Genomic DNA, 57,671 nt, shown 5'->3' on the forward strand with positions numbered 1-57,671 from the left:
GAAGTCGATGACCATGATCAAAACCCCTGGGAATTAGGACGCATGCCTTGTTTTCGACCAATCCGAAAAAAACTTTAGGCACGAATGCAACACGGCCTGAAGCTGGCTTGCGTATCCCGATATCCGACAGAGTTTAGGGGCCGAGGTTGCACACCGCCACCCTTCTGTCGAAATCCTGACGCAGGGTAGGTGTTACATGGCGACCTCGACTTGCCCGGCACCGGTTACCCGGGCCTTGATCACCCGTTTAGAATTGAGGTTGCGCACGCGGATCTGCGCTTGCATCCCGCCCTTGTCGAGGGCTTCGCCCGGCATGCGCACACTCAGGTTGCCACTGCGGGCGGTGATCACTACGTGGTCGCCTTTGCGCACCACTTCGGCCTGTTCCAGGTGCTGTTGGGTCAAGACCTGGTCAAGTACCGTGGGGCGCAGCAGTTTCATGCCCACGGCCTGCTCCAGCAGGGTCAGGTAGCCGGGGCCCAGGGTGCCTACATCGCGCTCGCGCAGGGCCACATCGCTTTCATCGATGACGCTTTCGCGTTTCAGTGGCCGGGTCATTACCACGACATCGCGCAGCAGGCGCACCTGGGCGGGCACGAATACGGTCCAGGGAGCGGCACCGTCGCAACGCACCCTCACTGTTACCCGGCCCAGCGGGGTCGAGCCTTCCAGTGAGGCATCCAACTGTTGGCTGCACAGCGGCATGCGCAGGCGCGGGTCTAGTTTGTTGACTTCGATCTCGTAGCGGCCCTGAGTCTGGGTGGTGGCCAGATAATCTTCGACGGTGAATTCAAGAAAGCCTTGAGTGACACCGATAAGCTGTTCAGGCAAGGTAAAAGAGTCCGCCAGCGTACGCGCGCCGGGTGCTACCAGGCACAGCACAGCCAGGGGGCCGGTCAGCAGGCGCGTCAGTCGTCGGAAAAATGTCGTTTTCGTATGCATGACGCTCAAAAAAGCAAAGCCCGTGCCGACTTGCTGCACAGGGTAATCGTTGAAGGAGTCCGGCATGGCTGGAGTGATGGATTCGGTCAATCAGCGTACACAGCTGGTGGGGCAGAATCGCCTGGAGCTGCTGTTGTTTCGCCTCAATGGCGACCAGCTCTACGGCATCAATGTTTTCAAGGTCCGGGAAGTGCTGCAGTGCCCCGACCTGACGCTGCTGCCCAAATCCCATCCGGTGGTGCGCGGCGTGGCCAACATACGCGGGGCGACGATCCCGATCCTCGACCTGTCGATGGCGACCGGTCTGCCAGGGCTGAAGGAAGAAACACGCAAGAGTTTCGTCATCATCACCGAGTACAACACCAAGACCCAGGGCTTCCTGGTGCACTCGGTCGAACGCATCGTCAACATGAACTGGGAAGAGATCCATCCGCCACCCAAGGGTACCGGGCGCGATCACTACCTGACTGCCGTGACGCGTGTCGACAACCGCATGGTCGAGATCATCGATGTGGAGAAGGTGCTGGCCGAGGTGGCGCCATCCTCCGAGTCGGTGTCGGAAGGTGTGATCGATGCCGAGGTACAGGACAAGGCGGTGATGCTGCGGGTATTGACCGTCGATGATTCGTCGGTGGCGCGCAAGCAGGTGAGTCGATGCCTGCAGACCGTGGGGGTCGAGGTGGTGGCGCTCAACGATGGTCGTCAGGCCCTGGATTACCTGCGCAAGCTGGTGGATGAGGGCAAGCGTCCGGAGGAGGAGTTCCTCATGATGATCTCGGATATTGAAATGCCGGAAATGGACGGCTATACCCTCACGGCGGAGATCCGCAGCGATCCGCGCATGCAAAAACTGCACATCTGCCTGCATACTTCGTTGTCCGGAGTATTCAACCAGGCGATGGTCAAGAAGGTCGGTGCCGATGACTTCCTGGCCAAGTTCAGGCCGGATGACCTCGCCCAGCGCGTGGTCGATCGGATCAAGGCGAGTCATTGAAACGGCCGGGGTTCGCCCCCGGCGCTAGCGATTTAAGAAGAGGCGGCAGCATTGTCTACGGGTAATTTGGATTTCGAACAGTTCCGGGTATTCCTGGAGAAAGCCTGTGGCATCCTGCTGGGCGAGAATAAGCAATACCTGGTCTCCAGCCGTCTCAACAAGCTGATGGAGCAACAGGGCATCAAGTCGCTGGGCGAGCTGGTGCAGCGCATCCAGACCCAGCCACGCGGTGGCTTGCGCGAGCAGGTGGTCGATGCCATGACCACCAACGAGACGCTGTGGTTTCGCGATACCTACCCGTTCGAGGTGCTCAAGAACAAGGTGATTCCGGAGTTCATCAAGAACAACCCGGGCCAGCGCCTGCGCATCTGGTCGGCGGCCTGTTCATCGGGGCAGGAGCCGTACTCGCTGTCGATGGCCATCGACGAGTTCGAGCGGACCAACCTGGGCCAGTTGAAGATGGGCGCGCAGATCGTCGCCACCGACCTGTCCGGTGCCATGCTCAACAACTGCAAGACCGGTGAGTACGACAGCCTGGCCATTGCCCGTGGCCTGTCGCAGGAGCGCCTGCAGCGCTACTTCGACACCAAGGGGCCGGGGCGCTGGGCGATCAAGCCGCCGATCCGCAGTCGCGTCGAGTTCCGTTCCTACAACCTGCTCGACAGCTATGCGCCGCTGGGCAAGTTCGACATCGTGTTCTGCCGCAACGTGCTGATCTACTTCTCGGCCCAGGTCAAGAAGGACATCCTCATGCGTATTCACGCCACGCTCAAGCCCGGGGGATACCTGTTCCTCGGGGCGTCCGAGGCGCTCAACGGGCTGCCGGACCACTACCAGATGGTCCAGTGCAGCCCGGGGATCATCTACCAGGCCAAATGAGGCTCGACAAAAAGGCCGGTATCGCGAGATACCGGCCTTTTTGTTGGTGGTGCGAAAAGCGCTGCCTGCGATCAGAACGCGTAGCGCACCTGCGCCGAAAACACATCGGCATCGAAGCCCGACTTGGTCACGTAGTCGTAGCTCACGCCGACGCTCACGGCGCCCAGCTTGTAGTCGGCACCCACGCCGGCCTCATAGCTGTTGCGCGACACGCTGGCGCCACGGGTGACGAACGGTGTGCTGCCGAGTACGAAAGAGGAGGAGTTCTGCACCGGGTCGGCGGCAAAGTCGTGGTAGGCCATCAGCTTCAACTGCGGCTCCAGACTGCCGGCGCCCAGCGGCAGGTTGCCAGCCAGGCGAATACCCGCGCCCAGCTCGATGGCTTCGTAGCGCTGGTCCTTGACCTTGAGCGCGGCGGACGAGCCTTTCTCGCGGTAGCTGTCGATATCGACGCGGCTGTAGCGCGCGGCGAGACGGGGTTCGACCAGCAGGCGCGGATTGACCTGCCAGCCGTAGCCGCCGATCAGGTTCAGCCCCAGCAGGTTGCTATCGTAGTCCGACTTGGCGCGGCTGCCGGCGATCTCGCGCTTGCCTTCGTTGTCGTTGACGCCATAGGTGAGGCTGGCATCGACGAAGTAGTTGTCCAGGGCGTAGCTGCCATACAGCGAAAACGCATGGCTTTGCACCTGGGTCTTGTTGCCGCGCCTGCCGTTGACGTCGGTATCGATGAAGCTGTAGGCCGCGCCGAGTGTGAGCTGGTCGTTCACCTGTCCATCGGCGCCGACCGCCACGCCACGGCTGTAGGCGTTATAGCCGGCAATGCCGTCGCGTTGTTGCTGGCTGGCGTCGCTGTACAACGACTGCATCCATACCCCGGACGTGCGGGGTGAAGCGCTGGCGGTGTGGGCGCGCAAGCTGTGGGTGCGGCCGTCAATGGCGTTGCCGATCAGGCGCTGGCTGGTGATGGCGGCCTGTCGGGCGCCATCGCTGACCTCGGGTGCCAGCTGTTCGGCGAGCCTGGCCAGTTGCGCCTCGTCGGCGCTGGCGGCGGCGAGGAACAACGGGTCCTGATTGCCCAGGCGTGCCAGCAGGCCTGCCTGGGAGAGGCTGCCCAATGCCTGTTGTGCGTTGCCGTTACCGCCCTGGGCGGCGACGATCTGGTCGAGTGCCTCGGTGGGCTTGGTGCTGACGACGGCGTAGACCTTGTTGTCTTCGAGGGTGCTGGTCAGTACGTCGAGCATGGCCGAGGTGCTGGCCACCTTGGGCTTGCCGTTCGGGTCGACCTGAAGGCCGCCGGCATCGAGTACCTGCACCTGGCCGGCCTCGAGCAACAGGTAGCGGCTGCCGCCGGCCTGGAAGTCGGTGTCCTCGGGTTCCAGCAGGATTCGTGCGTTCTGGCCGAATTCGGCGATGCCGCTGACCTTGAGCACAGCGGTGGATGGGTCGGTGCTGGCTGCCAGCCACATGCCCAGCGCCGAGTTGTCGGCTACCCGCAGGTTGCCATCGAGGGTGGCGTGGAGGCTCTGCAGGCTGAACGTGGTTGGCGGCTCGCTGCTGTCGCCGACGTCGAGCCAGCCGTTGTTCGCCAGACGGATGCTGTTGCTGCCGCGCCCGCCATAGGCAACCCCGTAGGTGCTGTCACCTTCGACTTCGATGTTGGCCAGGCCAAGGAGGTCGCCTTGGATCATGCTGCCTTTGCGCATGATCAACTCGACAGGGCGATTGCTGCCGGTGGCGTCGATGGCGACGTTGCCCCAGATCTCGCCGCTGTTGAAGATGTTCAGGTCGCCGTTGGCTTTCTGCCAGGGCGGCACGCCTGGGCCATCAAGGGTGGTGTTGCCAATGCGGATGGCGGTGTCGGCCGCTACGATCCTGCCACTGTTGTCGATGTGGCGCCCTAGGCTGTCGAAGAGGCTCGCGCCATCCAGCACGATGCCTTGCGCGCCTTGGTCGCCGGCGAAGATCTGCCCCTGGTTGTCGATGCCGGCCAGCACCGCCGGCCGGTTGCTGGCGTCCGTCGTGGCGTGGATGGCGATGGCGCCGGGGCCTGTCGCGCTGATCTCGCCACGGTTGACCACTCGCTCTTCCAGGTTCGCGCCGGCCAGGTTTATGGCGCGCGAGTTGCGGCCGATGGCGATGATGCGGGCGCCTGCGGCGTTGACCAGGTTGCCGTGGATGCGGCTGATAGAGCTGCCGGAACTGGACAGGTCGATGCCGTAGGTGGGGCCGCCATTGTTGTACGAGAAGCTGGTGCCGGCCTTGAGCAGGCCTTCGTTGGTGAGGTCGTCGTCGACGGTGCTGGCGCTCAGGCGCAAGGCGGCGCCGTCCAGGCTGGTGGTGATCACGTTGCCGCGGTTGGTCAGGAAGCCGCTGAGGTCGGTGTCGGTAATGCGAATGCCGTCGCTGCGATGGACCATGTCCACGGCAATCGTGGTGTTGTCGTTGATGGCGCTGCCCAGGGTCAGGTTGCCCATTACCTGGCTGTTCGCCAGAACGATCGCATCCTGTCCCAGACCGGTGAAGCTTCCGCTGAACTCAAGGTCGTCGGCGTAGGATTGGTGATCGCCCTTGTAGCCGGCATCGGTGAGGGCGATGGTCTGGGGCAGGGCCATTGCGGGAGCAGGGCTGGCGCCGATCAGAAGGGCCAGGAGGGTCTTGCGTAGGTTCAGCGGTGGCACGGTTTCTTTCCTTTGAAATCGTAATGAAAGCAGCGCGCATCCATGCGGGCGAAAACCGTACGTGCGTGTGGTGATGCGCGGGACGCGGATGCTACCTGATTGGTGGCCAATTGACATGTTTGTTTGACGTCAATTTTTTGGTTTGCCGCTTTTGCCGCCTGCCGATTGCCGCCTGGGTAGCTCAAGGCGGAAGCACATTGCCGCTTTTCTGGCATAAGGTGCGGTATGAAACAGGCAAAACCCCCGTACTCATGGGGTTCAAGATGGTTGGCACAGGGCTTGCTAAAGCCATAGCAAACGAACTCTGGTCACCTTCAAAGGTCCCCGACATGAGCATCAGCTTCGACAAGGCACTTGGCATTCACGAAAAGGCACTGGGCTTTCGCGCCCAGCGTGCCGAAGTACTGGCCAACAACATCGCCAACGCCGACACGCCCAACTACAAGGCGCGTGACATGGACTTCTCGTCCGTGCTCGCTGCCGAGTCCGACAAGCAGCAGAAGGGACGCATCGCCCTGGAGCGTACCGACAGCCGTCATATCGAGGCCGAAGGCCTGGCCATGATGGACGATACGCTCAAGTACCGCACGCCGATGCAGCCGTCGATCGACCAGAACACCGTGGACGCGCACCTGGAACAATCGAACTACGCGGAAAACGCCGTTGGTTTCCAGGCCAGCTTCACCCTGCTCAACAGTAAATTCAAAGGGCTGGTATCGGCCCTGCGTGGAGAGTGACCATGTCTCTTGCCAGTGTCTTCAATATTGCCGGTAGCGGCATGAGCGCGCAGAACACGCGCCTGAACACCGTCGCGTCGAACATCGCCAACGCCGAGACCGTGTCGTCGAGCATCGACCAGACCTATCGTGCGCGCCACCCGGTATTCGCCACCACCTTCCAGCAGGCCCAGGCCGGCGCCGGCCAATCGCTGTTCGAAGACCAGGGCCAGGCCGGGCAGGGGGTCGAGGTCAAGGGCATCATCGAGGATCAGAGCAATCTCGAAGCCCGCTACGAGCCAAGCCACCCGGCGGCGAACAAAGATGGCTATGTCTATTACCCGAACGTCAACGTGGTTGAAGAGATGGCTGACATGATCTCTGCCAGCCGCGCGTTCCAGACCAACGCCGAACTGATGAACACCGCCAAGACCATGATGCAGAAAGTACTGACCCTGGGTCAGTGATAAGGAATCCGGACCATGGCAGTGACCAACACCAACAATGGCGTGAACCTGAACGACGTACTCAACGCGTCCGGGGTCAGCACCGGTACCAAGAAAACCACCACCACCGAGCCCGTTGACAAGAACGCGCTGGGCAAGGATGCGTTCCTCAAGCTGCTGGTTACCCAGATGCAGCACCAGAACCCGCTGGATCCGCAGGATAACGGCGAGTTCATTGCCCAGCTGGCCCAGTTCAGCAGCCTGGAAGGTATCCAGACCCTGAACAGCTCGGTCAACAATATCATTGGCGGCATAGCGTCGAGTCAGGCGCTGCAGGCCACCACGCTGGTGGGGCGTTCGGTGATCCTGGAAACCGACAAGGCGATGGTCGACACCACCGAAAGCTTCACCGGTCAAGTTGTCGTGCCGCAGAACATCACCGACGGCAAGGTCGAGATCAAGGACAAGGACGGCAAGGTGGTCAAGACCATCAGTCTGGGCGAACAGGCCAAAGGCACCGCCGACTTCATCTGGGACGGCACCAACGACAAGGGTGAGAAGGTCGACCCTGGCCAGTACACATTCACCGCCACCACGACGGTCGATGGCAAGGCGCAGACCATGTACACCCTGCTGCCGGCGAAGATCACCAGCGTCAGCTTCCAGGGCGGTAGCGAGATGATGCTCACCTTGGCAGGCGGCCAGAAGATCGGCGTCTCGAAAGTACAATCTATTGGAATCTAAGGCCGCTAGATCGGCAGAAGGAGTGAATGCATGTCTTTCAATATCGGCCTTAGCGGTCTTTACGCAGCCAACAAGCAACTGGACGTTACCGGCAACAACATTGCCAACGTCAACACCGTCGGCTTCAAGTCGTCGCGTGCCGAGTTCGCCGACGTTTATGCAGGCTCCAACCGCCTGGGCGTGGGCAAGAACCAGGTCGGCAACGGCGTGCGCCTGGCTGCGGTTTCCCAGCAGTTCGGCCAGGGTGACGTCAACAACACCGGCAACGTGCTGGACATGGGTATCCAGGGGCAGGGCTACTTCGTGCTGTCCGACAACGGCTCGATGACCTATACCCGTGCCGGTGCATTCCAGACCAACAAAGACGGCTATGTGGTGACCTCGGACGGCCTGAACCTTCAAGGCTATGGCACCGATGCCAATGGCAAGATCGTCAAGGGTGTGCTGACCGACCTGCGCATCGACACCTCGGCGCTGGCGCCCAAGGCCACCTTCAAGATCGACCAGGGCATCAACCTGAACTCGTCGGCAATCGATATTCCGCTGGAAGTCGAGGTCAGCCCAGGCCCGCCTCCAGTGATGGGGCCGAACAAGCCGTTCGATCCGACCGACCAGGCCACCTACACCAAATCGTTCCCTACCAAGATTTTCGACAGCCAGGGTAACGAGCATGTCATGGAGCAGTATTACCGCAAGACCGACAAGAACGAGTGGGTCATGTACACCCTGGTCGACGGCCGCAACCCGATGGACCCATCCAGCACCGAGCCGCTGACCGGCACCATGTCGTTCAATCCCGATGGCACGGTCAAGTCGATGGCGACGGACAACACCACTGTTCCGACAAGCGATTGGAGCGTGGTGGATAACACCTTCACCCTCAAGGGCTGGGTTCCTGCCGTCAAGAACGCCGCAGGCGACTGGGTTTCCAACGGCTCCGAGGGTAACGCTGATGGCATGCAGCTGTCGATGAGGAGCACCACCTCCTTCAATACTGAAACCGCTCGCATGTCGCAGTCCCAGGATGGCTATGCCACCGGTATCCTGTCGAACCTGTCGATCGACTCCACCGGTGTCATGTTCGCCAGCTTCAGCAACCAGCAGTCCCGCGCCATCGGCCAGGTGGCAATCGCCAGCTTCGCTAACGAGCAGGGCCTGCAGCAGACTGGCGGCACCCGCTGGAAGGAAACCTTCTCCTCGGGCATTCCAGGTATCGACGCGCCGAAAACCGGTACGTTGGGCGAGATCGAGTCCAACTCGCTGGAAGCCTCCAACGTCAACCTGACCCAGGAGCTGGTCGAGCTGATCAAGGCCCAGAGCTACTACCAGGCCAACGCCAAGACCATCTCCACCGAAAGCACCATCATGCAGACCATCATCCAGATGACTTGATGGCCACTGGCTGATTGCTTGTCAACGAACCCCTTTGCGAGAAGGGGGTCGTCGTTTTCATGGAGAGTTCTCATGAAAAAACTGCTGGCTGCCGCCGTCGCGGCGTTCTGCCTGCTTCAGGCGCAAGCCGCGATGGCTCCCTGGTGGCGCTGGGAAAGCCAGGCCGATGGGCACTTGGTGTGCTCGCAATTGTCACCCGGCGATGGCTGGAAACGCTTTGCCGGGCCCTTTGACAATGCGGCCTGCAGGTCGCTTTGACCTAAGGCAAAAAATGATGGCTTGAAGCCATCGATTGGCGGATTTTCTTCAGGTATGATCCGCGCCATCTCACTCGTTCGAGTGTGTGGCAAGCGTCTTTTTCCAAGGATCGGAACTCTTGAAAAGCAGTAAGGATACTGGTGCCAACGTGCTGCCGGCAGCGCTTGGCGTGGCCTTGAAAAAAGGCCTGATCGGCGCGGCCCTGTTCTCTGGCGTGATCAACCTGCTGGCGTTGATCGGCCCCTTGTTCATGCTCGAAGTCTATGATCGGGTCATCCCCAGCCGTAGCCTGCCCACCTTGGTGGCGCTGGGGTTGCTGGTGGCAGGTGTGTACCTGGTTTTTGCCGTGGTCGACATTATCCGTTCGCGGGTCATGTCGCGGATCGCTGCGGCGGTGGAGGGCGCGCTTTCCGGCCAGGTGTTCAAAGTCATCGCCGGCACTCCGCTGAAGATCGTGCTCGACCAGGACCCGCTCAAGCCCGCCCAGGAGCTTGAGCAGATCCGTGCCTTTATTTCTGGCCCCGGGCTCATGGCGTTCTTCGACCTGCCATGGATGCCGGTGTACCTTGCGGTCAGTTTCTATATCCATCCGTCCCTGGGCTGGTTGGCGCTATGCATGATTGCGCTGATGGTGCTGCTTACCTGGCTCACCGACCGTGGCACCCGCCAGGCCATGCGCGACGGCGTGGCACTTGCCAGTCAGCGCAGCCGCCTGGGGCAGCAAGCCCATGCCGGGGCCGAAGTACTTGCCGCGATGGGCATGACCGATCGTGCCGCAGCGCGCTGGCAAGTCCTGCAGGGACGTTATGCAACCTTGCAACGGCATGGCGCCGATGTCGGCGGATTCTATGGTGGCATCACCAAGGCCTTGCGCCAGTTGGTGCAATCGGCGTCTCTCGGTGTGGGTGCCTGGCTGGTTATCCAGGGTGATCTCAGCGGCGGGGCCATTGTCGCCGCCTCGATCATCGTTGCCCGTACCCTGGCCCCGGCCGAGCAGATCATCGGCACTTGGCGCAGCCTGGTATCCGCGCGGCTGGCCTGGCAGCAGTTGCGGGTGGTGCTGGAGATCTTTCCGGAGCAACCTGAAAGGACCCCGCTCCCCAAGGCCTGCAGCCAGTTGCGGGTGACAGACCTGTGCATTGCGCCTCCGGGAGTGCAACGTCTGGTTGTTCAGGGGGTGGGTTTCAGCCTGGCCGCCGGGAGCGCTTTGGCGGTGATCGGCCCCAGTGCCTCGGGCAAGTCGTCGCTGGCACGAGCGTTGGTGGGCGCCTGGCCGGCGATCCGCGGCCAGATCTGCCTGGATGGTGCGGCGCTGGAACTTTGGCCGGATGCGCAGCGCTCGGCATTGACCGGCTACCTGCCGCAGAGCGTCGACCTGTTCGAGGCCAGTGTGGGCCAGAACATCGCGCGCCTGGACCCGCAGGCCGATGCGGCAGCGGTTATCGCGGCAGCGCGCCAGGCCGGCGTGCATGAAATGATCCTGCAACTGCCGCAAGGCTACGACACGCCAGTCGGCGAGGGTGGCGTCAATCTGTCGGCAGGACAGCGGCAACGCATCGGCCTGGCCCGGGCCTTGTATGGCGAGCCGTTCCTGGTGGTGCTCGACGAGCCCAACGCCAACCTCGATGCCGAAGGCGAGCGCGCGTTGGCCAGGGCGATCGAAGGAGTGAAGGCGCGGGGTGGAGTGGTGGTGGCCATAGCCCACCGTTCCGGCCTGTTGGCGGTGATGGACCAGGTGCTGGTGCTGGAGCAGGGCGCACAGGCGGCGTTCGGCCCGCGTGACAAGGTACTGGCACGGCCGGTGGCAATTGCCGATCCGCGAGCGGCAAAGGGAGGGGGGCAAGCATGATGCGCATCGATGATGAGCAGCAGCTGGTGCGATCGCTGCGTTGGCACTTGAGGGTTGGTCTCGGGGTCGTGGTGGTGTTGCTGGGTGGCGCGCTGCTGTGGTCGGCTGCCACTGAGTTGGCCAGCGCTGTGATCGCGCCGGGGACAGTGGCGGTGCAGGACAGTGTGAAGAAGGTCCAGCACCCCACTGGCGGTGTGGTCGCGCAGTTGCTGGTCAGCGAAGGGCAGTCGGTGCAGGCCGGCGATGTGCTGATGCGCCTGGATGCTACCTTGCAGGAGGCTAGCCACGCCATTGTCGCCAAGGCCCTGGACCAGGCCCTGGCGCGCCAGGCACGGCTCGAGGCCGAACGTGATGGCCTGGCGCAGGTGGACGTCCCGCCACGCCTGCTTGCGCGTGCAAGCGAGGCCCAGGTGCAGGCGGTGTTGGCCAGCGAGCGGCAATTGTTCGCCGACCGCCGCCAGTCCCGCGACGGCCAGAAACAGCAGTTGCGCGAGCGCATCGAGCAACTGACCCAGACCATTGCCGGCCACGACCTGCAGCAGCGTACCAAGGGCGAGGAGATTCGCCTGATCGACGAGGAATACCAGGCCGTCAGGACCTTGCAGAAAAAAGGCCTGATGACCCTCGATCGGGTCAACGCCCTGGCGCGCGGTATTGCTCGCCTGCAGGGGGAGCGTGGCCAGTTGGTCGCAGCCATCGCCGAGGCCCGGGCACGTATCGCGGAAACCCGTCTCGAGCTGCTGCAGGTTGACCAGCGTTTCCGTGAGCAGGTCTCGCAGGAGCTGCGCGACCTCATGGCCCAGCAGGGCGAATGGGTCGAGCGCGAAGTCGCCGCCGCCGACCAGCTCAAGCGCATCGAGGTGCTGGCGCCCAGTGCCGGTCGCGTTCAGCAATTAGCGGTGCATACGGTAGGTGGGGTGATTTCGCCAGCCGAAACCTTGATGCAAATCGTGCCGCTGGATGAGGAACTGCTGGTGGAGGCGCGCATCAGCCCGCAGGACATCGACCAGGTCGTGCTCGGCCAGGATGCCTTGCTGCGTTTCAGTGCGTTCAACCGTGCCACCACCCCTGAAGTGCTCGGGCGTGTGGTGCGCCTTTCCGCCGACCTGGTAACCGACCCGCAGAGCGGTCTCGGTTTCTATCGAGCCGGCATTCATATCGACAAGGCCGAGCAGCGCAAGCTCGACGGCCTCACGCTGGTGCCGGGCATGCCGGTGGAATCTATGATCCAGACGGGTCGTCGCACCGTGCTGTCCTATCTGCTCAAGCCAGTAGGCGACCATGCGCAACGGGCATTCAGGGAAGGGTGAGCGCCATCGAAGGATTGGCGTCAGCACACGGACGTTCAACATTGAAGCAAGGAAGGAGTTGCGATGGCTGTTATACAAGGAACCGCAGGGGCCGATAATTTGGTCGGTACGGCTGCGGACGACCAGATCTATGGACGTGCTGGCAATGATGTGATCGATGGCGGGGCAGGTAACGATACCCTGTTCGGCGGCGATGGCGCTGATCGCCTGATCGGTGGCGCGGGGATCGACACTGCGTCCTATGCTGACTCGAACATTGGTGTCACCCTCAACTTCAAGACCGGCGTGCATACCGGTTTTGCCGCTGGTGACACCTTCGAAGGCATCGAAGTGTTCCGTGGCTCGGCTGCGGCCGACCGCTTCGTCAGCGATGCCGCCGCACACACCTTCGAAGGTGGCGGCGGGCTCGATACCCTGGATTACTCCGGCTCCGCCACGGCGATCACCATCAACGTCGATACCGCGGGGCGTGGCACGGGCGTGGGTGGCGATGCCCAGGGTGATGTATTCACTGGCATTTCCGCCGTGCTCGGCTCGGCGTTCAACGACACCTTCACCAGCTATGGCACCGGCACCTTCCAAGGTGGCGCGGGTGATGATGTGTATTATCTGCACGGCAACGCCGGTGTATCGGAGCTGGCCGGTGGCGGTTATGACGAGGTGCGCACCACCCTGACCACCTACCGCCTGGGTAACGAGGTCGAGGCCTTGACCTACCTCGGCACCGCCGCCTTCACCGGCTATGGCAATGCCAGTGCCAACGTCATTACCGGTGGTTCAGGTAACGACTTGCTGCTCGGTGGCGCGGGCGGTGACCGCTTCGTCGGTGGGGCCGGTGTCGATACCGTTTCCTACGCCGACACCAATACCGGCATCACCCTGAACTTCAAGACCGGCGAGCACACCGGTATCGCTGCCGGTGATACCTTCGAAGGCATCGAAGTGTTCCGTGGCTCGGTTGCGGCCGACCGCTTCGTCAGCGATGCCGCCGCGCACACCTTCGAAGGTGGCGGCGGGCTCGATACCCTGGATTACTCCGGCTCCGCCACGGCGATCACCATCAACGTCGATACCGCGGGGCGTGGCACGGGCGTGGGTGGCGATGCCCAGGGTGATGTATTCACCGGCATTTCCGCCGTGCTCGGCTCGGCGTTCAACGACACCTTCACCAGCTATGGCACCGGCACCTTCCAAGGTGGCGCGGGTGATGATGTGTATTATCTGCACGGCAACGCCGGTGTATCGGAGCTGGCCGGTGGCGGTTATGACGAGGTGCGCACCACCCTGACCACCTACCGCCTGGGGAACGAGGTCGAGGCCTTGACCTACCTCGGCACCGCCGCCTTCACCGGCTATGGCAATGCCAGTGCCAACGTCATTACCGGTGGTTCAGGTAACGACTTGCTGCTCGGTGGCGCAGGCGGTGACCGCTTCGTCGGCGGGGCCGGTGTCGATACCGTTTCCTACGCCGACACCAATACCGGCATCACCCTGAACTTCAAGACCGGCGAGCACACCGGTATCGCTGCCGGTGATACCTTCGAAGGCATCGAAGTGTTCCGTGGTTCGGTTGCGGCCGACCGCTTCGTCAGCGATGCCGCCGCGCACACCTTCGAAGGTGGCGGCGGCCTCGATACCCTGGATTACTCCGGCTCCGCCACGGCGATCACCATCAACGTCGATACCGCGGGGCGTGGCACGGGCGTGGGTGGCGATGCCCAGGGTGATGTATTCACTGGCATTTCCGCCGTGCTCGGCTCGGCGTTCAACGACACCTTCACCAGCTATGGCACCGGCACCTTCCAAGGTGGCGCGGGTGATGATGTGTATTATCTGCACGGCAACGCCGGTGTATCGGAGCTGGCCGGTGGCGGTTATGACGAGGTGCGCACCACCCTGACCACCTACCGCCTGGGTAACGAGGTCGAGGCCTTGACCTACCTCGGCACCGCCGCCTTCACCGGCTATGGCAATGCCAGTGCCAACGTCATTACCGGTGGTTCAGGTAACGACTTGCTGCTCGGTGGCGCGGGCGGTGACCGCTTCGTCGGTGGGGCCGGTGTCGATACCGTTTCCTACGCCGACACCAATACCGGCATCACCCTGAACTTCAAGACCGGCGAGCACACCGGTATCGCTGCCGGTGATACCTTCGAAGGCATCGAAGTGTTCCGTGGTTCGGTTGCGGCCGACCGCTTCGTCAGCGATGCCGCCGCGCACACCTTCGAAGGTGGTGGCGGGCTCGATACCCTGGATTACTCCGGCTCCGCCACGGCGATCACCATCAACGTCGATACCGCGGGGCGTGGCACGGGCGTGGGTGGCGATGCCCAGGGTGATGTATTCACCGGCATTTCCGCCGTGCTCGGCTCGGCGTTCAACGACACCTTCACCAGCTATGGCACTGGCACCTTCCAAGGTGGCGCGGGTGATGATGTGTATTATCTGCACGGCAACGCCGGTGTATCGGAGCTGGCCGGTGGCGGTTATGACGAGGTGCGCACCACCCTGACCACCTACCGTCTGACCAGCGAGGTCGAGGCGCTGACCTACCTGGGTACCAGCAATTTCACCGGCTATGGCAATGCCAGCGACAACGTCATCACTGGCGGTATCGCCAACGACCTGCTGTTCGGCGGTGCTGGCGCGGACCGGTTCGTTGGTGGTGCGGGTACCGACACGGTGTCCTACGGCGATGCTGTTGGCAGTACTGGCGTGACGCTGAACTTCAAGACCGGGGTGCACGAAGGTATCGCTGCCGGCGACACCTTCGACGGCATCGAAGTGTTCCGTGGCTCGGCTGCGGCCGACCGCTTCGTCAGCGATGCCGCCGCGCACACCTTCGAAGGTGGCGGCGGGCTCGATACCCTGGATTACTCCGGCTCCGCCACGGCAATCACCATCAATGTCGATGCCGCGAACCGTGGCACGGGCGTGGGAGGCGATGCCCAGGGTGATGTGTTCACCGGTATGTCGTTCGTGGTTGGTTCTGGGTTGAATGACACCTTCACCAGTTACGGCTCGACCACGTTCCTGGGTGGGGCGGGGGACGATGTGTACTACCTCTACGGCAACTCCGTGGTATCGGAGCTGGCCGGTGGCGGTTATGACGAGGTGCGTACCACCCTGACCAATCACCGGCTGGGCAACGAGGTCGAGGCGCTGACCTATCTGGGGACCAGCAGCTTTACCGGCTACGGTAACGCCAGCGACAACGTCATCACTGGCGGTATCGCCAACGACCTGCTGTTCGGCGGTGCTGGCGCAGACCGGTTCGTCGGTGGTGCGGGTACCGACACGGTGTCCTACGGCGATGCTGTCGGCAGTACTGGCGTGACGCTGAACTTCAAGACGGGTGTGCATGGAGGTATTGCGGCTGGCGACACCTTTGACAGCATCGAAGTGTTCCGTGGCTCTGCTTCTGCCGATGTGTTCGTCAGTGACACCACCGCGCATGTCTTCGAAGGTGGTGGCGGTGCCGATACCTTGGACTACTCGACTTCCGATCAGGCGATTACCATCACCGTCGACACCTCTGGTCGTGGTACCGGTGTCGGTGGAGATGCCGAGGGTGACGTGTTCACGGGTTTCACTACCGTCATCGGGTCCAGCTTCGACGATACCTTCACCACTTCGGCGGCAACGACGAGTCTCGCTGGCGGCGCCGGCAATGATGTGTACTACCTGTACAACAATACCTTGGTGGCCGAGATGGCAGGGGGCGGCTATGACGAAGTGCGTACCACCCTGAACAACTATCGCATGACCAACGAGGTCGAGGCGCTGACCTACCTGGGTACTGCCAACTTCATTGCCTACGACAGTGCCAGCGACAACACCATCACTGGTGGTGTCGGCAACGACATGTTCTATGCCGGTGCCGGTGGTGCCGATCGCTTCATCGGTGGCGGCGGTACCGACAGCGTTTCCTACGCCAACAGCAACGAAGGTGTGACCCTCAACTTCAAGACCGGTGTGCACGGTGGGGTGGCGGCTGGCGATACCTTCGACAGCATCGAGAAGTTCTATGGTTCCAATCGGGATGACGTGTTCGTTGCCAATGACGAGGTCAATGTGTTCGATGCCGCAGCCGGCGTCGATTTGCTGACGTTCGCCTCGGAGGGGGCAGGCATCGTACTGGACCTCAACAACACAGGGGTGGATACCTACCTGAACTTCGAAATCTTCGAGGGTTCGGGCTTCAATGACACCTTGATCGGCAGCGGTGCCAACGAGAACTTCATCGGCGGTGCCGGCGCCGACACCATCAACGGTGGTGCGGGCAAGGACTTCGCCTGGTACGTCAACAGTTCGGCGGGGGTGTCGGTCAACCTTGCGACCGGCGCAACCTCCGGCGGCGACGCCGAAGGCGATGTGCTGACCGGTATCGAAGGCCTGGCAGGCTCAGCCTACGATGACGTGCTCAATGGTGACGCCGGTTCGAACACCATCTTCGGTGCCGAGGGCAGTGACATCATCAATGGTGGGGCTGGCAACGACTTCCTCTATGGTGATGGCATCTACTACGGTGATTTCGGGGTGTTCGCGCGTGCCGAGAGCAAGACTGTCACACAGGCCGACATCATCAATGGTGGTGATGGCGATGACACCATCTATGGCGGTGGCAATGACCTTGGCGCTGTCCTGCACGGCGATGCGGGCAACGACACCATCCAGACTGCTCGCGGCACTGCCTACGGTGATGATGGCAATGACAACCTGGCCGGCAACGGCGTCGGCTACAAGCTGTACGGCGGGGCTGGCGCGGATCAGCTGAAGATGTACGCCTCCGGCTTCGCCGATGGCGGTGAAGGGGGGGATACCTACACCGTTGATTCCTGGGCGCAAGTGACTATCCAGGACACCGGTGCTGCTGGCGTCGACAAAGTCATCCTGAAGAAGTTCGAGGCGTTCAGCGACGTTGTCCTCAGCCGCCTGGGCGACGATGCGTTCCTGTTCACCAAGGCCAGTTGGGAAACCGGCAAGCTCGACTCAGGGGTCAAGCTGACTGACTGGTACGCCGGCTCGAACACCATCGAGTCGTTCCAGACCAACAATGGAGACACTTTCACCATTACCTGACAGACAAGTGTCGCCACGTAGCGTCGAGGGCGGCCAGCCCTTGCCGCTGCCGGCTACCCGCCGCCGAGATTTTGTCTCGCGCGCGCCGGGCGTTTCAGCAAAGGCCCCGTAAACCGGGGTCTTTGCCGTTTCTGTGGTAGTTGGCGCGAAACTTGCTCGACGCTTGCCACAGCCACGGCGACCGGCAAGCGATCGCCCGTGCAGCGGAGGATGACTGTGGACAAGATGCTTTACGTGGCCATGACCGGCGCCAGCCAGAACGCACTGGCGCAGAAGGCCCATGCCAACAACCTGGCGAACGTTTCCACCAACGGTTTCCAGCGCGACCTGGAGCAGGCGCGCTCGATGCCGGTGTTCGGTGACAGCTTTCCGGCGCGTGCTTTCGCCATGAGCGAGCGCCCGGCCACCGACTTCAGTGCCGGCCCGTTGGTCGAAACCGGTCGTGAACTGGATGTGGCGGTCACCGGTGATGGTTTCATTGCCGTGCAGGCGCCCGACGGCAGCGAAGCGTATGTGCGTACCGGCAGCCTGAACATTGACGCGCTCGGCGTGCTGCGGGCCGGCAATGGCATGGCGGTCATCGGCAACGGCGGCCCGATCGCCATTCCGCCGGAGCAGAAGGTCGAGGTCGGTGACGACGGCACCATCAGCATCCGCGCCATGGGCGAAGACCCGCGGGTAATGGCCGAAGTGGACCGCATCAAGCTGGTCAACCCGGACACCAAGGGCATGACCAAGGGGCTGGATGGTCTGATCCATACCGCCAGCGGCCAACCCGCAGACGCCGATGTGAATGTGCGTGTGGTGTCGGGTTTCCTCGAGGGCAGCAACGTCAATGCCGTCGGCGAGATGACCTCGATGCTGGCGCTGTCCCGTCAATTCGAACTGCACGTCAAGATGATGAGCGCGGCCAAGGAAGGCGACGAAGCCATGGCGCGTGTTTTGCAAATCGGCTAATCACATTTGAACGAGTGCCGTAAAACAGGCGCACGAGGAGAACACTAAATGCTTCCGGCTCTTTGGGTCGCTAAAACCGGCCTGTCCGCCCAGGACACCAACCTGACGGTCATCTCCAACAACCTGGCCAACGTTTCGACCACCGGCTTCAAGCGTGATCGTGCCGAGTTCCAGGACCTGCTGTACCAGATCAAACGCCAGCCTGGCGCGCAGTCCACCCAGGACAGCGAGCTGCCTTCGGGCCTGCAGGTCGGTACCGGTGTGCGCGTGGTCGGCACCCAGAAGAACTTCCAGACTGGCGGGTTGCAGAACACCGAGAACCCGCTGGACATGGCGATCAATGGCCGCGGTTTCTTCCAGGTGCTCCAGCCTGATGGCACCGTGTCGTACACCCGTGACGGCACCTTCCACCTGAACTCCGATGGCCAGGTGGTCACCGCCAACGGCTTCGCCCTGGAACCTGCCATTGTCGTGCCGCCGGATGCCCAGACCTTCACCGTGGGCCAGGACGGTACCGTGTCGATCACCACCCAGGGCAACCCGGCTGCGCAGATCATCGGTAACATCCAGACCGCCGACTTCATCAACCCGGCCGGCCTGCAGGCCATGGGCAACAACCTGTTCCTCGAAACCGCCGCCAGCGGTGCGCCACAGGTCGGTACCCCGGGGCTGAACGGCTTCGGTCTCACGTTGCAGCAGACCCTGGAAAACTCCAACGTCAGCACGGTCGAGGAGATGGTGAACATGATCACCACCCAGCGCGCCTACGAGATGAACTCCAAGGTCATCTCCGCTGCAGACAAGATGCTGTCGTTCGTCACTCAGCAACTGTAAGTCCTGGCGGCCCAGCTACTTCGGGCCGCCGATAAACCGCACGCTGCTACAGCGCCTGCCAGAGGTAAGAGTCATGTATCGTCTGTTGTCCGTTTTCGCCCTGGGGGGGGCGGTGTTGCTGGCTGGTTGCGTCGCACCGACGCCCAAGCCCAACGACCCGTACTACGCGCCGGTTCTGCCGCGCACCCCGCTGCCGGCAGCGGCCAATAACGGCTCGATCTACCAGGCCGGTTTCGAACAAGGCTTGTATACCGATCGCAAGGCGTTCCGGGTGGGTGACATCATCACCATCACCCTCAACGAGCGTACCTCGGCGAGCAAGAACGCAGGTTCCCAGATCCAGAAGAACAGCAAGGCCAATATTGGCCTCACCTCGCTGTTCGGTACCGTGCCCAATACCAACAACCCGCTGGGCAGCGGGGACCTCAGCCTTGACGCAGGCTACAGCGGCGATCGCAGCACCAAGGGCGACAGCAAGGCCACCCAGGGCAACACGCTCACCGGTTCGATCACCGTTACCGTGGCCGAAGTACTCCCCAACGGCATCATTGCCGTGCGTGGCGAAAAATGGATGACCCTGAACACCGGCGAAGAGCTGGTGCGCATTGCCGGCCTGGTACGTGCCGATGACATCGCCACCGACAACACCGTGCCGTCCACCCGTGTGGCCGATGCGCGCATCACCTATTCGGGCACCGGCTCCTTCGCCGATGCCAGCCAGCCCGGTTGGCTGGACCGTTTCTTCATCAGCCCGCTCTGGCCCTTTTGAGTACGGATGACCATGTTCAACGCTAGGCGGTTGATTGCCGCGACACTCCTTCTGTCCTGCGCGTTCGGCGCTCACGCCGAGCGCTTGAAAGACATCGCCAGCATTTCCGGCGTGCGTGCCAACCAGTTGATCGGCTACGGCCTGGTGGTCGGCTTGAATGGCACCGGTGACCAGACGACGCAAACACCGTTCACCCTGCAGACGTTCAACAACATGCTGTCGCAGTTCGGCATCAAGGTGCCGCCTGGGTCTGGCAACGTGCAGCTGAAAAACGTGGCGGCGGTATCGGTGCATGCCGACCTGCCGGCCTTCGCCAAGCCTGGCCAGGTGGTCGACATTACCGTGTCATCGATCGGTAACTCCAAGAGCCTGCGTGGCGGTAGCCTGTTGATGACCCCGCTCAAGGGGATTGATGGCAATGTCTACGCCATCGCCCAGGGCAACCTGGTTGTAGGCGGTTTCGATGCCGAGGGGCGTGACGGCTCGAAGATCACCGTCAATGTTCCGTCGGCTGGCCGCATCCCGGGTGGTGCGTCCGTCGAGCGTGCCGTACCCAGCGGTTTCAACCAGGGCAACAGCCTTACCCTCAACCTCAACCGTCCAGACTTCACCACGGCCAAGCGTATCGTCGACAAGGTCAATGAGCTGCTCGGCCCTGGCGTGGCCCAGGCCCTTGATGGCGGTTCGGTACGGGTGACCGCGCCCATGGACCCAAGCCAGCGCGTCGATTACCTGTCGATCCTGGAGAACCTCGAAATCGATCCGGGCCAGGCAGTGGCCAAGGTCATCATCAATTCGCGTACCGGTACTATCGTCATCGGCCAGAACGTCAAGGTTTCGCCGGCGGCCGTCACCCACGGCAGCCTGACCGTGACCATCACCGAAGACCCTATCGTCAGCCAGCCGGGGCCATTCTCCAATGGCCAGACTGCGGTCGTACCGCGCTCACGGGTCAATGCCCAGCAGGAAGCCAAGCCGATGTTCAAGTTCGGCCCCGGTACCACGCTGGATGAAATCGTCCGTGCAGTGAACCAGGTGGGGGCGGCGCCAGGCGACCTGATGGCGATCCTCGAAGCCCTGAAACAGGCCGGCGCATTGCAAGCCGACCTGATCGTGATCTAAGGGGGCGTCTGATGAATCCAAAAACTCAGGTGTCCAGCCAGATCGACAGCGGCGCCTACACCGACCTCAATCGCCTGAGCGCGCTCAAGCATGGTGATCGGGATAGCGAGGGCAATGTTCGCAAGGTAGCCCAGGAATTCGAGTCGATGTTCATCAGCGAGCTGCTCAAGGCATCGCGCAAGGCCACCGATGTCATGGCCGATGAAGACAGCCCGATGAACAGCGACACGGTCAAGCAGTACCGAGACATGTACGACCAGCAGCTGGCTGTGAGCATGTCCCGCGAGGGTGGCGGTATTGGCCTGCAGGACGTGCTGGTGCGCCAGTTGTCCAAGAACAAGGCCGCTTCTGTGAACACCAGCCCGTTCCCACGTATCGAAGGGCATGCCCCGGCGTTGTGGGCGTCGAAAGTCGCCGCGCCAGTGCATGCCGAGGCAGGCGCGGGTGTGCGCAATGACGTGGCCGCGCTCAATTCGCGGCGCCTGGCACTGCCGGGCAAGCTCACCGATCGTCTGCTGGCCGGCATCGTCCCGTCCGCCGGCAGCCCGGCCACAGCGACCAACACGGCGGCGTTGCCGCGCCGTGGCGACATCCCGGTCGGTGGCGTTGCAACTGGCGACTGGGAACCGGCCAGGGCGTTCGCGGCCCCGAGCGGCAACCTGCAGATTCTGGGTCGGGCGGTAGCCCAGCCCCCGCTGGCGCCGAAAAAGGCGTTCGCAGACAGCGACGCCTTCGTCGAGACCATGCTGCCGATGGCCGAGCAGGCCGCCAAGCGCATTGGCATCGACCCACGTTACCTCGTGGCGCAGGCTGCGCTGGAAACTGGCTGGGGCAAATCGGTCATGCGCAATGCCGATGGCAGCAGCAGCCACAACCTGTTCGGCATCAAGGCTACTGGCAGTTGGCAGGGTGGTGAGGCGCGTGCGATCACCAGCGAGTTCCGCAATGGCGCGTTCGTCAAGGAGACCGCTGCGTTCCGTTCCTACAACAGCTATCAGGAAAGTTTCCATGACCTGGTAACTTTGCTGCAGAGCAATTCACGCTATCAAGATGCCGTGAACGCCGCCGATAAACCAGAACAGTTTGTGCGAGAGCTGCAAAAGGCCGGTTATGCCACCGACCCCAATTACGCCAGCAAGATCTCGCAGATCGCTAAGCAGATGAAGTCGGAGCAGAGCTACGCAATGCTCGGGACCAGTACACAACTTTAAGGGCACAAAATCATGGCGAGTTTAATCAATATCGGTATGTCGGGGTTGGGCGCTGCCCAGGCCGGTATGTTCGTTCTGGGTAACAACATCGCCAATGCCGATGTCGAAAGTTACTCTCGCCAGCAAATGGTGCAAAAGACCAAGGGTGCCCAGCAGGTTGGTCAGGTGTTCATGGGTACCGGTACCACCCTGGCCGATGTACGGCGGGTGTACAACTCCTTCATCGAGAACCAGTTGCGTACCACCACGTCGCTCGCCAACGACGCCAACACGTACCTTAATCAGATCGGCCCGCTCAATACTGCCCTGTCCGGCGCCGACACCGGTATCACTGCCGCGCTCAAAAGTTTCTTCAGTGCCATGCAAGATGCCTCGGCCAAGCCTACCGAAGATGCATCGCGCCAGTTGCTGCTGACCAGTGCGCAGTCACTTGCCAAGCGATTCAACTCCCTGTCCGCGCAGTTCACCCAACAGAACGACAACATCAACGGCAATCTGGCGTCGATGTCCGAGCAGGTGAACAACATCACCAAGACCATTGCCGATCTCAACCAGCAGATCGCCAAGCTCGGTGCTGTCAATGGTCAGCCCAATGACTTGCTTGACCAGCGTGATGGCGCCGTGCGTGAGCTGAACAAGCTGATTGGCGTGGATGTGGTCGAGCGTGAGGGTAGCTACGACATCTACTTGAAAAACGGCCAGTCTCTGGTGCTGGGCAACACCACCCAGACACTGGGTGTAGAGGCTGCACCGACTGACCCGACGCGCATGAACCTGGTGCTCAACCGCGGTTCGACCAAGATGGACATCACCGACAGCGCCACGGGCGGTGAGATCGGTGGCCTGTTGCGCTATCGCAAGGATACCCTCGACCCTGCGCTCAACGAGCTGGGCCGTGTGGCGCTGGTGGTCGCCGATGCGATCAATAGCCAGCTGGCACAGGGTATCGACAAGAATGGCCAGTTCGGTTCGACCCTGTTCGGCGATATCAACAGCGCAGCGGCCGTTGCCGGGCGCAGTATCCCCAAGCTGGGCAACAGTGCCGGCTCCGGCAACCTCGATGTGCACATCAAGGACAGCGGCAAGCTCACCACCAACGATTATCAGGTCGTATTCACCAGCGCCACCGAGTACTCCGTGCGCCGGTTGCCCGACAACACCGACATGGGCAGCTTCGACATCACGGCCGACCCACCTCCGGTGATCGACGGTTTCACCCTCAACCTCAATGGCGGTGCCCCGGTTGCTGGCGACAGCTTCAAGATCACCCCGACCCGCAACGCGGCAGCCAGCATGGAAACCGTGCTGACCGACCCGAGCCGCCTGGCCATGGCCAGCCCGCTGACCGCCACCAGTGGTTCCGGCAACAAGGGCACCGGTGAGATCACCCAGCCCACGCTGACGTCCATGCTGGACATCTACGATGCCAAGCAGCGCGCGGACATGCAGGCGGGACTGAAGTATTCGACCCCGGTCAAGCTGGTGTTTGGTGACGATTCCGTATCGCCTCAGGCGTACACCATGTACGACTCCAAAGGTAACCCGCTTGGCAGCGGTACGGTTATCCCCGGCCAGGAAAACAAGCTGCAGCTGTCTGTGCCGATGGTCGATGGCAACGGCAACCCGATCAACGATGCAAGCGGCACCCAGATGAACTTCACGTTCGAGATGAAAATCTCTGGTGCACCGAAGAGTGGCGACAACTACACCGTATCGCTGACCAAGGCCGGTTCTGCAGACAACCGCAATGCGCAGTCGGTGATCGACCTGCAAACCAAACCCACGGTCAATACTGGCGATGGCAGCAAGGGCATCAGCTTCACCGATGCGTACGCCAAGCTGGTGTCCAACGTGGGCGGCAAGACCAACCAGGCAACGATGGACAGCGACGCCACCATGGCCCTGCATGGTTCCGCGTTGACCAGCCGCAACACCACCTCGGGCGTGTCGGTGGACGAAGAGGTCGGCAACCTGGTCAAGTTCCAGCAGTACTACACCGCGTCGTCGCAAATCATCAAGGCGGCCCAGGAAACTTTCGCAACCTTGATCAACAGCCTTTAAGGAGCCGTAGGCCATGCGCATCTCCACTCCGCAGTTCTACGCCAGCAGCAGCGCCAACTACGAGCGTACTTTTGGCAATCTCAACAAGACCCAGCAAGAAGCCAGCGATTTCATCCGCGTGCGCACCGCCGCCGATGATCCGGTTGGCTACGCGCGTCTGTTGCAGCTCGAACAGCAGCAGAACATGCTCGACCAGTTCAAGGGCAACATCACCAACGTGCGCAACGCGCTGGGCTCCAGCGAAAGCACGCTCAATGCCATTGGCGCGGTGCTGCAGCGGGTCAACGAGCTGGCCATGAGCTCCGGCAATGCCGGCTTCACTGATGCCGACCGCAAGGCTAACGCCGCTGAGCTCGCCTCCCTGGAAGATCAACTGTTCTCACTGATGAACAGCCGGGACGAGAACGGCAAGTACCTGTTCTCGGGCTCCAAGGGCGACACCCCGCCTTACGTGCGCAACTCCGACGGCACCTACAGCTATCAAGGCGACCAGAGCAACCTCATGCTGCAGGTGGGCGACATGCTCAGCCTGGCAGCAAACGAGACGGGCTACAGCGCGTTCGAGCAGGCACTCAATACCAGCCGCAGCGAGACCAAACAGACAGCGCCACTTCCCAATGACGGTCGTGTCAGCCTGTCCAACGGCCAGGTGTCCGGTAGCGCAACCTACAACGACCGTTTCCGCAGCGGCGAGCCCTACAGCATCGAGTTCACCAGCAGTACCGAGTTCAAGATCCTCGATGCCGCTGGCAACGATGTCACCCTGGAAGCCAGCCAAGGGGGCAAGTTCGACCCTAACGGCGAAAACAGCAGCATCAGTTTCCGCGGTGTGGATCTGCGCTTGAAGATCGATTTCAAGCCGGGGGATGAAGCCAACCCGGACGCAGCCATCGCTGGCCATACCTTCAGCCTCAGCTCCAAGGCCGACTCGATCTCCGGTAGCCGGAGCCCGGGCAACACGTCGTCGTCGCAGGTCACCGATGCCAAGATCACCGACCCGACCGCCTACAAGGCCGCGTTCCCGGGGGGTGGTGCCGTGCTCAAGTTTACCAGCGCTACCGACTTTGAACTGTACGCCGCGCCAATGACTGCCGACAGTCGCCCGGTTTCCTCGGGAACCCTCAGCGGGACCACGGCCACCGCAGCAGGTGTGAGCTTCGAGCTGTCGGGCGCGCCGAGTGCTGGTGATTCGTTCGGCATCAAGGTGGATACCCACCAGAACCAGAACGTCCTCAATACCATCAGCCAGTTGCGCACCGCGCTGACCACGCCGCAGGACAATGACCCGGCTGCGCGCCAAGCCTTCCTCGCCTCGTTGGACTCCGCGATAGGTAATATTGCCAGTGCCACCAACCAGGTGTCGTCTTCCATCTCGGCGATCGGTGGTCGCGGTCAGGCCCTCGATGTACAGGCTGAAACCAACGAAGCGCTGGGCATCGAGAACACCAAGACCCAGGGTTCGATCCGCGACAGCGACATCGGCGAAGTGATGATGCGTCTGGAGATGCAGAAGAACCAGCTGACAGCTTCGATGCAGTCCTTTGCCAAGATTTCCAGCCTGTCTCTGGTCAACTACATCTGACCGCTATGTCACAAGGCGGCCGGCTTTTGCTGCCGCCTTGCTCTTTGCCTGACGCAATGCTGGGCAACGGGCCGGTCCAGGCCCGCACCCTGGCCTCGCGGACCCGCCTGGCCATTCGAACCATCGCTTGAGTGAGCTTCTGTGAACGCACAACCCCTCGTCAGTATCGCCATCCCAGCGTTCAATCCCGAGTTCTTCCGCACCACGCTGAACAGCGCGTTGACCCAGGATTACCCCAATCTGGAAATTGTGGTCTGCGATGACAGTGCGGGCGGTGAGATAGAGGCGATCTGCAAAGAGCTGAGTGAAGGTTCGAATAAGGCCCTGCATTACGTGCGCAACCCTCGCAGGCTTGGATTTGCCTGCAACCTGATGGCGTGTCTGGAGCGCTCGTCCGGAGACTTCATCAAGTTCCTTTGCGATGACGATACGTTGCTTGGGTATTGCATCAGCTTGCAAATCAAGGCGATGGAAGGCCGGCCGGGGGTCAGCATGGTTATAGGCCAGCGGCTGATCTGTGCGGCGGACGATGTGCTCCTGCCATCGCGCCCGCTCAACTTCATCATCTCGCCCGAAAGTGCGGTACTCAAAGGGACAGACCTGCTCGACAGCATCGCCGATAACGTCCCCAACCTGTTTGGTGGTATCAGCCATGCGTTGTTTCGCAGGGCGCAGGTCGAGGAATACCTGCCTACGCTGGTGCAGGATGGCCAGGGCTTCGTTGCGCGCCTTGATCTGGCACTGTACAGCTGCCTGCTGCGTCGTGGCGACTTGTGCAGCCTTGAGCAGATTCTCAGCCTTGAGCGCGTTTACCCCGGGCGCCTGAGTCTTCAGTCCACCATCATCGAGGCGGCCAAGGTTGAAACCGAGTGGCTGCGCCAGATGCTCGCGGCCCGTACAGGCGAGGCGGCGCCTTCGGCAGGTTGGGTGCGTTACCTGCCGCTGGCCTCTTATGCGGGAGGGGAGGGGCAGACGTGGGAAGAGGTGGACATGCGAGCCGCTTTTTCCAAGCAGATGGCCAACTACAACCAGCAAGTCGGTACTTACAGCCTTGATTTCACCGAGCTGTATGAGCAGTGGCTCGCGCACCGTGAGCTGTCGCCTGGTCAGGTGCGCTTGCTGCCCAAGCGTCTGGAGCTATGGCCTGTCATGCCGCGTATCGTTGCCGTTGTGTCGTGCAACGAGGGCGAAGAGGATGCATTGCGTACCACTTTGGATAGCCTGGCAGTGCAGTCCTATGCGGCGAGTCGCATCCTGGTGGTCGCTGCTGCGGATGTCGAAGGATTGGCGACAGATGTGCAGTTCATCCGACCGCGTGGGCACGGGTTTGCCGAGCTTGAGCAGTGGCTTGACGCTAACGATCAGGCAGAGTGGGTCTACCTGCTGCGTGCCGGTGACCGACTGCATCCTCACGCGCTGGTGATCATGGCTGAACGTATGGCGCTGCGTGACGAATGTGCCTGCCTGTACAGCGACGAAGGTAGCCATGATGGTCTGGCGCCTTCCCACCCGATACTGAAGCCTGATTTCAACCTCGACCTGATGCGTAGCCTGCCCTATGTGGGGCGGATGTTGGCCTTCAGATGTTCGACGTTGCGTGCCTTGGGTGGTTTTGATGAGCGTTTCGCCGCACTTGCGCCACATGACCTGTTGTGGCGTGTGGTCGAGCAGCAGGGGCTGCAGGCTGTGGAGCACATTGCCGAGGTGCTGGTTCATTGCAAGCACACCTACGCCGACTGGCTGGGTGATGAGCAGTGGCGAGAGCAGGCTGTCCGTGTGGTGCAGGCGCATCTGCAGCGCCTTGGGGTCGGTGCACAGGTGGACGCAATCGCCGGGGGTATGGTGTCCCGTGTCACCTACCAGCACGACCACGCTGCGAGCGTATCTATCCTGATCCATGCCGGGGCGCCGCTGCCGGTGTTGACCCGTTGCGTCGAGTCGCTGCTGGCCAATACCGCCTATGGTAGCTTCGAAGTGTTGCTGGTGGCGGACGAGCAGACTCCGGTTGATGTGCTTGCCTGGCTGTCGGCAATGGCTGGCATGGGTAGCGATCAGTTGCGTGTGGTTCAGGTTGCCGGCCACGGCCGGGCATCCGGCCTGAACCTTGCCAGCCAGCAGGCGCGAGGCGACTATCTGTTGTTGCTCGACAGCGACTGCGTGTTGTTCGACCCGCAATGGCTGCAGGAGTTGATGCAGCACGCCCAGCGTCCGGAAGTCGGCGTGGTAGGCCCCAAGCTCTTTTCCAATGATGGCAACGTTGTTTCTGCGGGCCTCGTGCTGGGGCTCAACGGCCTGGTCGGCAGTGCGTTCGTTGGCTGTGGGGTGAATGCCGACAGCTACATGAACCGCTTGGGCATGGTCCAGAACTGGAGCGCCTTGAGCCTCGATTGCCTGGTTGTGCGCAGTGAGCTGTTTGCCGAGTTGGGCGGCCTGGATACGGCAGCCTTGCAGGCGTCCCTGTTCGATGCAGACCTATGCCTGAGAGCACGTGAAAAGGGGTATCTGGTTGTCTGGACACCATTTTCCAGGGTGGTCAAGTTCCCGTCGGCGCTGCCGGACGCGCAGGTGGCGCAACCCGGATCTTGCGATGGTGACGTCTTCTTCGACCGCTGGCTGCCCTGGATTGCCTGGGACCCGGCCTACAACCGGAACTTGAGCCTGAAGCTTGCGAACTTCAACTTCGAGCCTGGGTTGCGCACAGGGTGGGACCCGTTCATGGCCCGTGCCATGCCTTCGGTGCTTGGGTTGCCGAGCAATACCTCGGCCATTGGTCACTACCGCGTGGTCCAGCCGTTCACAGAGCTGGAACAACGCGGCTGGATTCAGGGGCGTATCAACTACAGCACGCCTGGCCTGATCGAGCTGGAGCGGGAGAAGCCTGATGTGCTTATCCTGCAATGTCGCTACATGCCACACAGTATCAGGGAGCTGAGCCAGCTCAAGCGTTACTCGAATGCCCGGCGCATCTACGAACTCGATGACTATGTGATCGAGCCATCGCAGAAGAACGACCATGTGCGCAACTTGCCGACCAACATCCGCGAGCTGGTCAGCGAGGGCGTAGGCTTGTGCGATCGGGTCGTGGTGTCCACCGAGCCGTTGGCCGATGCGCTTTCGAGCATGCACCATGACATCAGGATCGTTCCCAACATGCTCTCGGCGTCCTTGTGGACGGGCCTGGCCAGCGAGCGCCAGACCAGCGCCAGGCCGCGTGTAGGTTGGGCCGGCGGAACCAGTCATCGCGGTGACCTCGAGTTGTTGCTGGAGGTCATCAAGACCCTGGCCAATGAAGTGGACTGGGTGTTCTTTGGTATGTGCCCGGAAATGCTACGGCCCTACATCAAGGAGTTTCACCCGGGGATTTCGTTCGCCGAATACCCGCGCAAACTGGCCAGCCTGAATCTTGATCTCGCGCTGGCGCCGCTTGAGCAGAATCTGTTCAACGATTGCAAGAGCAACCTTCGCCTGCTGGAGTACGGTGCTTGCGGTTTCCCGGTGATCTGCACCGACACCAAAGCCTATGCCGGCTACTTGCCGTGTACGCGGGTGAAAGACAACAGTACGGCGCAGTGGCTGGACGCGATTCGCATGCACCTCGCCGATCCGCAGGCCAGCTATCGACAGGGTGATGCCCTGCGTGAGGTGGTGCTGCGAGACTACTTATTGACATCGCACCACCTGCAGCATTGGGCCAATGCCTGGCTCGCGGACTGAATCTGGTAGTTGCGGGATGACCGCGCTCCGAACCGACATTTTTGAAGAGGGCACTATGGCCGAAATCACAACTGCACCGTGCACCGAGGTGACTGTCGTATTGCTGGGGCAGGGGCAGGCCGACTACCGTGCTCGTGCGCAGCACTATTACCAGAGCGCCGGCGTCCAGTGCCTGTCGCTTGACGTGCAGCCTCAAAGTCAGGCGGCGCAGCGTTACGGCGAGCTTCTTGGGCAATTATTGCAGCAGGTGACCACTCCCTACGTGGTGCTTGCCCACGAGTCTGACTTTGTGCTGGTTCCAGCCCTGCAGGCCGCCGTTGTCCAGCTGGAGGCGCAGGCGAGTGCCATTGCAGTCCAAGGCCATGCGCTGGGCTTCAGGACGGGCAATGCCCAGCTGACGTACCACAAGGTGGGGGGAGCAATGCCTGCACTGGAGGGCGAAGGGGGGTTGGCGCGTCTACGCCAGTATGGTCAGGCGCGCCGTCAGGCATGGCGTGCCGTCACCCGCCTGCCAGCCTTGCTGGCGGCGCTGGATCAGACCCCTGCGGGCGATGATTCGGCCGTGTTCTGTCTGGGGCTGTCATATGCGATCCTCGCCCAAGGCGAAGTCGCCCTGCTCGAACAGACCGATGTGCTGTGCAGCCTGGAATCCGAGGGTTGCGATCAGGTCTTGCGCGAGGAGCGCATGAATCGTGCATTGTTCGTTCTTCGTCAATGGGATGCCCAGGGGCAGGCCCTGTGCGTTGGCGAAGGTGAATTTGCAGTGCTCCATCGCTTCGTTCGCGGGACCTATGATCACGGCGAAGCGCCCCTGCTGTTCACCTCTACCTGGAGCAGCGTGATCGATGATCCTGAACGGCTTTTCGAGCGGCGCCAGTATGTCGAGATGCCTTACTACAACAGCGCCCTGTTTACCCAACTGACAGCGCTGGAGTTTCTCTGTCATGCCTTGCCGGCTGGCAAGGCGCAGCACGCGGCACTGGAAGGCCGCTGGGTACGCCAGCGTGATCTGTTGCAGGTGCATCCCAATGACACGCCCGCCAGTTTGCAATTGCGTTACTGGCAAGCGCTGGCGCTCGGACTGTTCGACCCGCAGCTCTGTCAAAAGCTTGTGGAGACGCTGGACGCAGAGCGCGATGGTGATCAATTGCGTGAGATACGCAATTGGCTCAAGCGTTTGCGACAAGTGCCGGGGGTTGATCATCAACCGCGCTTGCAGGCCACCCCGTCCGGGCGGTTGCTGGCGAGTATTGGCGCGGCGACGCCTGACGCTACGGCGCGTCAGCAGGTGTTGAATCACCTGTCCAGCCATCCCGCCGCGCAGATCGCCTTCGTGGTACTGGATCTGGAGAACGATGATGCGGCGTTGCAGGCTACTTTCGACAGCCTGCTGGCCAGCGGTATTCGCGACTTCAAGCTGGTGGTACTCAAAGGTGGCAAGCCGCCGGTGATCACCACTGCGCGCGATACCTTGCACTTTATCCAGGTCAATGACGGCAACTGGTTGGCGCATCTGAACCAGGTGGTGCGACAGTTGCCGAGCGAATGGTTGCTGTTGTTGCAGGCAGGAGACGAACTGCAGGCGGGCGGATTGCTGCACCTTCTGGTGGAGCTGGCCGAGTCGCCTGCTTGTCAGGCGATTTGCGCCAACGAAGTGCAGCGTGACGAGGAGGGGCGTCTACATGCCGTGAGGCGTCCTGGCGCGGATCTGAATCTGCTACGTAGCCAGCCGGGTCTGATGTCGCGGCACTGGCTGTTGCGTCGTCAGGCGGTGGTCGATCTGGGTGGCTACAGCGAAGCACATCGGCAAGCCCTGGAGTTCGACTTGCTGCTGCGACTGATCGAGGCGCAGGGGGTCGGTTGTCTTGCGCACCTGGATGACTACCTCGTCATCGCACAGCAAGCTCCGGCGGCACTGATGGATGCGGCGCAAGGTGCGCTCAATCGTCATTTGACCCAGCTGGGGTATCGCGCCCAGGTGAGCGAACAGCCAAACACAGGGTTGCGTATCGATTTTCGGCATGCAGCAACACCGCTGGTGAGTATTCTGGTGGCCAGTACTGGTGATCATGCCCAGCTCGAGGCCTGCCTGACCAGTGTCCTGCAACGTACTCGGTACCCGCGTTACGAGGTGCTGGTTGTGTGTGCCGAGAGCGAAGCGGAGGCGTTGCAGCACCTGGGGGGGCGCATACAGGTGTTGGTGGGCGAATCTGCTGGCTCGCGCAGTGCCTGGCTGAACCAGGCCGCAGGGCAGGCGCGCGGTGAGTACCTGGTGCTGTTGTCGGCGCAGTGCCAGGTCATCACGCCAGCCTGGATCGAAGCGTTGCTCAATGAGGCGCAGCGCCCGGAAGTGGGTGTGACGGGGGCGGCGCTGCGTACCGTCGATGGCGCCCTGGCACATGGTGGCTATGCCCTATTGGAAGGGCCGCAAGTGGCGGTGCCTTGGCAGGGCATGTCGGACGAGGAGTGCCGCAATGCCCGCTGGCCGGAGGCCGTGCGCGGTTGTGCTGGCGTTTCGGCTGACTGCCTGATGGTCCGCCAGGAGGTCTTCGCCCATTGCGGTGGCCTGCAGAGCGTGGAGGGGTCCGACCTTGACCTGTGCCTGGCGGCGACTGAAGCTGGCCAGTTGGTGGTGTGGACGCCTCAGGCACAGTTGCAGGTAAGCGCGTTGCCTGTACCGGGTGAGGGCCTTGCGCTCGAGCTGCAGGCTCGCTGGCCGGCGGCGTTCAGTGGCCGAGACGTACAGGTTCCTGCTTTGGCCTGGATCGACCAACTCCGCCGGGGCTTGTAAGCCAGGCGGTTTATTGGCGGGGTGCGGCGCCAGTCGCCGTATCCCCGTTTTGCGTCACCTTATCCTCCCGGCATGTTCCGATGTCGCGCAATACCATCCTACCTCCCGCCCATCGCCAAAAACCTCGTAAATCCTTTGCATGACTGAGCGCCAACGGAATTGGCAATATTTTTGCTTTGGAAGTCCAAGTAGCTGAATTGGTCAGTATTTTGTCAGCCCGTCCAGGGCAGCGGCCTTCCAAGGTAAGTCGACAATGAAAACAGTCATCCTGGCCGGCGGCCTGGGTACACGCATCAGCGAAGAATCACACCTTCGCCCCAAGCCAATGATCGAGATCGGCGGCAAGCCGATCATCTGGCACATCATGAAGATCTACTCCCATTACGGGATCAACGATTTCGTGATTTGCCTGGGCTACAAGGGCTACGTGATCAAGGAATACTTCGCCAACTACTTCCTGCACATGTCCGACGTGACTTTCGACATGTCGGAAAACCGCATGCACATTCACAACCGCAACGCCGAGCCGTGGCGGGTGACGCTGGTGGATACGGGCGAGAACACCGCCACCGGCGGGCGGATCAAGCGCGTGCGTGACTACGTGGGCGACGACACCTTCTGCCTCACCTATGGCGATGGCGTGGCCGACGTCGATATTCCGGCGTTGATAGACTTCCACAAGAGCCACGGCAAGCTGTCGACGGTCACTGCGGTGCAGCCGCCTGGGCGCTATGGCGCGCTCGATGTGCGGGGCGAGCAGGTGCGGGGTTTCCAGGAGAAGCCCCTGGGCGACGGGGGTTGGATCAACGGCGGTTTCTTCGTGCTGGAGCCTGGCATTTTCGACTACATCGACGGTGATGACACCACCTGGGAATACGAACCCATGCGCGCGCTTGCGCAGGACGGCCAGTTGATGAGCCACACCCACCGCGGCTTCTGGCAAGCGATGGACACCCTGCGTGACCGCAATTACCTCGAAGAGCGCTGGAAGTTGGGAGAGGCGCAATGGCGGGTATGGCCGTAAGCCGCGAATTCTGGGCCGGGCGTCGGGTATTCCTGACCGGCCACAGCGGCTTCAAGGGTGGCTGGCTGGGGTTGTGGCTCAGCGAGCTCGGTGCTGAAGTGTACGGATATTCGCTTGCCCCGCAGACCCAGCCGGCATTGCACCAGAGCATTCGCCTGGCTGAGTGCCTGGCGGGCGAGTTCGCCGATATTCGCGACGCCGAGCAGCTGCGTCGCAGCCTTCAGGCATTCCGACCCGAAGTGGTCCTGCACCTCGCCGCGCAACCGCTGGTACGGGAGTCTTACCGGACCCCGGCGGAAACCTACGCCACCAACGTCATCGGCACCCTCAATCTGCTCGAGGCCGTGCGCCAGTGTGACACTGTGCGCGCTGTGCTGGTGGTGACCAGCGACAAGTGCTACGAAAACCGCGAGTGGCTATGGCCCTATCGTGAGCAGGAGGCCCTCGGTGGTCACGACCCATACAGCAGCAGCAAGGCCTGTGCCGAGCTGCTATGCGCCTCATGGCGTGATTCCTTCCTGCGTGAGCGCGGTATCGCGCTGGCGACCGCCCGCGCCGGCAATGTGATCGGCGGCGGCGACTGGTCGGCCGACCGGTTGCTGCCGGACATCCTGCGTGCCTGGGATGCGGGCGAGTCGTTGACCCTGCGCTATCCGGGCGCGGTGCGTCCGTGGCAGCACGTGCTCGACCCGCTGCAAGGCTATCTGCTTCTGGCCCAGGCGTTGGTCGAACAGGGCCAGGCGGTTGCCCAGGCCTGGAACTTCGGCCCCGACAGCGAAGGCACGGCCACCGTTGGCGAGGTGGTCCAGGCCATGGCCGAGCGATGGTCCGGCGATGCGCGTTGGGCGGTCGAATCGCTCGACCAGCCCCATGAGGCGGGGCTGCTCACCCTCGATTCATCCCGGGCTCGCCAACGTTTGGGCTGGCGCCCGAGCTGGGGCTTGCCGCAGGCCCTGCAACGAACCCTCGATTGGCATCGTGCCTGGCGCGACGGCCAGGACATGCAGCAATACAGCCGTGCACAGATCGCGGAACATGAAGGCGAAAACAATGACTGATCAAACGGCGCAGCAGTTGCGCCAGCAAATTGCCGAGCTCGTGGGCCGCTATGCGGAGTTGGAGCTGGCGACCCCGCAATTTGTACCTGGGCAGCATGCCATACCGCCGTCGGGCAAGGTCATTGGGGCGCCGGAGCTGCAAGCCATGACCGAGGCGGTGCTCGATGGCTGGCTGACCACCGGCCGTTTCAACCAGGCCTTCGAAAAGCGCCTGGCCCGCTATCTCGGCCGCCGCGGCGTACTGACTGCCAACTCCGGGTCATCGGCCAACCTGCTGGCGTTTTCCGCGCTCACCTCGCCGCGTCTGGGCGACCGTGCCATTGGCAAGGGTGACGAAGTCATCGGTGTCGCTGCCGGTTTCCCGACCACGGTCAACCCGATCCTGCAGTTCGGCGCGGTGCCGGTGTTCGTCGATATCGAGATGGGCACCTACAACATCAACCCGGCGTTGATCGAAGCGGCTATCGGCCCGCGTACCAAGGCAATCATGCTGGCCCACACACTGGGCAACCCGTTCAACCTCAAGGTGGTGCGCGAGCTCTGTGACCGCTATGGTCTGTGGCTGATCGAGGACTGCTGCGACGCCCTGGGTGCCACTTATGACGGTCGCCAGGTTGGCAGCTTCGGTGACCTGGGAACGCTGAGCTTCTATCCGGCGCACCACATCACCATGGGAGAGGGCGGGGCCGTGTTCACCGACTCGCCATTGCTCAAGCGCATCGTCGAGTCGTTCCGCGACTGGGGGCGGGATTGCTATTGCGGTCCAGGCGAGGACAACACCTGCAGCAAGCGCTTTTGCTGGCAGCTTGGCGACCTGCCGCAAGGTTATGACCACAAGTACACCTACTCGCACCTGGGCTACAACCTGAAGATCACCGACATGCAAGCCGCCTGCGCCTTGGCGCAGATGGATCGGGTGGATGACTTCATCGCTGCGCGCAAACGCAATTTCGCCTGGCTCAGCGATCGCCTCGCCGGGTGCGCCGAACAGCTGATCCTGCCCCACGCGACACCCAACAGTGATCCCTCCTGGTTCGGCTTCCCGTTGACCCTGCGCGACAATTGCGGCACCGATCGCCTGGACTTGCTGCGCCACCTTGATGCACACAAGGTCGGTACGCGTTTGCTGTTTGCCGGCAACCTGACCCGACAGCCCTATATGAAGGACCAGCAGTACCGCGTGGCCAGCGATCTACATGTCACCGACAAGGTGATGAAGGACACGTTCTGGACGGGTTTGTGGCCAGGGCTCGGCGAAGATCATCTTGAGCACGTTGCCGGCACGATCGAACAGTACGTGCGCAGGTTGCGTTGATGAACTGCTTCGAACAGACGCGTTTCAAGCTCGATCGTCCACCGATGCAGAGGCTCGAAGGATAGTTCATGGCCAGCCGCACTTACCCGCCGTTGCACACGGCACCGAAGCGTCCGTACTACATCTACGCTCCGGATTACCGCCAGACCTCGGCGGGCATTCGTGTGACCCACCTGATCTGCCATCTGCTCAATCGTTGCGGGCAGGATGCGTATCTGCTGTTCGCCAAGCAGACCAATCCGCTGTGGCATACGCCCCTGCTGACTGACATCCTGGAGCAGCAACATGCTGAGGCGGGGCGTCAACCGATCGTGGTGTATCCGGAGGTGGTGCGGGGCAACCCTGCCAATGGGCAATCGGTCGTGCGGTACTTGCTGAATGTGCCAGGATTGTTGGGGGGCGACAGCGAGTTCCCCGCCACGGACATGATTTTCGCGTATGGCGAGAACCTGCTTCCCGAAGGACTGGGTGACGACCACATTCTGTTCTTGCCGCCCATCGATACGTCGATCTTCAACAACCAGGCTAACAGTTTCGATCATCATCGAAAGGGCTGGTTGCTGTACCCAGGGCGTTACATCGATGCCTTGCAGCAGTACCCAGAGCTGGCTGCGAAATGCACCATCATCACGAGCAAGTGGCCCGCTACCCCGGAGGAAATGGCTGAGCTTTTCCGACGCAGTGAGCGCGTCTACTGTTTCTCATCCACGGCCATTGCGCTGGAAGCAATGCTATGCGGTTGCCCGGCAGTGATTCTCAAATCACCCTTTTTTGACGGTGTGCCTATTGGCGGTGGCGAGTTCGGTACTCACGGCCTGGCCTTTGAGGATTCTGATGAAGCAGTCGCCCAAGCCGTTGCCGGGCTGGATATTGTTTCGCAGACCTATGCCAGGCTGCAGAATCGGTTTTGGGAACAGTTTGATATCTTTATTGCCAAGACGCAGGCGATGCCGATCCAGCCGCGTTTGCTCAATGACGTTTCCGTGGAGCAGGGTGCTGCGACGCCAGCGATTGCGCATAGTCAGATGGTCAGGCAGTGGCTGCGCCAGCGTACCCCCAATGATGCTCAGGCTGAATTGATCATCCAGCGCCTGGAGGCATGCCAGCAAGCATTGCCTCGTTTCGATTTTATCCTCGTGCCGGATGGCCAGCCAGGTGCGGTTGAAGTCACGCGTCAAAGCTTGCTGGAGCAAGGTTACCCATTCATTGGTATCCATCTGCCGGGCGATGCAGACGCTGAAACCCTTAACGAAGTCGCGCTGAACCAATGTCACGGACAGTGGTTGTGCTTCGTTCGCGCCGGTACGACGTTCACGACGTTCGGGTTGGCCCTCCTTGCCCTGGAATTACTGGCATCGGCGAATGTGCGCGCGTTCTACACCGATGAGGTCGTCCGCCATCCTTCCGGCGATATGGAAACGATACTGCGACCGGACTTCAACCTCGACATGCTGCTGAGCGCGCCTGCAAGCATGGCCTATCACTGGTTTTACAAGCGGGGGGTATTCCTCGACGCAGGTGGCTTTGACCCGACATGTGCCGGTGCGCTCGAGCTTGCCCTGCTGCTGCGGTTGATAGAGGGCACTGACGGCGTGGACGGCCTTGCGCATGTCAGTGAGCCATTATGCATCACCGATGCCACCCGACCGGTTCATAACCCGCAGGCGCAGGCAGTTGTGGCGCAGCATCTGAACCGTCGTGGGTATACGCGCGCGAGGGTGCAGAAGCACCTTCCAGGCATTCATCGAATCCATTACGGCCACGAGCATGAGCCGCTGGTCTCGATCATCGTTCCCATTGATGGGCAAGCTGGACAGATCCAGCACTGCATAACCTCACTAATGGAAAGAACCACCTATCCCCGCTACGAGATTCTCGTGCTGGACGATGGCGAGGCGGATTGGGCCTCGCGGGTCTGGCTCGATAGTCTTGCGTCACAGCAAGTGGGTGGCATCAGTGTGCTCAGCGGTGGTGGTGGGATGGCCATGCAACGTGCTGTCCAGCATGCCCGAGGTGATTACCTGCTCATGCTGGGTAGTGACACAACGGTGGTGCACAGCGACTGGCTGGATGCATTGCTCAACCACGCGCAGCGTCCGGAGGTGGGGATTGTTGGCGGCAAGTTGCTGCATCCTGGCGGCACGGTTGAGCAAGCCGGCATAGTGCTTGGACTCAACGGTGCAGCAAGTACTGCCTTCAGTGGCCAGTCCGATGGTTTGGGCTATATGCGCCGCCTTGAAATGGATCAGAACTACAGCGCGGTTTCTGCTGCCTGTCTGATGATTCGGCGCTCACTTTTCGAGGCGTTGGGTGGCCTGGATGTGCAGCAATTCAACGGTTCTGGAGCAGCCATCGACCTGTGCCTGAAGTCGATGCAAGCGGGTTACCTCAACGTCTGGACGCCTCACGCTGTTCTGTTCTGCGAGGGTCGTGATGCGTCCGGGCAGGAGGCCCCGACCGGTGACGAAGGGCAAGCGCAGCAAGATGCGTTGTTGCGAAAGTGGTTGCCTCTCATTGCTCATGATCCGGCGTACAACCGCAATCTGACTCTGCAAGGCTCTGGTTTTACGCTGGAAACCGATCCCGGGCTCGCCTGTCGTTATTTAAGCTGGCGTCCGCTGCCCGTGGTGTTGACGATGCCTGCGGATTTCGAAGCCAGTGGGCATAGCCGCATCATCGATCCCGCGCTGGCCATGAGGGGCAGCGGCCAGGCCGATATCCGTCTGGCCCTTCGCAATTATTCGCCGGTTGAGCTCGAACGTTTGCAGCCTGACGCATGGGTGATGCAGCCGCCTCGCCTCGAGGCGCAGGTCGAGGCATTGCGGCAAAGCGCACGGTTCACATCGGCATTCAAGGTGCTGGAGGTCGATACTCTGTATTGCACAGAGGCTGGGGATTCACTGTCGGCGCCGGTTGACGGAGCGCTGCGTCGCTTGTCTGCCATGGCCGACCGGTTGCTGGTGGCGACGTCGGGATTGGCCGAAGCGTTACGCGATACCTGCGCGGATGTTCGTGTAATCCCTGATCGATTGAACCCGGCTCGCTGGAGCGGATTACGGAGTCAGCGGCGGTCCAGTGCTCGTCCTCGCATCGGGTGGGTTGAAGCAGGAGGGGCGCAGGAGCAGGCATTGTTACTGGAAATCGTCCAGCAGTTGCACAGGGAAGTCGACTGGGTATGCCTGGGTCGGTGTCCGTCGCTTCTTCGTCCTTATCTTAGCGAGCAGCATGATGCTGTGTCGTTCGATGAGTATCCGGTAAAGCTTGCCTCCTTGAATCTGGACTTGGCCATCGCGCCCTTGGCCCCGGGTTTGTTCGGCGAATGCCGAAGCCCGTCGCGCCTGTTGGAATATGCCGCGTGCGGAGTGCCTGTGGTCTGCAGTGACGTTTGGTCTCTGCAAGGGCTGTCTGTGATACCGGTCGGGAACATCTCCAGGGACTGGGTTGAAACCATTCGGATGTACCTGGCGGAGCCGGAAGCCTGCGCCAGGTGTGGCGATGCATTACAGGAAGCGGTCCTGACGCAGTGGATGCTGGATGAGGACCATATCCAGGCGCGACTAGAGGCCTGGCTACCCGGCTGACGGGTGGCTACGCAGCAGGCCGCGATTATCCACACAACATTTACAGGATCGGTGCACTGCAAGGTCATCATCCATTTGCGGTAGTCCAGACGGACCAAGATCTGGGCGCCGACATCCATTCATTCATGCGAGTGAGCAGGGGAGCTTTAATGAAAACCATCAGCCAACGTGACAAAGATCTGTTCGAAAACCTGTTCGTGCTTGAACTGGCCAACAATCACTGGGGCAGCCTGGAGCGGGGGCTGAAGATCATTCGAGATCACGGCGCTATCGCACGCTTCAACAATGTCAAGGCTGCGATAAAACTGCAGTTTCGCGACGTCGATGAATTCATCCACCCGGATTTCAAGGGTACGACAGAGCTGCGCTATGTGAAGAAGACCGAGGACACTCGACTGAGCAAGGCCGAGTTTGCCCGGATGGTTGAGGAAGTCCGCAATCTGAGTTGCATTCCCATGGCTACCCCGTTCGATGAGGCCTCGGTAGACCTGTGTGTCGAGTTCGACATGCCTATTCTCAAGATTGCCAGTTCTGACATGAATGACTGGCCATTGATCGAGAAGATCGCCTCCACGCGCCGTCCGACCATCATCTCGACTGGGGGGGCATCGGAGAAGGACCTCGATGACGTAGTTCGATATTTCGAGAAGCGTGACATCCCGCTTTCGATAAACCACTGCGTTTCGCTCTACCCCAGTGAAGATGATGAACTGCACCTGGATCAGATCGACTATCTGCGCAATCGCTATCCAGGTCACGTGATTGGCTTGTCTACCCACGAGTATCACGACTGGCATTCTTCGATGCTGATCTCCTACGGCAAAGGCGCGCGTACCTGGGAGCGTCATATCGACATACAGCATGAGGGCGTTCCGGTCTCCAACTACTGCTCGCTGCCGGAGCAGTGCGACAGTTGGTACAAGGCATTCCACAAGGCCAAGGAAATGTGCGGGGGCGTGAGTGCCAGCCGGCGCATCATCTCGCGCAAGGAAACCGAGTATCTCAACGCCCTCGTGCGCGGCGCCTATGCGCGGCGTGACCTGGAGCCTGGTTATGTGCTGACGCGCGATGAATTCGAAAAGGATTTCTATCTGGCCATCCCGCTGCATAAAGGGCAGTTGTCGTGCCGTGAGGTGATGAATGGCGAGCGTCTCTTGCAGTCGATCAAGGCCAACGAGCGCTTGACTATCGAGCATATCGACGGCCCCTACAGCGAAACGCCGGCGCTCAAGAACCTGATCCTGAGCAGGGGGCTTTGAGCATGAAGCGTGTTTCCGAGCAGATCGCTCAGTGGTTGGTGCAGCAGGGTGTCGAACAAGTCTTCACTGTCACTGGCGGCGGCGCCATGTTCCTCAATCAGGCGCTTGGTGGGCATGAAGGCCTGCGTTGTACTTTCATGCACCATGAGCAGGCATGTGCCATGGCTGCCGAGGGGTACGCACGGGTCACCGGCAAGCCTGCGGTGGTGATGCTGACCACCGGGCCGGGCTCGATCAATGCTCTCAATGGTGTGCACGGCGCATTCACCGACTCGATTCCGATGATCGTGATCTCTGGTCAGATCAAGCGTGAAACCTGTGTTTCCTTCCAGGACGTGCCGGGCTTGCGGCAGTTGGGCGACCAGGAGGGGCCGACCATCGCGATGGCCAGTCCAGTTTGCAAATATGCCCGGATCGTGCGCAGCGAAAAAGACCTTGAGGATATGCTGCCCACCGCTTACGCCGAGGCAGTTGGCGGCCGTCCGGGGCCGGTATGGCTTGATATTCCCTTGGACATCCAGCAGTCGACCGCGTCGATCAATATTCCCGCCCCAGTTCTGGCTCGGCCTGCTCCGGCCGAAGGTCTGAGGATCGCCTGCACGCAGATCGTGCGTCGTTTGCTGCAGTCGCATCGACCGCTGATCCTGGGTGGTACGGGAGTTCGGCTTTCGGCTACGGAGAAGCGCTTGCTGGCCTTGGTCGAGCGCTATCGTATCCCTCTGGCCACTGCGTGGACTCACGACCTGATTGCCAGTGACCACCCGCTGTTCGCCGGGCGCCCTGGTACCATCGGTACACGCTCTGGCAACTTCTGTCTGCAAACCGCTGATTTCGTGCTGGTGTTGGGGTCACGGCTGAATGTGAGACAGACGAGCTACAACTGGCAGGCCTTTGCCAGAAACGCCTGGGTCGCTCAGGTGGATATCGATTCTGCGGAACTGAACAAGCCCACCGTTCGTCCAGACCTCGGGGTTGTCGCAGACCTGAATGATTTTCTGGATGTGTTCGAGGAGGAGCTGGCGCGTTGCGTCCTGCCGAACTTCTCCGCTTGGGTGCAGTGGTGCAAACGAATCGGCGAGACCTACCCGGCTATTGCGGAACATCGCCAGCAAGTTGGGGCGGCGCTCAATCCCTATGTCATGGTAGAGCGTATATTTGCTCAGATGCGTCCTGACGACATTGTTGTTTGTGGCAATGCTTCTGCGTGCATCCTGCCGTTCCAGGTCGGGGCGCTCCAATCTGGTCAGCGCTTGTTCAGCAACTCCGGCTCGGCCTCCATGGGGTATGACTTGCCGGCGGCCCTTGGTGCGGCAGCGGCTGCTGCTCAGGAGAATGGGCGGCGGGTGATCTGCTTCGCGGGCGATGGCAGTCTGCAGATGAATATCCAGGAGTTGCAGACGTTGAAAACCGTCGCGGCCAATCTCATCGTGATTGTTCTGAACAACCGCGGATATCTTTCCATCTGGCAGACGCATGAGAACTTCTTTGGTCGTGTGATTGGCGCAACTCCCGAATCGGGAGTGGAGTTCCCCGATTTCACCGCCGTTGCTCGCGCCTATGGTTTGCGGGCTGAATCGATCCATTGTGAGGAGGATCTGCGCCGGCTCGATGAGCTTTTAGGCTGCAATGGGCCACTGCTCATCGACTTGCACGTTGATCCTCGGCAAGAGTTCGTGCCGCGCATCAAATCTCGCGTCGATGCTAACGGTGCATTCGTGACGCCAGAGCTGGACGACATGCACCCGTTCCTTGAGCAGGCGACACTCGAGCAGTTACGCAACGAGGCTCTGGCCATACGCGCAATCCCCCATACCGTCACTGACTCAGGAGCCAACGGCAATGGTTGACAAGACTTATCGCACTGCTGATTTCAATGCCCTGGGTGAGCAGGCGGCTGGTTTGCCGCGGACACATATCGAACCAGGCAGCGTCATCTGGATTTTTGGCGCGGGCAACTTCGGTCGAAGCCTGGCGGCGGCGATGCAGAAGCAAGGTATTGTCGTGGCGGGCTTTGTCGAGACCGCTCCCCGTGTGGCAACCGTGCTTGACCTGCCTGTGCTGGACTGGCAGGCATTGGCGATGGAGCATTCGGGAGCGCGGCTGGCGCTTGGGATCTTCAACCGCGATACGCCGTATGATGAGCTGCTGACGATTGTCGCCGAGGCAGGTTTCGCACCGCCGTTGATGCCGTGGATGCTGTACGAGCAATTTTCCCAAGATCTTGGCTGGCGATTCTGGCTCAGCGCCCGTTCGTTCCTGTTAGAGGCAATGGGACGAATTGCTGGAGTGGCCGAGCAATTGGCTGATGAGCAAAGCCGGGAAATCCTGTATCGCATGTGCGCGTTCCGTCTTGGCCTGGATATGGAATACGCCAGCTACCTTTCCACTGAGGCGCGCTACATCAATGAATTGACCTTGCCTGCATTGCGGGGCCGCGGTATCACCTACGTGGACTGCGGTGCCTATGATGGTGACAGTTACGAAGAGCTGATAGCGTGTCCCGACATTACCTGCAAGCAAGCGTTTTTGCTGGAGCCTGATGCGGAAAATTTCAGTCGTCTGGTAAGGCAGGTAGCGCTGGGCGGTACCAACGCCATTTGCTTGCCCATGGCCGCTGCCCAGTCCTACAGTATCCTGACGTTCAATGCCGGACAGGGAGAGGCTTGCTCCCTGAGTCAGGACGGTGCTGGCACTTCGATCGCAGCGGTAGCCTTGGATCAAATGCTGCCCTGTCTACCGGTTGACCTCATCAAGCTGGATGTCGAAGGGGCAGAGGCTCAGGTACTGAGGGGCGGCGAGCAGATCATTCGTCGCAGTCGTCCAACGCTGATCGTATCGCTCTACCATAACCCGGAAGATCTCTGGGAATTGCCGGAGCTGTTGTTCGATTTCTGCCCGAACTATCGTTTCTACATCCGCCAGCATTGCCCGAATACATTCGAGTCGGTCCTCTACGCTGTACCCAACCCATGAACGTACTATTGACCGGGGGTACTGGATTTTTCGGGCGCGCATTGTTGCGGCATTGGCAGGTATGTGCAGATGCCGGCGCCCAGGTACCCAGGGTTACTGTACTAAGTCGGATGCCGTATGCATTCCTTGAGCGGTACCCTGAGTTTGCGGGCCAGCCTTGGCTGTGCCTGCATGAAGGTGACATTCTGGTACCGGATTCGCTGCCGGTATCACGGAATTTTACGCATGTGCTGCATGCTGCTGCTGACTCGACAGCCGGACCTGCCCTCGATCCGCTGGAGCGCTATCTGCAAATCGTCGACGGAACACGGCATCTGCTGGACTATGCCGTTGCCAATCGTATTCCGCGTTTCCTGCTGACAAGTTCTGGTGGCGTTTATGGTCCTCAGCCGCAAGGCATGGGGAGCATCGTGGAAAGTTACAATGGCATGCCGGATCCGCTCGAGCCAGGACATGCATACAGTGTGGCCAAACGCTGTGCCGAGCATCTTTGCGCCCTGTATGGCCATCGGCACGGGCTTGAGGTTGTGATTGCCCGCTGTTTTGCCTTTGTGGGGCGTGATTTGCCTCTGGATGTGCATTTCGCAATCGGCAATTTCATCAGGGATGCGCTTGGCTCACCCATCATTGCAGTGAATGGCGATGGTACGCCCGTGCGTACTTACATGGATCAGCGAGATCTGGCGCACTGGCTAGAGGTTCTGCTGAGTAGCGGGAAGCCTGGGCATGCCTACAACGTAGGTTCTGATGAGGTCATTACGATCGGTGAGCTGGCACGCTTGGTGCGCGACACGCTAGCGCCCGGGAAGCTTGTGCGCATTGCTCAGAGTGAAGAGGCGCCTGGGAGTTTCCGGAATCGTTACGTGCCAGCAATCAGCAAGGCGCGTGATGAACTGGGGCTATCCCTGCGTTACAACCTGGCAAGGTCGATACGGGATGCGGCGGAGCATGTGGGTCGTTGACCGATACGTAATGACTCTCTTCTTCTTTGATGTATCAGGAATGCAAGTATGACCAACGACTTCCCTGCTTCGTTGCGACATGAGCGCGTGGCTCAACAGTGCATCTGCTGTGGTGGTGTGCAACTGCAGCGGTCGCCGGCTATTCTCATGCCGTTCGTTTCCCATCGGGCATTAGGGCTGGCGCCTGCTCTCATTGATGAGCAGTGGGGCCTGAAATCCATTCCTCAAGGAATGGCGTATTGTCTTTGCAATACACTTCATTGTTCACAATGTGAATTGTTGTTTCTGGATATTCGTTTTTCCGATCGCGAGATGGCCTGCCTGTATGACGGCTACTACGGTGAGGCATACGAAGCGCTTCGAGAACACTATGAACCCGGCTTCAAGGCGCGAAATCTTGCCCTGAGGGCGCCTAGCGAGCTAATGGGGCTGACGATCGATTACATTCTGCAGTACCTCAGCCCCGTGCGCATCCTCGATTGGGGGGGGGGAGACGGTACGAACACTCCGTTCAAGGGAGATGGGTACCAGACTGACATCTTCGATATCGACCGCAAACCTACCGTGGTGGGTACTCGCAGCGTCGTAAAGGGGGATGTTGAAGGCGTCGCTTACGATCTCATTGTCTGCCGCCAGGTGCTTGAGCATGTTCCCTATCCAACGGATGTGCTTGCCGACATCCGTCAATGTATGGGGGATGAGACTTTGCTCTACGTGGAGTTGCCGCATGAGGCGCTCATGGTCGGCAACCAGGCGCTCTCACCGTCGCAAAAGCGGCATTGGCATGAACATATCAACTTTTTCTCACCCGCTGCGCTCGCTAACCTCTTCCTGGCCTGCGGTTTCACATTGTTGAATGTGCAATCGACTCCTATAGGGAGTGACCCACGCTTGAGTTCAGCCTCTCGGATTCTGCAGGCTATGGTAAGGAAGGCATGAGCACTGCGGGTAATGACGCAGTGGCATTGGCGCTGAAATGAAGGCCGGCGGTGCAATGCCGCCGCCTGACGCCGTGAGATCCTCGGGCGCTTCAATGGCGCAGGCGGCATTGCGTGGATTACAGGATTGGTCGTATAACCGTGACTTGGCAGTCAAAACGTGCATCACACATGCATTGAGTCTACGGGCAGCCATGTCGACATGCCAGGTCAGGCGTATGGTTCTGGTCGCCAGCCCCGTGATTTTTCGTCATTTCCATTGGGAAGCCACAATGATTGGCATTAAAAGCATCGCCAGTTACGTACCTGTGGAGGGCGTCGACAACTACGCCCAAGGTGCGAAATTCGGCAAGGATCAAGAATTCATTTTCGGCAAGATCGGCTCGACCTTCTTGCCGCGCAAGGCCGATACCCAGGAAACTTCCGACCTGTGTGTCGAAGCCGCCAGAAATCTGTTCGCCGCCAACCCGGCGCTGGACCCAGCGTCCATCGACATCGTCATCGTCGTCACCCAGAACGGCGATGCCGAGGGGCTGCCGCACACTGCCGCTATCGTCCAGCACAAGCTTGGGCTGCCGACCGCCATCGCGGCGTTCGACGTCTCGTTGGGCTGCTCGGGCTATGTCTACGGGCTGTATGCAATGAAGGGGTTCATGGAAGCTGCCGGCCTGAAGAACGGCTTGCTGCTGACCGCCGACCCCTATTCGAAGATCGTCGACCCCGAGGACCGCAACACCACCATGCTGTTCGGCGACGCCGCCACGGCGACCTGGATGGCCGACGGGGCTGCCTGGCAGTTGGGCAAGTCGTTGTTTGGCAGCGACGGTGCCGGCGCCGAGCACCTGCGTACCACGCAGGGCAAGTTCTTCATGAATGGCCGCCAGGTCTACAACTTCGCACTGGTCAAGGTGCCTGCGCACTTGCAGCAATTGCTTGAGGCTAGTGCGTTGAAGGCCGGGGATATAGACCTGTACTGTCTGCACCAGGGCAGTGCCGCCATTGTCGACGCAGTTTCCGCGCGTTTCTGCGAGGGCGCGTACAAGGAAAAATTCGTCAAGGACATGGTCGAGACTGGCAATACCGTTTCCTCAAGCATTCCACTGTTGCTGGAGAAACATGTACTTGGCTCGCAGCACAAGCGCGTGGCCCTGAGCGGATTTGGCGTGGGGCTGTCCTGGGGCTCGGCCATCATCGAACGCAATGCCTGACCTTCGGCGGGGATGAACAAGAAGCGCTGGCCAGACACGGCCGGCGCTTTTTTATTTCTGATGTGCAATTTCTGGCGTCAAACCCCTGATTTCATTGGGGTGGCAGGATGCCAGTAAAAAATTTGAGAAATCGCCCTAAAGCAAACTGCCCTGACGACGATAAACATTACGAAGGTTCTCTAGGCCACCTACCCGGCGAATTGCCAAGGCCGGAAGCCGTAGTACCCAATCCAACGAGGAATTCGTCATGGCTTTGACTGTAAACACCAACACCACCTCTCTGGGCGTTCAGAAGAACCTGAACCGTGCTTCCGACGCACTCAGCACTTCGATGACCCGTCTGTCCTCCGGCCTGAAAATCAACAGCGCCAAAGACGACGCCGCCGGCCTGCAGATCGCTACCCGCATGACCTCGCAGATCCGCGGTCAGACCATGGCTATCAAGAACGCCAACGACGGTATCTCCATCGCCCAGACCGCTGAAGGCGCGATGCAAGAGCAGACCAACATGCTGCAGCGTATGCGCGAACTGGCCAACCAGGCGCGAAACGACTCCAACAGCACCCTGGACCGTGAAGCTCTGGACAAAGAGTTCCAGTCGATGCTGAAGGAAATCGACCGTATCTCCGCCAGCACCGAGCTGAACGGCAAGAAACTGCTGAACGGTACTTCCGGCGTCATGACCTTCCAGGTCGGCTCCAACACCGGTAGCGACAACCAGATCACCATCAGCCTGAGCTCTTCGATGAGCACTGGCACCGGTGGCGCTCTGAGCGGCCTGAACGGTAAAGCCATCACCGGTACCAGCGCCAACATCGAAGCCAACTTCACCGCTGCCATGAGCGCCATCGACGACGCTCTGCAGGCAATCAACACCTCGCGTGCTGACCTGGGTGCTGCCCAGAACCGTCTGACCAGCACCATCAACAACCTGCAAAACGTCAACGAGAACGCCGAAGCCGCTCGTGGCCGTGTACAGGACACCGACTTCGCTGCCGAAACTGCCCAGCTGACCAAGCAGCAGACCCTGCAGCAAGCTTCCACCTCGGTTCTGGCCCAGGCCAACCAGCTGCCATCGGCAGTGCTGAAGCTGCTGGGCTAATCTGCCTGATAGCTGATGGCGGGGGAGTGCTCTCCAGGCGCTTCCCCGCCTTTTTCATTGTGAGGTGGTAGGCATGGACATGAGCGTCAAGCTGAACCTGTCTTACCCGGCCGCGCGGACGGCCGAGCAGGTTGCCGAGAAACCGGTTGCCCGGTCGGTGGATATTTCCGCTGATGGCGAAAAAAAACAGGACCCGATCAAGGTGCATGACGCCGACAAGGTCAAGGGTGCTGTCTCGGAAATCGAGAAGTTTTTCAGGGAAACCCGACGCAACCTGGAGTTCGTCACAGACGAAGAGTCCGGTAAGATCGTGGTTAAAGTCATCGCCAGCGAAACCGGTGAGCTGATTCGACAACTACCCTCGGAAGAGGCGCTGCGAATTGCCCACAGCCTGAGCGATGTCAACAGTGTTTTGTTCGACGCCAAGGTCTGAACCGGCGGCGAATACAGTTTTGTGATTCAGTCGGCCTTGCAAGCGCAAGGCTGGCGCAATGAGCAGAGGAGCGACAGCATGGCAAGCCCGATTACTACGAGCACGGGAGCAGGCTACGGACTCGATATCACCAATATCGTCAAGGTGTTGGTCAATGCCGACACGTCGGCCAAGGCAAACCAGATTGCCCGGCAGACCAGCAACAACTCGGCGATGATCTCGGGTATCGGCTCTCTGCGCAGTGCGTTGACTGCATTCCAGGACGCCATGAAGAAGCTCAACGACAAGGACGCTCCTTCGTTCAATGCATTCGCGGGCACGTCGGCCAATGAAAGCGTGGTCAAGATCAAGGCGGGCAACACCGCCGTGGCTGGCAGCTATGACGTGCGGGTCACCCAGTTGGCGACCGGCTCGAAGGTAGCCTCCGCGAAATTCGCGGGTGGCGCCGATACGCCCATCCCTCCTGGCGAGATGACCATCAGCCAGAACGGCAAGGACTACAAGATCAACGTCCCTGATGGCGCCACGCTCAAAAGCGTGCGTGACCAGATCAACAAGGAGGTCGGGGCCAAGGGCATCACCGCCAACATCATCAACGAAGCGGGTGGTTCGCGTCTGGTGTTCGGTTCCACCACGACAGGCAAAGATAGCGATATTTCTGTAAGCGGCCTGGGGCTGGATATCGACGGCAAGCAGAAGATGGTGGGTGATGGTGCGGGATACATCAATGGCCTGGCCCAGGATGCGGAGTTCTCTATTGATGGCTTGGAGCTGACAAGCTCGAAGAATACCGTTGATGACGCGGTCAGCGGCTTGAGCCTGGAACTTACCGGTGTCTCCGATCCGAAGGTCACCAGCGGCGTCAAGGTGACCGTGGCGCTGGACAATGAGGGCCTGAAAAAGTCGGTACAATCGTTCGTCGATGCCTACAACACCCTGCAGAAGGCGGTGAGTGCGCTCACCACGCCTACCAAGGATGAGAATGGCAAGGTCACCAGCCTCGGCCCGCTGAGCAACGACCCGACCACCAAGGCGCTGCTGGGCGATCTGCGCAAGGTAATCGCAGACACTGCAGGCAACGGCAACCTGAACACGCTCAGCCAGCTGGGGATCAACACCCAGAAAGATGGCACCCTGGAGTTCAACGGCACCAAGTTCTCCGCTGCCTTGAACGACAAGAAGCTGGGCGCAGAGATTCAGGGGCTGTTCACGGGTGACCAGGGCGTGTTTACGCGGATGAACAAGGCTATCGATCCGTACAATGCGTCGGGCGGTACGCTGGACAGCCGCAAGAGCAACCTTGATCAGGCTGCCAAGAACCTGGCCAACCAGAAGGACGCGCTGGACAACCGTATCGAGCTGTTGACTGTATCGTTGACCAAGAAGTTCTCGGCGCTTGACGCAGCCTTGGCCAAGATGCAGAAGCAGGGTGAGCAGATCACCTCCATCTTCGAAGCGATGAACGCTCAGGCCAAGAAATCCTGATTGAACCGCGTGACGTAAGCCCGGCGGCGCCTTTGAGGTGCTCCGGGCTTTACTGTTTTCTGGCTAAAGTTTTTTGACGTAACGGCGATACAGCAGGTATATGCACCTTTTCGCTGCAACGAGGTAGATCCATGAACCCGATGTTGGCCCTTCGGCAATACCAGAAAGTCAATGGCGCGGCACAGACTTCCGAAGCCAGCCCCCACCGCCTTGTGCAGATGCTGATGCAGGGTGGTCTCGACCGCCTGGCTCAGGCCAAGGGCGCCATTGCCCGCAAGGATGTCGCCCAGAAGGGCATTCTGCTCGGCAAGGCCATCGATATCATTGGCGGCCTGCGCGAAGGGCTGGACCTGGAAAACCATGGGCAGGAGCTGGCGGACCTGGACAACCTGTACACTTACATGAGCAGGCGCCTGGTCGAGGCGAACGCCAAGAGTGATCCGCAGATCATCGACGAGGTTGCCCGCTTGCTGATCACGGTCAAGGAAGGCTGGGATGCTATCGGCGATCAGCAGCCGACGCCCTGAATCAGGAGGTTGTCATGAGTGAGGTAATCGAGCGTATCGATCAGACCCGCAAATTTCTGTTGGACGCCCTGGCCGCTCGTGATTGGGAGGCTGTAGGGGAGCTGGATCTGGAATGCCGCCTGTGTGTCGACGATGTGCTGGCCGAGGCACTGTCGAATGAGGACGAAGTGCGCGCGAGTCTGGAGGAGCTTCTGGTGGTCTACCGCCAGCTAATCGAAATTGCAAGTGGTGAGCGTCAATCAATAGTCGATGAGATGGCGCAGATCCGTCAGGCGAAAAACGCCACGAAGGTATACCATCTGTTCAGTTGACCACGGATGTTTTATCAAAACGGCGCGCCATAAATTTGACTGTGTGCTGTTTTTTGACTTTACTAGTGGCTGTTTTCGAAATTCAGACGTCCGAACACTGACCATTCAGTCGGAATGATGTCGTGCACGCCTTCGGGCGCCGATATGACTAGGGAAGTTGCTATTGCATGTGGCGTGAAACCAAGATTCTCCTGATCGATGACGACAGCGAACGCCGCCGCGATCTGGCGGTGGTCCTGAATTTTCTCGGCGAAGAAAACCTGTCCTGCTCCAGCGATGACTGGCAGCAGGTGGTCGAGGGTTTGTCTTCCAGCCGTGAAGTGCTGTGTGTCCTCATCGGTACCGTAAATGCCCCGGCCAGCGTACTGGGGCTCCTTAAGACAGTGGCCGGGTGGGATGAGTTCCTTCCGGTTCTGCTTCTGGGTGAAATTTCTTCTGCGGACTTCCCCGAGGACCTGCGCCGTCGTGTGCTGTCCAACCTCGAGATGCCGCCGAGCTACAGCCAGTTGCTCGACTCCCTGCACCGTGCCCAGGTCTATCGCGAGATGTACGACCAGGCCCGCGAGCGCGGTCGTCAGCGCGAGCCCAACCTGTTCCGCAGCCTGGTGGGTACCAGTCGTGCCATCCAGCATGTGCGGCAGATGATGCAGCAGGTCGCTGACACCGATGCCAGCGTGCTGATCCTCGGCGAGTCCGGCACCGGCAAGGAAGTGGTGGCGCGCAACCTGCACTACCACTCCAAGCGCCGCGAGGCACCCTTCGTGCCGGTCAACTGCGGGGCGATCCCGGCGGAGCTGCTCGAAAGCGAATTGTTCGGTCACGAGAAGGGCGCCTTCACCGGAGCGATCACCAGTCGTGCCGGGCGCTTCGAGCTGGCCAATGGTGGCACGTTGTTCCTCGACGAGATCGGCGACATGCCGCTGCCGATGCAGGTCAAGCTGCTGCGCGTACTGCAGGAGCGCACCTTCGAGCGGGTCGGCAGCAACAAGACCCAGAGCATCGATGTGCGCATCATCGCTGCGACGCACAAGAACCTCGAGACCATGATCGAGGACGGGACCTTCCGCGAAGATTTGTATTACCGGCTGAACGTGTTCCCTATCGAGATGGCGCCGTTGCGTGAGCGGGTGGAAGATATCCCGCTGCTGATGAACGAGCTGATCTCGCGCATGGAGCACGAGAAGCGCGGTTCAATCCGCTTCAACTCCGCGTCGATCATGTCGTTGTGCCGCCACGGCTGGCCGGGCAACGTCCGCGAGCTGGCCAACCTGGTGGAGCGCATGGCGATCATGCATCCGTACGGGGTGATCGGCGTGGCGGAGCTGCCGAAGAAGTTCCGCTACGTCGATGATGAAGACGAGCAGTTGGTGGACAGCCTGCGCTCCGACCTGGAAGAGCGAGTGGCGATCAACGGCCATGCGCCGAATTTCGCCAACCACGCCATGCTGCCCCCGGAAGGACTGGACCTGAAGGACTACCTCGGCAGCCTGGAGCAGGGCCTGATCCAGCAGGCACTGGATGATGCCAATGGCATCGTTGCGCGTGCTGCCGAGCGTCTGCGTATCCGTCGTACCACGCTGGTCGAGAAGATGCGCAAGTACGGCATGAGCCGGCAAGGTGGCGAGGACCAGGCCGACGAGTGACGCGTGCTTGCCAGGGGTCGCGATGCGGCCCCTGGCGTTGACGTCGATCAGCGTGCAGTGCTGCCTGGTGTCATTGTCCCCATCTTCGGCACGGCTATTGCTACACCGCAGGCAACATACCGTTTTTATGACGGTCAGCCATGCGAGAGAGCACGATGCCCCAGGCCGCCCACCGTTCCCCAGCCCCCGATTCGCGAGGGCACACCCCGCTTGAGCAGGAGAGCCGGCAGGGTCTTGAGCAGGCGTTCGCCCTGTTCGATCAGGTCTCCAGCCAGTTGAGTCACTCGTACAGCATGCTTGAGTCGCGGGTCAGCGAGCTCAAGGGCGAGTTGGCTGTGGTCAGTGCCCAGCGCATGGCCGAGCTGGACGAGAAAGAGCGCCTGGCCAACCGTCTGCAGAATCTGCTCGATCTGCTGCCTGGCGGGGTGATCGTCATCGATGGTGAGGGCCGTGTGCGAGAGGCGAATCCGGCGGCTTGCGAGCTGCTGGGGGAGCCTTTGACCGGGCTGCTGTGGCGTCAGGTGATTGCGCGCAGTTTCGCGCCACGCGAGGATGACGGTCATGAGGTTTCCCTGCGTGACGGGCGTCGTTTGTCCATTGCCACCCGCTCTCTGGATGCCGAGCCCGGGCAGTTGGTGCTGCTCAATGACCTGACCGAAACGCGTCGCCTTCAGGGCCAGTTGGCGCGACACGAGCGTCTGTCGTCGTTGGGGCGCATGGTTGCCTCCCTCGCGCATCAGATTCGCACGCCCTTGTCGGCCGCGATGCTCTATGCCAGCCACTTGGCGGATCCGGAGCAGGCGTTGGCCTGCGACACGCGCCTGCGTTTTGCCGGCAATCTCAAGGAGCGTCTGCACGAACTGGAGCATCAGGTGCGCGACATGCTGGTGTTCGCCCGGGGCGAGCTGCCACTCAATGATCGGGTCAGCCCCAAGGGGTTGTTTCAGGCCCTGCAGCAAGCCGCTCACTCCCATGTGCAGGGGCATGCGGTGCGCTGGCAATGTGATACGCATCTGGGAGAGCTGCTGTGCAACCGCGATACGCTGGTGGGTGCATTGCTCAACCTGATCGAAAATGCCGTACAGGCCGGTGGCGAGTCGGCGCGTTTGAAGATTCATCTTCTGCGCCGCGAAAACGCTGTGCACCTGTGTGTCAGCGATGCAGGCAGTGGTATCGATAGCCAGTTGTTGGCGCGTTTGGGGGAGCCGTTTTTGACCACCAAGTCCACGGGTACCGGGCTGGGGGTGGCTGTGGTCCAGGCAGTGGTGCGGGCGCACCGCGGTACTCTGCGCCTGCGTTCCCGGGTGGGGCGCGGTACATGCGCCACCGTGGAGCTGCCATTGATCGGTGTTCAGGAGGAGGCGGGGCAATGACGATGAAGGTGCTGCTGGTCGAGGATGACCGAGTCCTGCGCCAGGCGCTGGCCGACACCCTGGAGATCGGCGGCCTCGCTCACCGTGCAGTTGGCAGTGCTGAGGAAGCGTTGCGGGCGGTCGCAGAGGAATCCTTTGCGCTGGTAGTCAGTGATGTGAACATGCCGGGCATGGATGGCCACGAGCTGCTGGCACAGTTACGCCGTCACCACCCGCACTTGCCGGTGCTGCTGATGACGGCTCACGCGGCTGTGGAGCGTGCGGTGGAGGCCATGCGCCAGGGAGCGGTCGACTATCTGGTAAAACCATTTGAACCCAAGGCCTTGCTCGACTTGGTGGCACGTCATGCCGTGGGTGGCGGTGCCGTGGGCGACGAAGCGGGGCCTGTTGCCTGTGAGCCTGCCAGTCGGCAACTGCTGGAGCTGGCTGTAAGGGTTGCGCAAAGCGACTCGACGGTGTTGATTTCCGGCGAGTCGGGCACGGGCAAGGAAGTGCTGGCGCGTTTCATTCACCAGCAGTCGCGCCGAGCCGGGCAGGCGTTCGTGGCGATCAACTGCGCGGCGATTCCTGACAACATGCTCGAAGCCACGCTTTTCGGCCATGAGAAGGGTGCCTTTACCGGGGCCATCGCCGCGCAGGCTGGCAAGTTCGAGCAGGCGGACGGCGGTACCCTGCTGCTCGATGAGATCTCTGAAATGCCGTTGGGGCTGCAGGCCAAGTTGCTGCGTGTGCTGCAGGAGCGTGAAGTGGAGCGGGTGGGCGGGCGCAAGCCGGTGGTGCTGGATATTCGCGTGCTGGCTACCACTAACCGCGATCTGGCGGAGGAGGTTGCTGCCGGGCGCTTCCGTGAGGACCTGTACTACCGCCTATCGGTATTCCCCATGGCTTGGCGGGCATTGCGTGATCGGCCGGCCGACATCGTGCCGCTTGCTGAGCGTTTGCTGGCACGTCATGTCAGCAAGATGCGCCACGCTCAGGTCAAGCTATCCGCTGAGGCGCGGGCCTGCCTGCAGGCTTATGCCTGGCCTGGCAACGTCCGCGAGCTGGATAATGCGCTGCAGCGGGCGTTGATCCTGCAGCAGGGCGGAGTGATCGAGGCGGCGGATTTTTGTCTGGCGGGCGCCATTCCATTGTCGGCATCCAAGGTGGCCACTATTGAGCCAGTATTTGCGGATTCCGGGGGTGAGGCCGGTGGGCTGGGTGATGACATGCGTCGCCACGAATACCAGATGATCATCGACACCTTGCGTGCTGAACGTGGTCGTCGCAAGGAGGCGGCCGATCGTCTGGGGATCAGCCCTAGAACCTTGCGTTACAAGCTTGCGCAGATGCGTGATGCCGGGTTCGATGTCGAGGCCAGTCTGTTCGGCTGATACGTCCTTTTGAATGTTTTCTGAATGGCTGGCACTTCTCTTGCTAGCTCCATCACTATTCGCTGCATGAGTGTCAAAAAAAGTGCGGCCGCCGGAGAGAGAAGTCCATGACCCAAGGTGTTGAATTCAATCGTCTGATGTTGGACATGCGCGCCATGCAGGCCGATGCCATGTCCCTGCCCAAGGTTGGCGCCGCGCCTGAGCTCGCGCCTGGGCAGAGCAGCTTTGCCGATATGCTCGGCCAGGCCATTGGCAAGGTGAATGAGGTTCAGCAGGCATCCAGCCAATTGTCCAGCGCCTTCGAAATTGGCAAGAGCGGTGTTGACCTGACTGACGTGATGATCGCCTCGCAAAAGGCTTCCGTGTCGTTCCAGGCACTTACCCAGGTTCGTAACAAGCTGGTGCAAGCGTACCAGGACATCATGCAGATGCCGGTATAAGGGCGAGAGTGAGTCATGGCCGAAGCAGTCGTCGATAACGCCCCCGCCAAGAGTGGCCCTCCAGCAGCCAAGCCGCCGCTGTTCGGCATGTCGTTCCTGGAAAACATTTCGCAGATGCCCATGCTGCGTCAGGTCGGCCTGCTGGTCGGGCTGGCGGCAAGCGTGGCCATCGGCTTCGCCGTGGTGCTCTGGTCGCAGCAGCCGGACTACCGCCCGCTCTATGGCAGCCTGGCGGGCATGGACACCAAACAGGTGATCGATACCCTGACCACCTCTGATATCCCGTATCGCGTGGAACCCAACTCCGGCGCGCTGCTGGTCAAGGCCGACGATCTCTCCCGTGCGCGTCTGAAACTTGCCGCGGCCGGCGTGGCGCCGAGCGATGGCAATGTCGGCTTCGAATTGCTCGATAAAGAGCAAGGGCTGGGTACCAGCCAGTTCATGGAAGCTACCCGTTACCGTCGCAGCCTTGAAGGCGAGCTGGCGCGTACGGTATCGAGCCTGAACAACGTCAAGGCTGCCCGTGTGCACCTGGCGATCCCGAAAAGTTCGGTGTTCGTGCGCGACGAGCGCAAGCCCAGCGCCTCGGTACTGGTCGAGCTGTATCCGGGGCGTGCCCTGGAAGCCGGCCAGGTGATGGCGATTGTCAATCTGGTGGCGACCAGTGTGCCGGAGCTGGACAAGTCCCAGGTGACCGTAGTCGACCAGAAGGGCAACCTGCTCTCCGACCAGTTGCAAGACACGGCCCTGAGCATGGCCGGCAAGCAATTCGACTACAGCCGTCGCATGGAAAGCATGCTCACTCAGCGTGTGCACAATATTCTGCAGCCAGTGCTGGGTAACGACCGCTACAAGGCAGAGGTGTCTACTGACGTCGACTTCAGTGCTGTCGAGTCCACCTCCGAACAGTTCAACCCCGACCAACCGGCGCTGCGCAGCGAGCAATCGGTCAATGAGCAGCGTGCCAGCAGCCAAGGGCCGCAGGGTGTGCCGGGGGCGTTGAGCAACCAGCCGCCGGCCGGTGCCTCTGCCCCTGAAAACGCTACCGCTGGCGCGACACCTGCCGGCGCGATCCAGCCGGGCCAGCCGCTGGTGGACGCCAATGGCCAACAGATCATGGACCCGGCGACTGGCCAGCCGATGCTGGCGCCGTACCCGAGCGACAAGCGCCAGCAAAGCACCAAGAACTTCGAACTGGACCGTTCCATCAGCCACACCCGCCAGCAGCAAGGTCGCCTGACCCGCCTGTCGGTAGCCGTGGTGGTGGACGACCAGGTCAAGCTGGACGCCGCCACTGGCGAAGCCACCCGCACCCCGTGGGGCGCCGAGGACCTGGCGCGCTTCACCCGCCTGGTACAGGACGCGGTAGGCTTCGATGCCAGCCGTGGCGACAGTGTCACCGTGATCAACGTGCCGTTCGCCGCCGATCGTGGCGACGAGCTGGTCGATATTCCATTCTACTCGCAGCCCTGGTTCTGGGACATCGTCAAGCAAGTGCTGGGTGTGCTGTTCATCCTGGTGCTGGTGTTCGGCGTGCTGCGTCCGGTGCTCAACAACATTACAGGTGGCGGCAAGCAGGCGGCCACGGACAGCGACATGGAGCTGGGCGGCATGATCGGTCTGGATGGCGAACTGGCCAACGACCGCGTCAGCCTGGGTGGCCCGACAAGCATTCTGTTGCCGAGCCCGAGCGAGGGTTACGAGGCACAGCTCAACGCAATCAAGGGCCTGGTGGCCGAAGACCCGGGCCGCGTCGCCCAGGTCGTGAAAGAGTGGATCAACGCCGATGAGTGACAATCGAGCCATTACCGCCAAGCTGAGCCGCGTCGACAAGGCGGCCATCCTCCTGCTCTCGCTCGGCGAGACCGATGCCGCGCAGGTCCTGCGCCACATGGGGCCCAAGGAAGTGCAGCGGGTCGGTGTGGCCATGGCGCAGATGGGCAACGTCCATCGCGAGCAGGTCGAGCAGGTGATGAGCGAGTTCGTCGAGATCGTCGGCGACCAGACCAGCCTGGGTGTCGGCTCCGACGGCTACATCCGCAAGATGCTCAACCAGGCCCTCGGCGAGGACAAGGCCAACGGCCTGATCGACCGCATCCTGCTCGGTGGCAACACCAGCGGCCTGGACAGCCTCAAGTGGATGGAGCCGCGTGCCGTGGCCGATGTCATCCGCTACGAGCACCCGCAGATCCAGGCCATCGTGGTCGCCTACCTCGACCCCGACCAGGCCGGCGAGGTGCTGAGCAACTTCGACCACAAGGTGCGCCTGGACATCGTCCTGCGCGTGTCGTCGCTCAATACCGTGCAGCCAGCGGCGCTCAAGGAACTCAACCAG

At 61.1% G+C, this 57,671-nt stretch carries 43 protein-coding genes (2 of these 43 running past the window's edge); 40 read left to right on the plus strand and 3 right to left on the minus strand.

The features are described 5' to 3' along the window. Nucleotides 1–15: the start of a flagellar biosynthesis anti-sigma factor FlgM gene (gene flgM, locus CCOS191_RS07400; RefSeq protein WP_046854639.1), read on the minus strand. Its footprint begins 300 nt before the window's first position; the window shows 15 of its 315 coding nt (coding positions 1–15); its start codon is at nt 13–15; its stop codon lies off the left edge, out of view. 177 nt (nt 16–192) lie between these two features. Then, entirely contained in the window at nt 193–942 is a 750-nt protein-coding gene (gene flgA / locus CCOS191_RS07405; RefSeq protein WP_046857707.1) for a flagellar basal body P-ring formation chaperone FlgA, read from the minus strand. 64 nt (nt 943–1,006) lie between these two features. On the opposite strand from flgA, the gene CCOS191_RS07410 reads away from it, so the two are divergent. Together CCOS191_RS07410 and cheR are read left to right on the plus strand one after the other, a co-directional pair. Next, nucleotides 1,007–1,936: a chemotaxis protein CheV gene (locus CCOS191_RS07410; protein ID WP_046854640.1), complete on the plus strand. Its 930-nt coding sequence runs from the start codon at nt 1,007–1,009 to the stop codon at nt 1,934–1,936. Nucleotides 1,937–1,987: 51 nt separating this feature from the next. After that, complete coding sequence (gene cheR, locus CCOS191_RS07415; RefSeq protein WP_046854641.1) at nt 1,988–2,815, plus strand: protein-glutamate O-methyltransferase CheR; 828 nt, start codon at nt 1,988–1,990, stop codon at nt 2,813–2,815. Between the two features lie 71 nt (nt 2,816–2,886). On the opposite strand, the gene CCOS191_RS07420 is transcribed toward cheR, so the two are convergent. After that, nucleotides 2,887–5,493, minus strand: coding sequence for an autotransporter family protein (locus CCOS191_RS07420; RefSeq protein WP_231867475.1), 2,607 nt, complete (start codon nt 5,491–5,493; stop codon nt 2,887–2,889). Between the two features lie 329 nt (nt 5,494–5,822). On the opposite strand from CCOS191_RS07420, the gene flgB reads away from it, so the two are divergent. The 38 genes from flgB to fliG all read left to right on the plus strand — a co-directional run. Next, the gene (flgB, locus tag CCOS191_RS07425; RefSeq protein ID WP_046854642.1) at nt 5,823–6,230 is read left to right on the plus strand and encodes a flagellar basal body rod protein FlgB; all 408 of its coding nucleotides are present in this window, start codon (nt 5,823–5,825) and stop codon (nt 6,228–6,230) included. 2 nt (nt 6,231–6,232) lie between these two features. Then, nucleotides 6,233–6,676, plus strand: coding sequence for a flagellar basal body rod protein FlgC (gene flgC, locus CCOS191_RS07430; protein ID WP_046854643.1), 444 nt, complete (start codon nt 6,233–6,235; stop codon nt 6,674–6,676). A 15-nt stretch (nt 6,677–6,691) separates the two neighbouring features. Continuing rightward, a complete protein-coding gene (locus tag CCOS191_RS07435; protein ID WP_046854644.1) occupies nt 6,692–7,399 on the plus strand; it encodes a flagellar hook assembly protein FlgD in 708 nt (235 codons plus the stop codon). A 30-nt stretch (nt 7,400–7,429) separates the two neighbouring features. Beyond that, nucleotides 7,430–8,791 carry a flagellar hook protein FlgE gene (gene flgE / locus CCOS191_RS07440; protein ID WP_046854645.1) on the plus strand — a complete coding sequence of 454 codons (1,362 nt, stop codon included), beginning with the start codon at nt 7,430–7,432 and terminating at the stop codon, nt 8,789–8,791. Between the two features lie 72 nt (nt 8,792–8,863). Continuing rightward, nucleotides 8,864–9,049 carry a hypothetical protein gene (locus CCOS191_RS07445; protein ID WP_046854646.1) on the plus strand — a complete coding sequence of 62 codons (186 nt, stop codon included), beginning with the start codon at nt 8,864–8,866 and terminating at the stop codon, nt 9,047–9,049. A gap of 118 nt (nt 9,050–9,167) precedes the next feature. Then, the gene (locus CCOS191_RS07450; protein ID WP_046854647.1) at nt 9,168–10,898 is read left to right on the plus strand and encodes a type I secretion system permease/ATPase; all 1,731 of its coding nucleotides are present in this window, start codon (nt 9,168–9,170) and stop codon (nt 10,896–10,898) included. Then, nucleotides 10,898–12,208, plus strand: coding sequence for an HlyD family type I secretion periplasmic adaptor subunit (locus CCOS191_RS07455; RefSeq protein ID WP_046857709.1), 1,311 nt, complete (start codon nt 10,898–10,900; stop codon nt 12,206–12,208). The genes CCOS191_RS07450 and CCOS191_RS07455 overlap by 1 nt, the downstream gene beginning before the upstream one ends. Before the next feature lie 63 nt (nt 12,209–12,271). Beyond that, nucleotides 12,272–17,290, plus strand: a complete 5,019-nt coding sequence (locus tag CCOS191_RS28515) for a beta strand repeat-containing protein (protein WP_082120368.1) — start codon at nt 12,272–12,274, stop codon at nt 17,288–17,290. Nucleotides 17,291–17,506: 216 nt separating this feature from the next. Beyond that, entirely contained in the window at nt 17,507–18,247 is a 741-nt protein-coding gene (flgF, locus tag CCOS191_RS07465) for a flagellar basal-body rod protein FlgF (RefSeq protein ID WP_046854648.1), read from the plus strand. 48 nt (nt 18,248–18,295) lie between these two features. Next, nucleotides 18,296–19,081, plus strand: coding sequence for a flagellar basal-body rod protein FlgG (gene flgG, locus CCOS191_RS07470; RefSeq protein WP_046854649.1), 786 nt, complete (start codon nt 18,296–18,298; stop codon nt 19,079–19,081). Nucleotides 19,082–19,154: 73 nt separating this feature from the next. Beyond that, entirely contained in the window at nt 19,155–19,850 is a 696-nt protein-coding gene (gene flgH, locus CCOS191_RS07475) for a flagellar basal body L-ring protein FlgH (protein WP_046854650.1), read from the plus strand. Between the two features lie 12 nt (nt 19,851–19,862). After that, nucleotides 19,863–20,972: a flagellar basal body P-ring protein FlgI gene (locus tag CCOS191_RS07480; protein ID WP_046857711.1), complete on the plus strand. Its 1,110-nt coding sequence runs from the start codon at nt 19,863–19,865 to the stop codon at nt 20,970–20,972. Between the two features lie 11 nt (nt 20,973–20,983). Next, nucleotides 20,984–22,183 carry a flagellar assembly peptidoglycan hydrolase FlgJ gene (gene flgJ, locus CCOS191_RS07485; RefSeq protein ID WP_046854651.1) on the plus strand — a complete coding sequence of 400 codons (1,200 nt, stop codon included), beginning with the start codon at nt 20,984–20,986 and terminating at the stop codon, nt 22,181–22,183. Nucleotides 22,184–22,195: 12 nt separating this feature from the next. After that, nucleotides 22,196–24,244: a flagellar hook-associated protein FlgK gene (gene flgK / locus CCOS191_RS07490; RefSeq protein WP_046854652.1), complete on the plus strand. Its 2,049-nt coding sequence runs from the start codon at nt 22,196–22,198 to the stop codon at nt 24,242–24,244. A 13-nt stretch (nt 24,245–24,257) separates the two neighbouring features. Then, nucleotides 24,258–25,826 (plus strand): flagellar hook-associated protein 3, encoded by a 1,569-nt coding sequence (locus tag CCOS191_RS07495; protein WP_046854653.1) that lies wholly within the window; start codon nt 24,258–24,260, stop codon nt 25,824–25,826. 141 nt (nt 25,827–25,967) lie between these two features. Continuing rightward, nucleotides 25,968–29,540 carry a glycosyltransferase gene (locus CCOS191_RS07500; RefSeq protein ID WP_046854654.1) on the plus strand — a complete coding sequence of 1,191 codons (3,573 nt, stop codon included), beginning with the start codon at nt 25,968–25,970 and terminating at the stop codon, nt 29,538–29,540. After that, entirely contained in the window at nt 29,521–32,331 is a 2,811-nt protein-coding gene (locus tag CCOS191_RS07505; protein ID WP_231867476.1) for a glycosyltransferase, read from the plus strand. Before CCOS191_RS07500 ends, CCOS191_RS07505 begins: the two co-directional genes overlap by 20 nt. A 253-nt stretch (nt 32,332–32,584) precedes the next feature. Then, complete coding sequence (gene rfbF, locus CCOS191_RS07510; protein ID WP_046854656.1) at nt 32,585–33,355, plus strand: glucose-1-phosphate cytidylyltransferase; 771 nt, start codon at nt 32,585–32,587, stop codon at nt 33,353–33,355. Continuing rightward, the gene (rfbG, locus tag CCOS191_RS07515) at nt 33,337–34,413 is read left to right on the plus strand and encodes a CDP-glucose 4,6-dehydratase (RefSeq protein ID WP_197541426.1); all 1,077 of its coding nucleotides are present in this window, start codon (nt 33,337–33,339) and stop codon (nt 34,411–34,413) included. The genes rfbF and rfbG overlap by 19 nt, the downstream gene beginning before the upstream one ends. Then, nucleotides 34,406–35,728, plus strand: coding sequence for a lipopolysaccharide biosynthesis protein RfbH (gene rfbH, locus CCOS191_RS07520; protein WP_046854658.1), 1,323 nt, complete (start codon nt 34,406–34,408; stop codon nt 35,726–35,728). Before rfbG ends, rfbH begins: the two co-directional genes overlap by 8 nt. A 68-nt stretch (nt 35,729–35,796) precedes the next feature. Further along, nucleotides 35,797–39,309: a glycosyltransferase family 2 protein gene (locus tag CCOS191_RS07525; protein WP_046854659.1), complete on the plus strand. Its 3,513-nt coding sequence runs from the start codon at nt 35,797–35,799 to the stop codon at nt 39,307–39,309. Between the two features lie 149 nt (nt 39,310–39,458). Continuing rightward, nucleotides 39,459–40,568 (plus strand): N-acetylneuraminate synthase family protein, encoded by a 1,110-nt coding sequence (locus CCOS191_RS07530; RefSeq protein ID WP_046854660.1) that lies wholly within the window; start codon nt 39,459–39,461, stop codon nt 40,566–40,568. Between the two features lie 2 nt (nt 40,569–40,570). Further along, on the plus strand, nt 40,571–42,415 hold the full coding sequence (locus CCOS191_RS07535; RefSeq protein WP_046854661.1) for a thiamine pyrophosphate-binding protein: 1,845 nt from the start codon (nt 40,571–40,573) through the stop codon (nt 42,413–42,415). Beyond that, nucleotides 42,408–43,541, plus strand: a complete 1,134-nt coding sequence (locus CCOS191_RS07540; RefSeq protein WP_046854662.1) for an FkbM family methyltransferase — start codon at nt 42,408–42,410, stop codon at nt 43,539–43,541. The genes CCOS191_RS07535 and CCOS191_RS07540 overlap by 8 nt, the downstream gene beginning before the upstream one ends. Next, entirely contained in the window at nt 43,538–44,503 is a 966-nt protein-coding gene (locus tag CCOS191_RS07545) for an NAD-dependent epimerase/dehydratase family protein (RefSeq protein WP_046854663.1), read from the plus strand. The genes CCOS191_RS07540 and CCOS191_RS07545 overlap by 4 nt, the downstream gene beginning before the upstream one ends. A gap of 48 nt (nt 44,504–44,551) precedes the next feature. After that, on the plus strand, nt 44,552–45,442 hold the full coding sequence (locus CCOS191_RS07550; protein ID WP_046854664.1) for a class I SAM-dependent methyltransferase: 891 nt from the start codon (nt 44,552–44,554) through the stop codon (nt 45,440–45,442). Between the two features lie 271 nt (nt 45,443–45,713). Continuing rightward, on the plus strand, nt 45,714–46,649 hold the full coding sequence (locus tag CCOS191_RS07555; RefSeq protein ID WP_046854665.1) for a ketoacyl-ACP synthase III: 936 nt from the start codon (nt 45,714–45,716) through the stop codon (nt 46,647–46,649). Between the two features lie 247 nt (nt 46,650–46,896). Then, nucleotides 46,897–47,751, plus strand: a complete 855-nt coding sequence (locus CCOS191_RS07560) for a flagellin domain-containing protein (RefSeq protein ID WP_046854666.1) — start codon at nt 46,897–46,899, stop codon at nt 47,749–47,751. 73 nt (nt 47,752–47,824) lie between these two features. Further along, nucleotides 47,825–48,184, plus strand: a complete 360-nt coding sequence (locus CCOS191_RS07565) for a flagellar protein FlaG (protein ID WP_046854667.1) — start codon at nt 47,825–47,827, stop codon at nt 48,182–48,184. Nucleotides 48,185–48,262: 78 nt separating this feature from the next. Next, nucleotides 48,263–49,669: a flagellar filament capping protein FliD gene (gene fliD / locus CCOS191_RS07570; RefSeq protein ID WP_046854668.1), complete on the plus strand. Its 1,407-nt coding sequence runs from the start codon at nt 48,263–48,265 to the stop codon at nt 49,667–49,669. Between the two features lie 131 nt (nt 49,670–49,800). Then, nucleotides 49,801–50,196 carry a flagellar export chaperone FliS gene (gene fliS, locus CCOS191_RS07575; RefSeq protein ID WP_046854669.1) on the plus strand — a complete coding sequence of 132 codons (396 nt, stop codon included), beginning with the start codon at nt 49,801–49,803 and terminating at the stop codon, nt 50,194–50,196. Nucleotides 50,197–50,210: 14 nt separating this feature from the next. Further along, complete coding sequence (locus CCOS191_RS07580; RefSeq protein ID WP_046854670.1) at nt 50,211–50,507, plus strand: flagellar protein FliT; 297 nt, start codon at nt 50,211–50,213, stop codon at nt 50,505–50,507. Nucleotides 50,508–50,674: 167 nt separating this feature from the next. After that, nucleotides 50,675–52,150: a transcriptional regulator FleQ gene (fleQ, locus tag CCOS191_RS07585; protein WP_046854671.1), complete on the plus strand. Its 1,476-nt coding sequence runs from the start codon at nt 50,675–50,677 to the stop codon at nt 52,148–52,150. A gap of 155 nt (nt 52,151–52,305) precedes the next feature. Next, the gene (locus tag CCOS191_RS07590; RefSeq protein ID WP_046854672.1) at nt 52,306–53,523 is read left to right on the plus strand and encodes a sensor histidine kinase; all 1,218 of its coding nucleotides are present in this window, start codon (nt 52,306–52,308) and stop codon (nt 53,521–53,523) included. Then, nucleotides 53,520–54,896 carry a sigma-54-dependent transcriptional regulator gene (locus CCOS191_RS07595; RefSeq protein WP_046854673.1) on the plus strand — a complete coding sequence of 459 codons (1,377 nt, stop codon included), beginning with the start codon at nt 53,520–53,522 and terminating at the stop codon, nt 54,894–54,896. The genes CCOS191_RS07590 and CCOS191_RS07595 overlap by 4 nt, the downstream gene beginning before the upstream one ends. Before the next feature lie 107 nt (nt 54,897–55,003). Beyond that, on the plus strand, nt 55,004–55,336 hold the full coding sequence (gene fliE, locus CCOS191_RS07600) for a flagellar hook-basal body complex protein FliE (protein ID WP_046854674.1): 333 nt from the start codon (nt 55,004–55,006) through the stop codon (nt 55,334–55,336). A 15-nt stretch (nt 55,337–55,351) separates the two neighbouring features. Beyond that, entirely contained in the window at nt 55,352–57,130 is a 1,779-nt protein-coding gene (fliF, locus tag CCOS191_RS07605) for a flagellar basal-body MS-ring/collar protein FliF (protein WP_046854675.1), read from the plus strand. Next, nucleotides 57,123–57,671 carry the 5' portion of a flagellar motor switch protein FliG gene (fliG, locus tag CCOS191_RS07610; protein WP_023631000.1) on the plus strand. Its footprint extends 471 nt past the window's final position, so only the first 549 of its 1,020 coding nucleotides appear in the window; the start codon lies at nt 57,123–57,125; the stop codon falls past the right edge of the window. The genes fliF and fliG overlap by 8 nt, the downstream gene beginning before the upstream one ends.

Source organism: Pseudomonas sp. CCOS 191 (assembly GCF_001007005.1).
In the GTDB taxonomy this organism is placed as follows: Bacteria; Pseudomonadota; Gammaproteobacteria; order Pseudomonadales; family Pseudomonadaceae; genus Aquipseudomonas; species Aquipseudomonas soli.

Coding starts and splice junctions, on each gene's coding strand:
- flgA (WP_046857707.1), bottom strand. CDS start 942: ATGCATACGAAAACGACATTTTTCCGACGACTGACGCGCCTGCTGACC.
- CCOS191_RS07410 (WP_046854640.1), top strand. CDS start 1,007: ATGGCTGGAGTGATGGATTCGGTCAATCAGCGTACACAGCTGGTGGGG.
- flgB (WP_046854642.1), top strand. CDS start 5,823: ATGAGCATCAGCTTCGACAAGGCACTTGGCATTCACGAAAAGGCACTG.
- flgC (WP_046854643.1), top strand. CDS start 6,233: ATGTCTCTTGCCAGTGTCTTCAATATTGCCGGTAGCGGCATGAGCGCG.
- CCOS191_RS07435 (WP_046854644.1), top strand. CDS start 6,692: ATGGCAGTGACCAACACCAACAATGGCGTGAACCTGAACGACGTACTC.
- flgE (WP_046854645.1), top strand. CDS start 7,430: ATGTCTTTCAATATCGGCCTTAGCGGTCTTTACGCAGCCAACAAGCAA.
- CCOS191_RS07445 (WP_046854646.1), top strand. CDS start 8,864: ATGAAAAAACTGCTGGCTGCCGCCGTCGCGGCGTTCTGCCTGCTTCAG.
- CCOS191_RS07455 (WP_046857709.1), top strand. CDS start 10,898: ATGCGCATCGATGATGAGCAGCAGCTGGTGCGATCGCTGCGTTGGCAC.
- CCOS191_RS28515 (WP_082120368.1), top strand. CDS start 12,272: ATGGCTGTTATACAAGGAACCGCAGGGGCCGATAATTTGGTCGGTACG.
- flgG (WP_046854649.1), top strand. CDS start 18,296: ATGCTTCCGGCTCTTTGGGTCGCTAAAACCGGCCTGTCCGCCCAGGAC.
- flgH (WP_046854650.1), top strand. CDS start 19,155: ATGTATCGTCTGTTGTCCGTTTTCGCCCTGGGGGGGGCGGTGTTGCTG.
- CCOS191_RS07480 (WP_046857711.1), top strand. CDS start 19,863: ATGTTCAACGCTAGGCGGTTGATTGCCGCGACACTCCTTCTGTCCTGC.
- flgJ (WP_046854651.1), top strand. CDS start 20,984: ATGAATCCAAAAACTCAGGTGTCCAGCCAGATCGACAGCGGCGCCTAC.
- flgK (WP_046854652.1), top strand. CDS start 22,196: ATGGCGAGTTTAATCAATATCGGTATGTCGGGGTTGGGCGCTGCCCAG.
- CCOS191_RS07495 (WP_046854653.1), top strand. CDS start 24,258: ATGCGCATCTCCACTCCGCAGTTCTACGCCAGCAGCAGCGCCAACTAC.
- CCOS191_RS07505 (WP_231867476.1), top strand. CDS start 29,521: ATGCCTGGCTCGCGGACTGAATCTGGTAGTTGCGGGATGACCGCGCTC.
- rfbF (WP_046854656.1), top strand. CDS start 32,585: ATGAAAACAGTCATCCTGGCCGGCGGCCTGGGTACACGCATCAGCGAA.
- rfbG (WP_197541426.1), top strand. CDS start 33,337: ATGGCGGGTATGGCCGTAAGCCGCGAATTCTGGGCCGGGCGTCGGGTA.
- rfbH (WP_046854658.1), top strand. CDS start 34,406: ATGACTGATCAAACGGCGCAGCAGTTGCGCCAGCAAATTGCCGAGCTC.
- CCOS191_RS07525 (WP_046854659.1), top strand. CDS start 35,797: ATGGCCAGCCGCACTTACCCGCCGTTGCACACGGCACCGAAGCGTCCG.
- CCOS191_RS07530 (WP_046854660.1), top strand. CDS start 39,459: ATGAAAACCATCAGCCAACGTGACAAAGATCTGTTCGAAAACCTGTTC.
- CCOS191_RS07535 (WP_046854661.1), top strand. CDS start 40,571: ATGAAGCGTGTTTCCGAGCAGATCGCTCAGTGGTTGGTGCAGCAGGGT.
- CCOS191_RS07540 (WP_046854662.1), top strand. CDS start 42,408: ATGGTTGACAAGACTTATCGCACTGCTGATTTCAATGCCCTGGGTGAG.
- CCOS191_RS07545 (WP_046854663.1), top strand. CDS start 43,538: ATGAACGTACTATTGACCGGGGGTACTGGATTTTTCGGGCGCGCATTG.
- CCOS191_RS07550 (WP_046854664.1), top strand. CDS start 44,552: ATGACCAACGACTTCCCTGCTTCGTTGCGACATGAGCGCGTGGCTCAA.
- CCOS191_RS07555 (WP_046854665.1), top strand. CDS start 45,714: ATGATTGGCATTAAAAGCATCGCCAGTTACGTACCTGTGGAGGGCGTC.
- CCOS191_RS07560 (WP_046854666.1), top strand. CDS start 46,897: ATGGCTTTGACTGTAAACACCAACACCACCTCTCTGGGCGTTCAGAAG.
- CCOS191_RS07565 (WP_046854667.1), top strand. CDS start 47,825: ATGGACATGAGCGTCAAGCTGAACCTGTCTTACCCGGCCGCGCGGACG.
- fliD (WP_046854668.1), top strand. CDS start 48,263: ATGGCAAGCCCGATTACTACGAGCACGGGAGCAGGCTACGGACTCGAT.
- fliS (WP_046854669.1), top strand. CDS start 49,801: ATGAACCCGATGTTGGCCCTTCGGCAATACCAGAAAGTCAATGGCGCG.
- CCOS191_RS07580 (WP_046854670.1), top strand. CDS start 50,211: ATGAGTGAGGTAATCGAGCGTATCGATCAGACCCGCAAATTTCTGTTG.
- fleQ (WP_046854671.1), top strand. CDS start 50,675: ATGTGGCGTGAAACCAAGATTCTCCTGATCGATGACGACAGCGAACGC.
- CCOS191_RS07590 (WP_046854672.1), top strand. CDS start 52,306: ATGCCCCAGGCCGCCCACCGTTCCCCAGCCCCCGATTCGCGAGGGCAC.
- CCOS191_RS07595 (WP_046854673.1), top strand. CDS start 53,520: ATGACGATGAAGGTGCTGCTGGTCGAGGATGACCGAGTCCTGCGCCAG.
- fliE (WP_046854674.1), top strand. CDS start 55,004: ATGACCCAAGGTGTTGAATTCAATCGTCTGATGTTGGACATGCGCGCC.
- fliF (WP_046854675.1), top strand. CDS start 55,352: ATGGCCGAAGCAGTCGTCGATAACGCCCCCGCCAAGAGTGGCCCTCCA.